Origin of the sequence: Pseudonocardia sp. P1, from assembly GCF_000178675.2 — a bacterium.
GTDB lineage: Bacteria > Actinomycetota > Actinomycetes > Mycobacteriales > Pseudonocardiaceae > Pseudonocardia.
The window spans coordinates 115,343-172,876 of the sequence record NZ_ADUJ02000002.1; the positions used below are offsets into that span (position 1 = coordinate 115,343).

Here is a 57,534-nt window from a genome sequence, read left to right on the forward strand (position 1 = left end):
GAAGTATGTCCGGATCAGGCGTTGGTCGAACCACTCGGTGAGAAATCGCCCGAGGAACGCCATCGACAGCATGCCGTGAGCGAACACGTCGTCGAGTCCGACCGAGCGAGCCACGTCCAGATCGAGATGAATCGGGTTGAGATCTCCCGACGCAGGTCCGAAGAGGGCCAGCGTGGTGCGGGTGATAGGCGCGATCTCCAGGGGAGGGAGTTCAAGGCCGACGAAGACCCGAGCCGGCTCGGCCCTCATGTCTCGATCTCCCGAACCGCGACGGTCTCCTGCAGGTCGGCCACAGCCGATCCGTCCGCCCGAGTCACGATGGTCTCCCTCACAAGAAAGCGCAGAGTCCCGCCCTTCTTCTCGTAGGAATCGACGACCTTCGGGACGAAGTGCAGTACCTGTCCCGCGTAGGCGATCGAGTGGTAGCAGAACCTCTGAGACCCGTGCAGTACCAGACGTAGGTCGATGCCGAGGTCGGCAAGCCAACCGAAACCGTTCCGCCTGTCGAGTCCGGCGCCGAACAGGAACGTCAGTGGCGCCGGCAGGTCCGGGTGGCCGGCCTTTCGTGCAGACTCGACGTCGACATAGATCGGGTCGGTCTCACCGATCGCATGCGCGAAGGAACGGAGCTGGCCACGCTCGATGTCAGTCACGATCGCCGGTTGCGTGATGCCGGCTGCCGAACGGGGCATCGAGGAGCCTTCCGTGCTTGAGCGTCTGCGAGGTCTGCTTGGCCCTAAGGGTCGTCGCGCCTGTGGATGACCCTGCACCTCAGCTGTAGGCCGTCATCGCCCGAACCTACGCGAATAATGGTCTAATAGTTGCACCGTAGCAGTGTCTCGCCACGGGGGTCCAGGGAAGACTTCGGGTGGATCACATCCTGCGGGTGAGATGACGGTGAGGACGGCTGGATGACGAAATCGACCATCGGCGGCGTTCCCTGGTGAGGATCCATCGCACGCTTGAAGGTCAGGGCAATCGAGGAGAGGCATCGAGGCAGCGACTCCAGCCTCGGTACGACGGGAGGCGTCCGGGCTGAATGACCCACCAGCGCCGGTCACCTCGCACGAGGACCGTGAGCTGCTCGGAAACTCCCGTCACCCGCAGGTCGAACCGGCGAGGGCCGGGCGGGCGCGGCCGGTGCGCACGTCACTACTGCTGTGGTCTGAGCAGCGCCGTCAGATGGTGCAGGACGTGGGTGACCTGTCTCTCTCTGTGTCGACGGCCGGCTGGGGCCCACGAGGCGGCACGGCATGGAGTCCATATCACCAGGCGACCGTAGGGCAACCGGGGCCGCGACCACGCCCGACTCTCGCTGGCAGCCGGCCTCGAACCCCCCCAAACTTGTGGGCTCTGATGGGTATAGCCGATGCCGAACGAGTAGTAGAGCGGTCAGTGAGGCGAGACTGGGCTCATCGCGGACGAAGCTGAGGATGCGTAGGTGGATCTCTGAGCGGTCCAGGGCGCAGGACGCCCGGGGCCTGCTCGCGGGGCGTCTCTGGCACGTTGCCTGTCTTCTACCTCGCCATGCGGACCGGATACCGACCCGGTTGCCGTCCCGCCAGCCCAGTGTGGTGGCTCGAACCTCCGTCGTGTTCTGGGACGCTCGCTCGGTCAGAGCGGGGGCCTCGCGGGCAGGGGCCGGTGTCGGGCAGAGGGGTGGCTGACGTGATGAGACTGTGTCCGACGTTGTCATCGCCGGGCTCGTAGTTCGCGTAGCACCGCGAGGGTTTCCGTCTGCGCGCGCGGAGATGATTGGGGCGTGAGCGCGGTAAGCACGTCGGACAGTTCTACGTATCGCCGTTCGGGGAGACCGGTCAGCCGGAACCGCAGTGCCGGCGACACTCCCCAGTGTTCGGCCTCGGCGAGGATCTGCCAACGTTGAGCCGGATATCTGAGCTCCGAGAGGACCTGCCCGAGTAGTGCGGCCACTCTGCGATGGCTCCGGCTTCCGGGCGAGGAGTCCTCGGCGTCTGCCGCGCAGGCGGTGAGGAATGCGGAGTGTGGGGCCGCGGTGCCGGGTCTGGTCAAGGGAACTCCAGAGGATCACAGTGATGAAAGCGAGTGGGGCGCACGTAAGGTCACGTGGCTACGCAGCAGCATCGGGGAACAAGTGCCTCGGCGCAGTCGTACATGCTCACTCTGCAGACGATTCCAACCCTGCTGTCGAGCCGATCCGGCCGCGGCTCGTGGTGATGTCGAGTCTTGCCCCGGTCGGACTCCCGATCGACCTCATCGCCTGGGCGGGACGAATCCGGTGCCCGAAGTGGAACAGAGATCAGGTCTGTCGCAGGGCGACGCAGAGCGCCTGCGCTTCGGCACAGAGTGTCTCGCCGTCGTGCACGCTCGCGCGCAGGAATCGCTTGCGGCCATCCTCCAGCTCGTACCAGGCCTCGACGTTCAGGTCCCGATCGATCGGGGTTCCGCTGCGGTAGTCGACGTGCAGAAACGCTGTCCGCGCGGTCGTCCGCGCCCGGACAGCGAGAGTTCCGAGGATTTCCTCGAGGAACAGGGCGAGGGCCCCGCCGTGGACCGTTCCGTCCAAGCCGTGATGGAAGCGACCGAAGCGGACGGTCCCCGATACGCGATCGTCGGTCTCGGACCGACGGTTGAAGACGGGGACGAGGAACTGCCCGCGGTCGTCGAGCGCGTCGATCCGGCCCACGACCTGGTCCGCGATCGAGGCGGCGTCCTGTTCGAATCGGACTGCAAGGGCAGTCAGCGCAGCCTCCGCTTCGTCGAGTAGCTGGTCGTCCGCCGACGCGGCGGTCACTGCGTCGAGGAGCCTGCGCAGAGCATCGCTCGTCCGACCGTGGCGGCGTGCGGTGTCGACGTTCGACGTCGCTGTCGTCTGATCCGGCATGTCGTCCTTTTCTCTCACGCGTAGTAGCGGACAAGCCACTCGGCGACCACAGCGGGCCGTTCGGAACCTTCCAACTCCACTGCGAAACTCGTCGACAGCTGGACAGCGCCGTCCTTTGTGTCCTCGTCGCCGACGAGCTCGGCGGTGGCTCGAACACGGCTGCCCACCGGGACCGGCGCGGTGAACCGGACTCGGTTGAGGCCGTAGTTCACCGCCATACCGACGTTCTCGATCCGGTACGCGGACGCGGCAAGCACGGGGAGAAGAGACAACGTCAGGAAGCCGTGGGCGATCGTCGTGCCGAACGGTCCGTCCGCGGCCCGTGCCGGGTCGACGTGGATCCACTGGCGGTCACCCGTGGCCTCGGCGAAGCCGTCGATGTGCTGCTGCTCGACGCTCAGCCAGTCCGATGTCCCCAGTGTCTCTCCGCGGGCAGCACGGATCTCGGCCAGGTCGGTGAATACGCGCACGGTTTCCTCTCCTCGGGACGGAAGCGACGGTCCGGTGATCGTGGCCGAGGCTGTCCTGGCTCGGTTGTCGCAGATCGGGTCATGTGCTCGCCGGACACCGGCAGTGCGCGCTGTAGCGAAGTCGGACAACCCGACGACGCACCGGTGTGGTCGCCTCCTGCGTGACGAGTAGTCGTACGTTCATCCGGAGGCCGCATGGAGCACCTCGACCTGGACCCTGCCGGCGCGTCCGCGGCTCTCGAGGCGACCGTCGTGGGGCGGGAGCACGAGCTGAGGCTGATCCTGGCCGCTGTGTCGGCCGGTTGTGACGTCCTTCTGGAAGGACCGCCCGGAACCTCCAAGTCCACACTGTTGCGTTCCATCACCGCGGTGTGGGACGTGCCGTTCGTGCTCGTCGAGGGCAACGCCGAGCTCACTCCGGCCAGATTGGTGGGGCACCACGATCCGGCGCGGGTGATGCAGGAGGGGTACCGGAGCGACAACTTCGTCGCGGGCCCGTTGGTCGAGGCAATGCGGTCAGGGGGGTTCCTCTACATCGAAGAGCTCAATCGTGCGCCGGAGGACACGATGAACGTGCTGCTCGGGGCGATGGCGGAGCGAGCGGTGACCGTCCCCCGGGTGGGTACCTTCCGCGGCAGAGATACGTTCCGCGTGCTGGCGTCGATGAACCCCTTCGACAACATCGGCACTGCGCGGGTCTCGGACTCGGTATACGACCGTTGGAACCGGCTTGCGATCGGCTATCAGTCCGCCGCCGACGAGCAGACGATCGTGACCCGCCGCAGCAAGTGCCCGACTCCGGGATTGGTCGCCGACGCGGTCGCGCTCACGAGGTCGACGCGGACGCACCCAGAGCTGCGAAGAGGCGCCTCGGTCCGTGGAGCGATCGATCTCGCCTCCATCGCAGTGCGGTTGCAGGCGATGACCACGGATTCTTCCTACGAACGCGACGTTCTCGATGCGGCTCTGCTCGCGTTGTCCGCGCGTATCGGGCTGGACGAGGCCAGCGACGCGTCTCCCGAGCAGGTCATCACCGAGATATGGGAGAACCATTTTTTCTCGGCCCCCGGCAGGCAGCGCCGGGACCACATCGCCTGAACGTCCCGAATCCCGTCGCGCTGCCCACCGCCGAGAGCGGGGAGCGACGGGGGCTCACGCCTCTGCGGCGCAGGCCCAAGCAGCTCGACACCGCGCCGAAACTGTTCGCGGCCGGCCCCGGCGTTCCCGTTGTCGCCGAACTCGCACACGACCGGGACGGGACCAACGAGGGTCAGCCCGTTGGTGGGCAGGGTGCCCTGGTCACCAGGCAGACCGCGAAGCGCGGGGATCTGGCCGAGCTCCTCGAGGACGCGGTGCCCGACCCCGAGGTGGCGTCGATGGCTCGTGTGATCGCCGAACGGCTGACGGTCCGGCGCCGGCGCCGCAGCGCGCGTGCCTCGCGGGGTTCTGGGCCGCTCGTGCCGGTGCCGTTCGCGTACAGCTCGGACGACATCGACCTCGAACGGACGATGGAGGCGCTCGCCGGACGCCCACATCCTGAACCGGGCGACATCGTCGTCCGTGAACGGATGTCGAGCCGGCGTGTGGTGACCCTGGTCGTCGACCTCTCCGGGTCGATGCGCGGGGAGAAGGCACGTATCGCCGCTGCGACCGTCGGAGCGCTGTCGGCAGAACTCTGCGGCCCTACCGATCAGCTGGCGGTCGTCGCCTTCTGGTCCGACGCTGCGGTGATCAAGCCGCTGGACCGGTCCGCGTCGCCGTCGGAGATCATGGACACCCTGCTGCGGGTGCCGGCTCGCGGACTGACGAATGTCGGGTTCGGGCTCTCCGTCGCCCGCACCGAGATGGCTCGATCAGCTGCGAACCGTCGGTCGGTGGTTCTGCTGAGCGACGCCGTGCACAACGCCGGACCGGACCCCCGAGAGATCGCACGCCGGATGCCGGAGCTCAACGTTCTGCTGGAGATCGACGGTGAGCACGACTTGCCGCTCGGAAGCGACCTGGCGCGGATGGGACATGGACTACTGGTCCCGGTCGGTCGACATCGCGACGTCCCCCCGGCCCTGAACCGTGTCCTGGGCCGAGGGGACTGACGTGACGGCATCGGCTCTGTCAGAGCTCGAGCTCGCCGACCTGTGAACCGCCGACCTCGGTGAACCACAGGGATCCGCCGGGCTCACACGGCGCGAACTGCGACCTGTCCGACGCCTCCTTCTCGCAGGCGATGTCGCCGGGGGCGCTGACGAGGGCCGGCAGCGGCACCTCGGTGACCTCGTGGGTCTGCGGGTCGACGCGACCCACACGGCCACCGGTGATCTCGGTGAAGTACATGGCGCCATCGGCGCCCTCGGCGATCGTGAACGGCCCCGACAGCGGGCTCGGGACTGCGATCTCGGTCATCTGGCTGGTCTCCGGGTCGAACCAGCCGACCTTGTTGCCTGCGATCTGTGCGAACCAGACGGTGCCGTCACCGCCCGGGCCGGGGTCGATGTCGAGAACCTGGGATGCCGGTGTCGGGTAGGGGAACGTCTCGATCTCGTGCGTGTCGACGTCGATCCGGCCCAGCTTGTTCGCGCCCTGTTCGGAGAAGTAGACGTAGGTGTCGTCGACGATGGCCAGGTCCATCGGCACGGCTCCGAGGTCTGGCAGCGGGTACTGCTCGAACTCGTGGGTCTGCGGGTCGAAGCGGCTGATCTTGTTGCCGACGGTCTCGGTGAACCAGATCCCCCCGTCGGGGCCGATCTTGAGGTCGGCGGCGTAGGCCCTGATCCCCGGGATACGCCACAGCTCGATCTTCTTGGTCTCTAGATCGAGTCGGCCGATGCTGTCGCATCCCACGGCGGAGAACCACATCGCGTCACCGGGGCCGCCGTTGATGGCGTACGGGACGCAGGCCGGTGTGGGCACCGGGTACCGGGTGATCTCCTTGGTGTCCGGGTCGATCCTGCCGATGTGATTGCCGGTGAGCTCGGTCCAGTACATCGCCCCGTCCGGGCCTGGCTTCATGTCGGCCGGCGAGGATCCGGGGGGCAGCGGGTACTCGTGCACGGTGCCGGGACCCGGGGCAGGTGTCGGGAGCGCGTTGGCAACGCCTGCGAACACGGCGGGCAGCGCCAACGCGATGGTCGCTGCGACGACAGCGGCACGCATCGAACGGGGTCTGATCGAGCTGAGGGACATGTCCGTCCTTGAGTCGGGAACCCCGCGCCGACGGCGCTTGGCGGAGGACGGCCCGAGCCACCGGCAACGTCCCCGGCCCGGTGACGCTCAGGGCGAGGGGTTCGCGCCCGGCGCAGACGGGGAGCGCGCTGCCGGGCGTCGTTCTGGGGTCATCGGCGGATGCCGTGACCTCATCGGTTCGAGGGTCTGACCGATGTACGGCGAAACATAGAGGTCTGCGAGCACGAACATTGTCGCAATTCGCAACAGTCGCAGGCGCCGTCCCCGGCTGGAGCCCGTGCGTCCGTCGCTGTAGCGGAATGCGACACCTCGCGAGCCCGACGCGTCCCTAGGTTCTGCTGCGCACACGCGGAGGTGTCGCGAGCCGGAGTCGATCCGGAACTCGGATGGGAACGGCCTCCGCACCATCGATCCGGAGGCCAACACCATGGAGCAGACTCCCCTCGAGTTCGGCGCCTTTCTCGCGCCGTGGCACCGGGTGGACACCGACGCCACCATCGCCATCCAGCAGGACATCGAGACCGCGGTCGCAATGGATCGACTCGGGTACTCGGAGTTCTGGATCGGCGAGCACCACTCCGGCGGAGTGGAGATCGTGGCGGACCCGCTGCTCTTCATCGCCGCAGCGGCCGAGCGGACCTCGAGGATCAAGCTCGGCAGCGGCGTGATGTCGCTCCCCTACCACCACCCGTTCATGCTGGCCGACCGGATCGTGCAGCTGGACCACCTGACCCGTGGTCGCTTCCTGTTCGGAGCGGGCCCGGGCCAGCTGGTCGACGACTCGCGCTCGATCGGTCTCGACGCCATCGACAACCGTCGCAAGATGGAGGAGTCCTTCGACGTCATCGACCGGCTGTTGGCCGGGGAGACGGTGACGGAGAAGACCGACTGGTACGAGCTCGACCAGGCATACCTTCAGCTCCCGCCGTACTCGGAGGAGATCCACAAGGCGGTTACCGCGACGGTCTCGCCGACCGGCCCCAAGTTGGCCGGACGGTACGGAGCCGGACTCCTGTCGCTGGCTGCGACCAGCCCCGAGGGTTCGGCCGCCCTGAAGCAGCACTGGGGGATTGTCGAGGAGCTCGCTGCCGAGCACGGCAAGACGGTCGACCGCCGAAACTGGCGCCTCACCTGCCCGATGCACATTGCCGAGACCGAGGCCGAGGCCCGGGAGAACGCCCGGCACGGCCTGCTGTATCTGATGAACTACCTGGCGCACATCACTCCCGGCCTGGCCCAGGTCGATGACGTCGACACGCTGATCGACGGCATGAACAGCACCGGCTTCGGGGTCGTCGGTACGCCGGACATGGCCATCGAGCAGATCAAGCGGATGCAGGAGGCCTCCGGCGGGTTCGGCAAGCTGCTGATCCTGCACGGCGAGTGGGCCAACTTCCCGGCCAGCATCCGCAGCCTGGAGCTGATCGCTGAGCAGGTCATGCCGGTCTTCTCCGGGTCCAAGGAACGACGCCAGCGGGGGTACGACCAGACCGTGGCCAGCGACGGCGCCGGCGCCAAGGCGACCAGCGCGGGGCAGGCCGAGGCGCAGGCCCGGTTCGAGGCCGAGCGGGCAGGAGCACGCTGATGGCGCGCCTCGAGGGCAAGGTCGCCCTGATCACCGGGGCTGCGCGTGGCCAGGGACGATCGCACGCACTGGCAATGGCCCGCGAGGGTGCAGAGATCGTCGCGGTCGACATCTGCGACGAGATCGGCAGCGTTCCCTACGGCCTCGCGACACCCGACGACCTCAAGGAGACCGTCGAGCAGGTCGAGGCACTGGACCGACGCATCATCGGTCGCAAGGTCGACGCCCGTGACCAGGCCCAGCTCGACGGGGTGGTCGCGGAAGCGATCAGCGAGTTCGGCGGCATCGACATCGTGGCGATCAACCACGGGATCTGGACCAGGGGACCGCTCTGGGAGCTGTCCGAGCAGACCTGGCAGGACACGGTCGACACCAACCTGACGGCGGTCTGGAAGACCCTGAAGGCCGTCGCTCCACACCTGATCGATCGCCGCCGTGGCTCCATCGTGATCACCTCGTCGGTGAACGGTGTCGAGGCGCAAGCAGGCTCGGCGCACTACACGGCGTCCAAGCACGGGGCGATCGGCCTCATGAAGTCGGCCGCGATGGAGTTCGCACCGCACGGAGTCCGTGTGAACGCGATCATGCCCGGCTTCGTCGACACGAACATGACGAACTGGCAGGGGGCCTGGGACATGACCAGCGGCCACCCGGGCGGCACCCGTGAGGAGCACGAGGTCGCCGCCCGGCACTGGCACGCCTTCGGCGGACTGATGCGGCCCGAGGACATCAGCGGTGCCGTCGTGTTCCTCGCCAGTGACGAGTCGTCTCGCATCACCGGGATCGAGATGCCGGTCGACAGCGGGCATCTCGTGCTGTCGACCTTCAACCCGGCACCGCCGGACTGAGGCTGTAGCGCCTTGCGACAACCCCCGGCCGGGACCGCTGCCTAGCGTCGGGGAGGACCGGGGGCCGGGCCGCCTGCCGCAGGGCGCGGCCCGGCCCCCTTCATGACGGGCAACACCGAACGGAGCAGTGGCTCGATGAACTCACCGAGGTCAGCAGTCGTCGTCGACGTCGTGCGCACGGCGGCCGGCAAGGGCAAGCCGGGCGGAGCCCTCTCGGGGGTTCACCCCGTGGATCTGCTCGCCGACACGCTCAAGGCGCTTCTCGAGCGGACGGGCATCGACCCGGACGGAATCGACGACGTGATCGCCGGCTGTGTGTCCCAGGCGGGAGACCAGACGCTGAACGTGGCGCGTAACGCGGTGCTGGCGGCCGGGATTCCGGAGAGCGTTCCCGGAACCACCGTGGACCGGCAGTGCGGTTCGAGTCAGCAGGCTGTGCACTTCGCCGCCCAGGGTGTGATGGCCGGCGCCTACGACGTCGCCATCGCGTGCGGCGTCGAGTCGATGAGCCGCGTGCCGATGGGGTACAGCTCGGTCGACCAGGACCCGACCGGTCCGCTGAAGGCCCGGTACCCGGAAGGCCTGGTCGGCCAGGGGGTCTCCGCAGAGCTGATCGCGGCGAAGTGGAAGCTGGACCGCGAGACCCTCGACGAGTACTCCGCTCGCTCGCACGCGAGGGCTGCGGCAGTGGCCGCCGCGGGCGGGTTCGGCAACGAGATCGTGCCGATCACGGTGGACGGGCAGGTCCACGACACCGACCAGACGCTGCGCGCCTCGACGACCGCGGACGGGCTGGGAGGGCTCAAGCCGTCGTTCGCGGACGAGGCGCTGAAGGCTCGGTTCCCGGAGATCAACTGGAGCATCACCCCGGGGAACTCCTCGCCGCTGACCGACGCCGCCTCCGCCGCGCTGATCATGAGCGAGGAGCGGGCCGCCCAGCTCGGGCTGCGCCCGCGGGCCCGGTTCCACGAGTTCGCGGTGACCGGGAGCGATCCGCTGTTCATGCTGACCGGCGTGATCCCGGCGACCCAGAAGGTTCTGGCCCGCGCCGGACTCGGGATCGCCGACATCGACGCCTACGAGGTCAACGAGGCGTTCGCGCCGGTGCCACTCGCGTGGCAGCACGAGCTGCAGGCCGATCCCGAGAAGCTCAACCCGCGTGGTGGCGCCATCGCGCTGGGCCACGCGCTCGGAGCATCCGGGGTCCGGCTGCTGGCCACGATGGTCAACCACCTGGAGGCCACCGGCGGGCGCTACGGGCTGCAGACTATGTGCGAGGGCGGCGGCATGGCCAACGCCACCATCGTCGAGCGCCTCTGATGGCCGCGGGAACACTCTCTGCGGACTTCTCGGGTGTGACCGTCCTGGTCACCGGCGGGGCCCAGGGGATCGGGCTCGAGATCGCCCGGTACTTCGCCGAGGCCGGCGCGGCGCTGGCGATCCTCGATCGCGACGAGTCGCAGCTCAAGACCGCCTGGAGCGGTCACGACGGCGTCCATACCTTCGCCCTCGACGTGGCTGATACGGCAGCCGTGGCCGAAGCGGTCGACGCGGTGGTCGAGTCCACCGGCGGGATCGACGTGGTGGTCAACAATGCCGGCATCACCCGCGACACCGTGGTGTGGAAGATGACCGACGAGCAGTGGAAGTCGGTCCTCGATGTCCACCTGGGCGGCACCTTCGCGGTGACTCGTGCGGTGGTTCCGCACATGCGCAAGGCCGGTAACGGACGCATCATCAACGTCACGTCCTACACCGGGATGCACGGCAACGTGGGCCAGGCGAACTACGCCGCCGCCAAGGGCGGGATCATCGCCTTCACCAAGTCCGTCGCCAAGGAGGTCGCCCGCTTCGGGATCACGGTCAACGCGATCTCGCCGAACGCATCCACGGCCATGGTGGCGGCCATCCCCGCTGACCGGCTGGCGGAGATGACGGCGACCGTGCCTCTGGGGCGGTTCGCCGACCCCTCGGAGATGGCTCCGGCGATCGGCTTCCTGGCCTCCGAGCAGGCCGCATACGTGACCGGCGTCGTACTGCCCGTCGACGGGGGGGTGTCGATGTGACCGGACTGAACCCGTCGTCGGCGTCGGTCGATCCGATTCCCGTCCTGGGCCTCGCCGCGACGCCGCTCGTACCCGAGTCCGACGCAGTCCTCGACGAGCTCGTCTTCGACGCCGTATCCCGGGCCCTGCGCGAGGCCGGGGTGCGCAAGCAGGAGATCGGGCTGTCGGTGACCGCCTCGCTCGACATCTATGACGGCCGCAGCATCTCCAGCGGCCTGACGAACGCCGCATCCGGCGGCTACCTCGCGCAGTCCTACCGGTTGGAGGGCGACGCGGGACAGGCACTTGTCGCCGGCGCGCAGACGATCGCGGCCGGCGACGCCGACCTGGTCGTCGCGGTCGGTGTCTACAACCCGGAGGTGTCGGCCCCTGATCGGCGTGCCTTCCTGCAGCAGATCTCGAACCATGGGTTCGAGCCCCACTTCGACCGACCGGTCGGGCTCTCGGCCGAGACCGTGCTGGGTATGCACGCCGGGCACGCCGTGGCGTCGGGGGAGCTGACGGTCGACGAGCTGTCGGAGCTGGCCGCTGAGGCGATCACTCGTGGCGCGGGCGGACCCCGCGCTGTTCGCGGGGCGGCCACCGCCGCAGAGGTCGCCGGGTCTGCGCCGGTCAACGGTCTACTCCGCGAGCTCATGCTCCCGGCCGAGGCTACCGGTGCCGTTGCAGTGGTCCTCGGTTCGCTGGCCCGAGCCCGCCGTGCGCTGCACCCCCGCGCCGTGATCACCGGATGGGGACAGGGCACGTCGGACACCACGGCGAGTGGCCTGTGGCTGAGCGATCCGGCGGTGGCGACCCGCAGCGCTGCTGCGGAGGCCTACCGGCGGGCCGGTGTCACCGACGCCGGTCAGCAGATCGCGGCAGCCGAGCTCACCGCGGCCACACCGGCGCTGCTCCGGCCGACGGTCGAGGCGCTGGGCCTGGACAAGAGCCAGGCGAGGGTCGCGCCGTCGGGCGGGGCGGCGAGCTGCTTTCCCGGTGTCGCGAATGGCGCTCTGCGCCTGTTCGAGGCCACGACGTGGCTGGAGGAGCACGGCGGTTCGGCCGTCTCCCACTCGACCGACCTGCTCACCGGCACCGTCGCGGACACCGCGACCGTTCTCGTGGTGGAGGGAGTCTGATGGCCAGGCGAGCGGTGATCGCGGGGGTCGGCATCACTCCGGCGACCTCTCCGCGGAAACAGACGTCGTCGTCGCTGGAACTCGTCCAGGAGGCGGTGTGGAACGCGCTCGAGCATTCAGGTGCGTCACCGTCGTCCTTGGACGGCATCGTGATCGGCAATATCGACGGTTTCGAGGGGACCGTCCTGGGCGCCAAGCACCTTGTCCGGCGGCTCGGCCTGGGTACACAGCTCCCGGTGTCGATCCTGAACACGGGTGGCACCACCGGGGGCAACCTGATGCAGGTGGCCGCCCGCCAGGTGCGATCCGGGGACCGTAGCCGCGTGCTGTGCATCGGTGGACCGACGTTCTTCGGCGCCGAGGATCTGCAAGCGGCGATCAACACCAACTCCCCGATGATCGTCGAGCAGCCCTTGGGCATGGGCGCTTACCACATGGGGGCGTTCTATCCGAGTGCCTACAGTGAGCGGTTCGGAGCAACCGTGCGCGACTTCGCGGTGTCGGCTGTGCAGGACCACGAACACGCCTCGCGGAACCCGTACGCCCACCTGCGCAACACCCTGACCGTGGACGACGTCGTCGAGGCCAAGCCGCTGTCGTGGCCGATGACGATGGCGATGGTCTGCCCGGTCTCGACCTCGGCGAACGCCTTGTTGATCAGCTCGGAGGACGGCGCGGCCGACCTGCACCCCACTCCGGTGCTCATCCGGGCCATGGCGACCAGCAGCGATCCCTACCTCGGCGGGGGCAAGAACGACTTCGCTGCGATGGAGAACCTCGCGATCCTCGCTCACCGGGTGTACCAGCTCGCCGACGTACGTGACCCTCGCTCGGAGATCGACGTCGCAGAGGTGTTCTCGCCGTACGCCCCGATGCAGCCCATGCAGCTCGAGGCGTTGGGATTCTCCGAGCCCGGGGGCGGGATCGAGCTCATCCGGTCCGGTGCCACACGGATCGACGGCGACCTGCCGGTCAACCTGTCCGGCGGCCCGCTGTGCACGAACGCCGGCGTCGCCGGCGAGCTCGCCCCTTACGTCTACGTCGCCCTGCAGCTCATGGGCGACGCCCCGGGGGAGATGCAGGTGGCCGGGGCGCGTCGAGGTCTCGCGCACGGCACCGGTGGCACCTTCTTCCAGTTCGAGAACCTCGCCATTCTGGAGAGGCAGGAGCGGTCATGACCGAGTCGTCCACGATCACCACACAGCGGGTCCACTGGGACCTGAACTACGACGTCCACCTGGGCGCCACCTGGGGCCGCTTCATGCAGGGGCTCACCGAGAAGAAGATCCTCGCTAACGGTTGCCCGGAGTGCTCGCGGGTCTTCGTGCCGCCCCAGGCGTACTGCGAGGCGTGCTTCGTCCGCACCGATGAGTGGTCAGAGCTCCCGCCGGAGGGGTCGGTCGAGGCGTTCACCGTCGCGTGGCAGAGCTTCCGGGGTGGACCGACTCCGCCGTACGCGATCGCCGGGATCCGCCTCGACGGTGCGAGCACCCTGCTGATGCACTACGTGCGCGGACTAGATCTGTCCGATCCGGATGCCGTGCAGTCCCAGCTCCCTCCGGGGACCCGGGTGCGTGCGGTGTGGGCCGAGGAGCGCACGGGCGAGATCCTCGACATCTCGCACTTCGAGAAGGTCTAGACAGGGGAGCGGGGCGGGGGTGGCCGGTCGAGCCGACCACCCCCGCTCGCGACCTACTTGACCAGCAGGCCGGCGTCGATCGGCAATGGCACGCCCGTGATCAGCCTGGCGTCGTCGGAGGCCAGGAACACCAGCGCACGGCTGATGTCAAGCGGATCGGCCCACGGGACGGGGAGCGCGTGCATCGAGGCCGATGCGGGCTCGAAGTCCTCCCGGGTGGGGTTCTCGAGATCGGGCCGGAAGATCTTGAACGTCGACTCGTTCATCACCATCGGCGTGTCCACCTGGGTCGGGTGGACACTGTTGACCCGGATCGAGTGCTGGCCCAGCTCGGCGGCGAAGACGCGCATCAGGCCGACCACACCGTGCTTGGCGGAGCTGTACGCGGCGATGCCCTGATAGCCGCGCAGGCCTGCCATCGAGCTGGTGAGGATCATCGACCCGCCCCGGCCGCCCGCCACGATATGCGGCACCGCCGCCTTACAGGTCTTCCAGACGCCGGTGAGGTTGATGCCCAGCATCTGCTCCCAGGCGTCCTCGGTGATCTCGTGGGCGGGCACGGCGTTGGCGGCGATCCCGGCGTTGGCGGCGACGATGTCGAGGCGCCCCAACTCGGCGACCCCATTGTCGAGCGCGACCTTCAGCGCGGCTCCGTCGCGGACGTCGACCTCGGCGGTCACGATCCGTCGGTCGAGCTTTTCGACCTCGGCGGCGGTCTCGGCGAGCTCCTCGGCGCTGCCCATCGGATAGCCGAGCCCCAGCTCGGGGAGATCGTGTGCGACATCCACGGCGATGACGTCGGCGCCTTCGCGGGCGAGCTCGATGGCGTGACTGCGGCCCTGGCCGCGGGCGGCTCCGGTCACGAAGGCGACCTTGCCGTCGAGGCGTCCCATGTGATGACTCCGTTCGTGAGGAACGGCCGGGACGGACCCGGCCCTGGGTACGGGCCGGGACGCTAGGTGGGCGAGCGGGGCATCGGATGTCGCGATCCGCTACACCTGCGCAGGTCCTGTCCCGGATTGCGACAACCCTGCTGGCGGGCGCGGACCTACCGTCGTCACCGTCCGGACCCGTGACCAGAGAGGCGACGCGTGACCAGCACGAATACCGGCGGGATCGACGCCGAGAGCCTGTCCGTCCGCGTGTCGGACTTTCTTGGCGAGCACGATCCCGGTACGAGCGACCGGCTCGAGTTCCTGCGGGCGAGATTCGACGCGGGACTCGCGTGGCTGCACTACCCGGAGGGACTCGGTGGTCTGGGCGTGGATCCCGGGCTTCAGCCGGGCGTCGACCGTGCGTTCGCCGCTGCCGGCGCCCCGGACAACAAGCCGCACACCAACATCATCGGCCTGGGAATGGCAGCGCCGAGTCTTCTCCGCTTCGGAACGCTCGAGCAGCAGCGTCGCTGGCTCCGCCCGCTCTGGACGGGCGAGGACATCTGGTGTCAGTTGTTCAGTGAGCCGGGGGCCGGCTCCGACCTGGCCAATGTCGCCACGAGCGCCCGGCGGGACGGTGACGACTGGGTCGTCAACGGTCAGAAGGTATGGACCTCGCTTGCCCACGACGCGAGCTGGGCGATTCTGGTGGCCCGCACCGACCCCACGCAGCCGAAGCATCGTGGCCTGACGTTCTTCGTGTGCGACATGAGCGCTCGGGGTGTGGACGTGCGACCCCTGCGCCAGATCACCGGGGAGAGCGAGTTCAACGAGGTCTATCTCGACGACGTCCGTATTCCTGACACACAGCGACTCGGGGAGATCGGGCAGGGCTGGGCGGTCACCCAGAACACACTCATGAACGAGCGTGTTGCGATCGGAGCCGGGACCATCCCCCGGGAGAGCGGGGCGATCGGCGAGCTCGCCAAGGTGTGGCGGGAGCGTCCGGAACTTCGCACCTCGGGGCTGCACGACCAGGTTCTGCGCTTCTGGGTCGAGGCCGAGGCCGGTCGGCTGACGGCCGAGCGGCTCGGTCAGCAACAGGCTGCTGGGCTGCCGGGACCGGAAGGCTCGGGAGCCAAGCTCACCTATGCGCGGCTCAACCAGCAGGTCTCCGCCCTGGAACTCGACCTGCTCGGCGACGAGGCGCTGCGCTACACGGACTACTCGGCCCGTCGTCCGGTGATCGTCACCCACGCAGAGAGCCCCGCCGGCTGGCGCTACCTGCGTGCCAAGGGCAACTCGATCGAAGGTGGCACCTCGGAGATCATGCGCAACATCATCGCCGAGCGTGTGCTCGGTCTCCCGGCGGAGGCTCGTGCCGACAAGGACGTGGCCTGGAAGGACCTTCCCCGATGAGCACACCTGTGACCGGTGATCTGCTGTACTCCGAGATCGAGGACGACCTGCGTGCGACCGTCCGCTCGGTGCTGGACAAGCGCAGCGCATGGAGCGACGTGCTGGAGCGCACCGAGTCCGACACCCCTGTCGATCGGGAGCTCTGGTTGGCGCTGGGGACCGACGTGGGCTGTTCCTCGCTCGCGATCCCGGAGAGATTCGGCGGCGCGGGCGCGAGCTGGCGCGAGTCCGCCGTCGTGTCCGAGGAGCTCGGTCGTGCAGTCGCGCCGGTGCCGTTCCTCGGGACCGCGGTCGCGGGAGCCCTCCTGCTGGAGCTCGGTGAGGAGGAGCTCCTTCCGCAGATCGCCTCGGGAGAGCTGGGGGCTGCTGTGGCGGTCCCGTTCGGCGCCACTGCGGGGGTTTCCGGGGTTCCGGTCACGGTCGACGGGCGGACGCTGTACGGCTCGGTCCGAGGGGTTGCCGACGCCCTCGTCGCCGATGTCCTGCTCGTGCCCGTCGGGGATGCGCTCTATGCCGTCGGGTCCGAGAGCGAGGGACTCGTCCGTACTCCGGTGGTCTCGCTCGACATGACGCGCCCACTGGTGGACCTGTCCTTCGACGGCGTCTCCGCCCGGCCTGTCGCCCGGGGGCCGAACGTGCCTGCTGCGGTCGACGCGGCCCTGCGCATCGGCGCCGTGCTGCTCGCGTCGGAGCAGCTCGGAGTCGCGGAGCGGTGCCTGGACATGACGGTGGAGTACCTCGGAGTCCGCAGCCAGTTCGCCCGCGTCCTGGGCTCGTACCAGGCTCTGAAGCACCGGCTCGCCGACCTCTGGGTGCTGATCACCCAGGCACGGGCCGTCGCGCGATACGCCGCGGAGTGCGCCGCGGTGGGCTCACCGGACCTCCCGGTCGCGGCCGCGCTCGCACAGGCACATTGCTCGGTGGTGGTCCAGCAGGCGGCCGAGGAGTGCGTGCAGCTACACGGCGGGATTGGCTTCACCTGGGAGCATCCCGCACATCTGTACCTCAAGCGCGCCAAGAGCAGCGCGATCGCCTTCGGCACTCCGGAGCGTCATAGGGCCGTGCTGGCCGATCTGATCGATCTTCCGGGAGGTGGACCGGCATGAGCGATCTGACCGGAGTCAACGCGGTCGTCACTGGTGGCAATAACGGCATCGGTCGGGCCATGGCGGTCGGTATGGCGAAAGCTGGAGCCAACATCGCCGTGTGGGCGCGTAACGCCGAGCGCAGCGCGGATGCCGTCGACGAGATCTCCTCCCTGGGGGTCAAGGCGATGGCGGTGAGCTGTGACGTGACCGACGAGTCGGCCGTCGCCGCAGCGATGGACCGGACCGTCGGTGAGCTCGGCCCCCTCGGCTGCTTCGTGGCCAACGCGGGTATCGCTGAGGCCGCACCCATCACGGACATGAGCTTGGAGACATGGCACCGGGTGCTGCGCACGAATCTCGACGGCGGCTTCTTGTGTACCCGTGAGGCCGCTCGACGATTCGTCGAGCAGGGGGCCGGCGGCTCGATCGTCGTCCTGTCCTCGACCATCAGCCGGTACGGGGGAGCAGGTCAGGCCGCCTATGCCGCGAGCAAGACGGGTCTGCTCGGCCTCGGCCGCACCCTGGCGGTGGAGCTCGCGCGGCACAGGGTGCGGTGCAACATCCTCATCCCGGGCTGGACCCGTACAGGCATGAACACCGATCTTCAGGAGAACGAGAAGTTCATGGCCGTCACCACAGGCCGTACCCCGGCGCGGCGGTGGGCGGATCCGGAGGAGTTCCACGAGGTCGCGGCCTTCCTCGCGGATCCGGCCCTCACCTTCCACACCGGCAACGAGGTCGTGGTCGACGGGGGCTACACCGTTTTCTGAGCCTGTCATGACGACGAAGGAGTCATCCCATGACCGAGATGTCGACCCGGCCGACCTGGGCGGACACGACGACGGCGGCTGCGCGGCCCGAGGGAGCGGACGAGGAACTCGTCCTCGCGTTCTTCGCCGAGCTGCCCCACGGTGACCCGGCTCGTCTCGAGCGCTACCTGGCGCCCGAGGCGATGTACCAGAACATGCCACTGCCTCCGGCTCACGGCCGCGATGCGGTGCTCCAGACGCTCACCGCACTGTTCCAGGTGATGTCCATGGACCACATCGACACCCTCCACCTCGCGTCCCGGGACGGGTACGTGTTCACCGAGCGGGTGGACGTGCTGACGGCGCTTCCGACAGGTAAGTCGTTCGCATTGCCCGTGACCGGCGTGACCCGGGTGGTGGGCGGACTGATCACGGAGTGGCGTGACTACTTCGACCTGCGTGAGTTCGAGGAAGCCGTCGGCCTGCCGCTTCGCGGATGAACGACGCAGTACCGAGAGAGGAACGATGACGACGACAACCTCTGGGCCCATCACGTTGGAGGACCTGCGTGCGGCGCTCGACGGCCGCGATCTGCCGGGTGCCGAGCTGACCGTCGAACCCTACGAGAGCGCGCTGGCCGACTACGCCCTGCTTGCACCGGCCGAAGACAGCGATCACGCACACCCCCTCTGGCTGCTTGTGATCGCGTTGCGGGGTATGGGTATCACCGTCGACGAGCTCTGCGACCGCGCAGGCAAGCGGGAGCACGACACACTGCTGTTCGGTAACTGCGGCCTCGCCCAGCATCGCCCGCTGCGGGCCGGTCATCGGGTGCGGACCACCGCATCGGTCGGCCCGGTGTCGCGCAAGGAGTCGCGCGGCGGAGGCTACCTGGACTTCGTCACGGTCACCGTGGTGGTGCACGACCTGACCGAACCCGGTGACGGGCCTGTCGGCACCGTGACCGAAGGTTTCATCTTCAAGCGAGGTGCCTGATGCCCGTGACCGCACTGCCTGCTGTGGGGGACGCAGTCCCTGCTCTCCGGGTGGAGAGCGTGGAGGCGGACAAGATCAAGATCATGGCGCTTGTCCTGAGGGACCCGAACCCGATCCACTTCGACCTCGACGCTGTTCGCTCCGCCGGGCTGGGCGATCGTGAGGTGAACCAGGGCGGGGTCACGATGGCCTATGTCATCAACATGCTGGCTGCCTGGACCGGTTCGCGCGCGGCGGTGCGAAACGTCGACTGTCGGTTCTCCGCGAACGTGTTCGCCGGTGATGCCGTCGACGTCGGAGGCACTGTCACCGCGGTCCGAGAGGCCGACGGCCGGCATCTGGTGGACTGCGAAGTATGGGCTGATCGGGGTGACGGAACCCGGGCCGTCGGCGGCACGGCAACGGTCGAGTTCGGGCGCTGAGGAGGGGGAAGAGATGTTCGTTCGCGTGGTGACCGGCGCAGTGACGGTCGAGGAGACGGACGACCTCACGCGGCTGTCGGTGGTGAGCGATCTCGCCACTGCGGCCGTGGACGGGGAGTTAAGACGGTCCGGCCTCGGAACGATGGACGGTGACACGGACGCCGCTCTCGACCTCGAGGTACTGCGGGAGCGGGCACGAGGTACCGCCACCGCCACCGACTGGGACGCCGGCTGGAAGAAGATGATCGACTACGCCACCGGAGCGGGGTGGGTCTCGCAGACCGGAAAGACGGTCCGGGCGCATCTCGAACAGGAGCGCTGAACCTACTCATCCGGTGTCGACAGACAGGGCCCCCGCCGGTGCATCCGGCGGGGGCCCTGTCTGTCGCTCAATCCCGGAAGCGGACCTTGAGGGCCGGCTTGTCGATCTTGTTGGTGCCGGTCCGTGGGATCGTGTCGACGATCTCTATCCGTCGTGGACGCTGCAGACCGCGCAGGTCGGGCTGTGTCTGGCAGTACTCTGCGATGTCCTCCGCAGTCACGTCGGGACGTGTCGGGACGATGATCGCGGTCACCTGCTCGACGAAGCGCTCGTGCGGCGTGCCGATCACGGCAACCTCGGCGACCATGGGGCACGCGAGGAGATGCCCTTCGACCATCTGCGGATAGATGTTCTCCCCACCGCTGATGATCATGTCATCGGCTCGCTCGACGTAGTAGAGGAAGCCGTCGGGCGCCTCACGGACAAGGTCGGTGGTCCGGAACCACCCGTCTCGGAACTTGGTGTCGTTCGTCTCGGGTAGCTGCCAGTAACCCGGCGTCACCGCGTCGCCACGCACCCACAGCTCGCCGGGTAGGTCGGCACCGGCGGGAAGTGGTTCGTCGGCGCCGACGGGTACGACCTGCCACTGGAGGATCTGTTCGAGCGGCCTGCCCAGCGACCCGGTACGGCGATCCTGCTCTGTCCGCTCGGTGATGGCCAGCCCGCTCTGTTCGGTCTGCCCGTAGATGTTGACCGGGACGACGCCGGTCAACGCGGAGAACTGCTTGAGCCGCGACTCCGGCATCGCCGAGCCACCAACCATGCAGACTCGAACGGACTCGAAGTCGCGTGCCTGCTCCTTCAGCAGACTGACGATGTCGATCATCATCGCCGGCACGATCGCCAGGACTGTCGGCCGCGAGGTGAGGACCTCGTTCACGTACTCCGCGGCGTTCCAGCGTCGCAACGTGACCTGGCCGCCGGCGAGCAGCAGCGGAAGCGTGATCAGCTGCAGGCCCCCGACATGGAACAGAGGCGTGCAGACCAGCGCGCTGTCGCTCGATCCCAGATCGAAGACGTCGATGACGGCCTCGCACTCGGCCGTGGTGTTGCGGTGTGTCTGCCGGACCCCCTTGGGTCGACCGGTCGAGCCACTGGTGTACATCAGCAGCGCATCGTCGCCGTCGAGCCGGGGCACCGTGTGTCGCAGCGGCTCCCCGGCAGTGGCCTCGCCGAAGGAGACGGTGGCGCCATCTGCTGGGGTCAGCGTGATGATGCCGCGCACCAACGGAGTGTCGGCGAGCACCTCCTGGAGCCGGGGGACGTCGGCGCCCAGTGCGATGATCCACCGAGCGCCCGAGTCCACCGCGGCGTGGCGCAGAGGGCTCGGGGCGAACATGTAGTTGAACGGAACCGCGACGCCGCCGGCCCGCCAGATCCCGAGCAGAGCCGGAATCCACTCGGGCTCGTTGTGCAGGTAGATCCCGACACGATCACCGGGCTGCAGCCCTGCTCGATGCAGGTATCCCGCGAACCGGGCAGCGGTGTCGATGAGATCCCGGTACTGCAGTTCCTGTCCGCCACTGCGAACCGCCACGTGATCGCCACGTTGCCGGGCGATACGCTCGATCGAGGTGAGGACGTTCATCGTCGAACCCTCCCGTGTCGGGTCAGTAGGAACGGGGGAGACCGAACGACTCGGCCAGATTGTTGCGCGCCATTTCATTGCTGATCGGGGCGATCCGGAACTGTCGCAGATCGCGCCAGAACCGCTGTGCATGGGTCTCGCTGGAGATCCCCATGCCGCCCAGGATCTGGATTCCACGGTCGGCTGCCGATACGGCGAGCTCGGAGGTGACCACCTTGACCATGTTCGCCTCCTGGTGGCAGCGCATGCCTGATGCCTCGCGCCACGCAGCGTCGAAGACCATCAACTCGGCCTGCTTCTGTCCGAGCGCGGTGTCGGCGATGTAGTGCTGGATGATCTGATGGCCGCCGATCACCCGGCCGAACGTCATCCGGTTCTTCGCGTACTCGACGGACTCCTCGAGGATTCCGTCCAGCATGCCCAGCGCCAGTGCGCCGCTCATGATCCGTTCGTTGTTCAGCGAGGCGAGAAGGACGCGAAAGCCCTGGTGCTCGGTGCCCAACAGCTGCGAGTCGGGGACGAACACATCGTCGAGGAACACCTCGCAGGAGCCCATCGCCCGCATCCCGAGTTTGGGGATGTAGCGCATCTCGATGCCGGGGGAGTCCGTCGGCACGAGCAGGAGGGTCGTCGGAGCTCGCTTACCGGGCGCCTCGGGGTCGCCGCTGCGGGCGAGAATCAGAAGGTAGGTGGCCTCCTTGGCGCCGGTCGACCACATCTTCTGGCCCTTGACCACCCAGCCGCCGTCGACCTTCTTCGCCCGAGTGGTCATCGCTCCGAGCAGGTCGGTGCCGCCACCGGGCTCGGTGACCGCGATCGAGAACCGAATATCACCGGCGGCGAGCCGCGGGAGGTACTCGCGCTTCTGCTCCTCGGTCCCGCCGTGGGTCACGGCCTTGGCGCCGGCGAAGGAGGGGATGCCCCACACCCAGGACAGACCACCCAGGCTGCGTGCGAGTTCGCGGGCCAGAACGGCCGTGTCGACGGCGTTGCCGCCCTGGCCACCGTATTCCTCGTCGATCCCCATCGCGTGAAAGCCGGCTTCGGCCATCGCGTCCCACAGCTCGTAGGGGTAGTCGTACTCACGCTTCTCGAGCTCCAGCGCGCGCTCGGGCGGGAAGTTCTTGTCCACCCACGACCGCACGCTGTCACGGAACGCGCGACGATCCTCGTCCAGGTCCAGCAGCATGCGAGGGACGCTAGGTCGCCGCCCCAGATCCCGGTTGTCGCGTAACGCGACAACTTCTGGTCACGGCGGGTTCTGCCGTTACCGTGACCGTCGTGGCAAGCCCGAGCACCGACGCGGCCGGCGTCGAGAACCGCCGGATCAGGCTGGATCCGGACGACCGGCGAGAGCAGATCCTCGAAGCCGCGCAACGGCTGTTCGCGGAGCGGCCCTACTCGGGGGTGTCCACGACCGACCTTGCACGGGCGGCGGGGACGACTCGCACCAACTTGAACTACTACTTCGGCACCAAGCGTGGGCTCTACCTGGACGTGCTACGGCGCTTCGGGCACCTTCCCGAGCTGCCGCCCCAACGCCGTGCAACGGGCCCGGACGAACTCCGGCGGGTGCTCGGGCGCTGGCTCGACGTCCTCGAACAGAATCCGCAGACGATCATGACCATGATCGGGACCGTCGCGCCGGGCTCCGACCCCGAGGTCGAGGCTGTCTTCCGGTCCGGCATGCGTGCCTGGGAGGACCGGATCGTCGCAGTCCTCGATTTGGCCGACGACCCGGTGACCAGGGCGAAGATCCGGAGCTATCAGGGTCTGGTGTCTGCTGCTGTCGCCGAATGGCTCACTGTCGGTTCTCTGACGAAACCGCAGGTCCACGACCTCCTGGTGCGAACGGTACTGACCATCGCCGACCAGCCCCCCGCTTCTTGACAGCTTGTCAGTAGCTGGCATCATCCTCGGTGTCGCCTTCACGTCGGTCCACCGCCGGGCCGGGGCGGATCGGAGGACCTCATGGACGAGTGGGCCCGCGCCATGCATGCCGCGCGCGACGTGCTCGGGGCGAATCCTGCACGGATGCCGGAGACCGCGGGCCCGGTGCGCGCGGTCGTCTACGAGTCCTGGAAGCGATCGCGCGTCCAGGGCCTTCGACCCGATGACGTGGCGCCTGGGTATTACCCTGAGGTGGACCTCGACTCGTATCTCACGCGCGCAGTTGCTCCGATCGTGGAGAAGCGGCGTGCAGCGCTGGAACAGGCAGAGTGCGCGTTGTCGCTCACGGACAACGAGGGTCGCCTGTTGCATCGCTGGGTTCCGGACCCGGCTTTCGCTGCGCGGCTCGACACTCTCAACGTCGCTCCGCGCTTCTCGGTCGCGGAGTCCCACGTCGGTACGACGAGTGCGATCACGCTGCTGAGCGGGCGCCCGATCCTGGTGCGTGGCCCGGAGCACTTCGCCGAGGCGTTCCACGACCTGAGCTGCGCGGGCGCACCAATCGTCCACCCGATCACACGACGTGTGGTCGGGAGCATCGATCTCACCTGCCGGCTCGGCGACACGACCCCGTTCGTCCTGTCCTGGGTCATGGAGATCGCTGCTGACATCCAGGACAGCCTGCGGCACGCGGCCTCGGGGCGCGAACGCCTACTGCTCGACTCCTACCTGACGCACAACCGCGACACCAGGCATCCGCTGGTCACGCTCGACCAGCACACGATCATCACCAACGCGGCTGCTGCCCGGCTCATCGGTGGCGTCGATCAGGCGATGCTCTGGGAACATGCGGCCAAGGTCCTGGGCGACCAGATCGCCCGGCCCTGCCCGGTCACGCTCACTGACGGCACCCGTGTCTCGGTCGAGACCCATCCGGTCAACGACGGTCCTGACGTCATCGGGGCGGTCCTCAAGCTGAAGGCCGAAACGACACGTCCCGCGGGCCGGTCCGCCACGGAGGCGTTCCCCCGCCTGCCCGGTCTCGTCGGTTCCAGTCCTCGATGGGCCGCGCTGTGCCGGCGAGCCGCCGCGATCGGCTCTGCCGAGCGGGTCCTGCTGGTGGGGGAGCAGGGCAGCGGTCGGTTGGCGGTCGCCGCGTCGCTGGCCGAGGCCGGGCCTTTGCGCGTCGCTGATGCGACAGAGCTGGGGACTCGCGGGGTCGACGCCTGGCTGGCCGACGTGGAGACCGAGCTCGACGGGCCGGAGGAGACGCTGGTGCTCCGGCACATCGACCGTCTCGATCCCGACGTCGCACACGCCACATTGCGTGCGCTCGAACGTCGGCCCGGTTCACGGCGGGTCTTCGCGACTTCCGAAGCGGGCCCTCTCGCGTTCGGCGCGCGGAATCCGTTGATCGACGCCTTCAGCGAGGTCCTTGACGTTCCGCCCTTGCGGGACCGGCTGGAGGACCTGGCCGTCTTGCTCGCCGCGCTGACGAAGCGGGTGGTGGGCGACGGCGAGACGGTGCGCTGGATGCCGGAGGCGGTACAAGCCCTCAGCCGCCTGGAGTGGGCGGGCAACGTGGCGTCGCTCGAGACCTTGGTCCGGACGTTGGTGGTGCGCAACCGCGGCGGTTATGTGGGTGCCGCCGATCTCCCCGCGGACGTCGTCGCGCGCGCCGCTCGCCGGCCGCTCGCGATGTTGGAGCAGGCGGAGGCTCGGACGATCATGAAGGCGCTGCGGGACTCCGGGGGGAACAAGCACCGGGCCGCCGAGTCGCTCGGTATCGCTCGCTCCACCCTCTACCGGAAGGTGCGGGCGCTCGGGCTGGATCTCTCGACCGCTGCGTTCTGACTGGCGTGACCGGTCGGCCCCCGGCGCGGTGGGCCGACCGGCCACGGTTCACCTTCGATCGACGCGGTAGTGCTCGCGGGTCGACACGATGGCGAGGAGCGTGAGCAGCGCGGCGACGGCTACGAAGCCGGCGACCGCATTGATGGTCCCGGTCCAGGCCAGGAGAGATGCGGCGATCAGCGGCGAGAACCCGCCACCGACCACGGCGCCGAGCTGGTAGCCCACCGACGCTCCCGAGTAGCGCACCCCGGTCGCGAACATCTCGGTGAAGAAGGCGGCCATGGGCCCGTAGAGCGCCCCGAGAACGACACCCGCGATGAGGGCACCCGAGAGCATGGTGGGGACCGTGGCCGATTCCATCAGCCAGAAGAACGGGAAGGCCGACACGAGGGTCGCGACCGCGGCCGGGACCAGAACCCGTTTGCGTCCGATCCGATCGGACAGGCCGGCGAACATCGGGATCGTCAGCACGGTGGCTCCGCTGGAGATCAGTACGATCGTCAGGATCGTGGACCGGTCCACGCCGAGCGTTCCGACGTAGGACACCATGAAGACGATAAGGATGTAGTAGTAGACCTGGATCACCAGGATCATGCCGCCAGCCTGCAGGATCTGCATCGGATGCGTGCGTAGCGCCTCGACCAGCGGTGAGCGGGACCTGGCGGGTCCGGATGCAGTCGCCGTCTGCTTCTCGGTCGGTCGACCTGCGCCCGAGCCTTCGTTCAGCCTCCGGAAGTCCGGAGTGTCCTCGATCCGTAGCTGGATCCAGAGTCCCAGTGCGATGACGATGACGCTGAGAAGGAACGGAACGCGCCATCCCCACGAGGCGAAGTCGTCGGCGGGCAGTGCGGCGATCAGCACGAGAAAGGTGATGTTTGACAGGATGACGGCGAGCGAGGGGCCCATCTGAGCGAAGCTGCCGTAGAACCCCCGACGGTGGGCGGGCGCGTTCTCGGTGACGAGCAACATCGCTCCGCCATACTGCCCGCCGATCGCCAGTCCCTGGACGCACCTCAGGACGACGAGAAGGATCGGAGCCGCGATTCCGATCGTTGCATACGTGGGGAGCAGCCCGATCAAAGTTGTCGCGGCACCCATCATCAGCATGGCGATGACCAGCAGCTTCTTTCGCCCGACCCGGTCGCCGTAATGGCCGAACACGATTCCTCCGACGGGGCGGAACAGGAATCCGACGCCGAACGTCGCGAACGAGGCGAGCAGCCCGACCACCGGCGACGCGGTCGGGAAGAACACCGTGTTGAACACGAGTGCCGCGGCCGTGCCGTAGATGTAGAAGTCGTACCACTCGAGGGTGCTCGCGGTCAGCGCCGCTCCCGCGACTCTCCGCAGGGTGCGTTCAGGGGGAGCGTCTGTCTCCGCTCCATGTCTGCTCTCGATGCCGTCCACCACGGTCACCACGCTTTCCGGTCGCATGACCTGCGCAGATCCGGCTCCATCGCCGAATCGGGTGACGGCGACGCTAGAGAGTCCGCTAAGAGCACGGTTGTCGCGAAACGGGACGTTCCGGGCTGACGTCAGGGAGGTGGTGCGGATTGCGACATCCACGAGCGCGACGGCGTGCATAGCGTCCTCGACGGGCGTCGACCTCCCGGTCGCGTCGCGGACGATCGAGGGAGCCGACCGCGTGGGCGCAGACGGAGAGGTGACGTATGTCGTCGACGATGCCCTGGCGGTGCTGACGCTCGATCGACCCGAGGCAGACAATGCCCTCACTCTCGGGATGCTCCGCGACCTCGCGGAGGGGATCGCGGCGGCGGTTCGAGAAGAGGTCGTCCAGGCGATCGTGATCGTAGGAGCAGGCGAGCGTGCATTCTGTGCCGGAGGCGACCTGGGCGAGCTCCTTCCTCGGCTGACGGACGGTGAACTCGGGAACCTCGTACCCGGTCCCGACATGCGGTTCATGTCCGATGTGGACAAACCCGTGATCGCGGCAGCCAACGGTGCCTGCGTCGCGGCAGGCCTGGAGCTGCTGCTCGGAACAGACATCAGGGTCGCTGCCGATCACGCCGTGTTCGGGCTCCACGAAGTCCGGTGGGGCCTGGTGCCCGGCGGTGGCAGCCACGCCCGGATGCCACGGCAGGTTCCCAGGACCTTCGCCATGAAGCTGCTGCTCACCGGTGATCATGTACCGGCACAGCGGGCGTTCGAGGCCGGTCTCATCGACGAGGCGATCCCGGGAGCCGACGTGTTCGAGCGGGCGCTCACGATCGGCCGGCGGATCGCCGAGAACGCACCGTTCGCGGCGCGCACCACCAGAGAGGTCGCCGTTCGCGCACTCAACGACGAGCCACGATTCGTCCCGGAGCATGTGCTGAACCCTCGGGGCATGTCGTCCGACGCCCGAGAAGGACCGCGCACTTCCCTGAGGAAGCGTCCTCTCGAGTTCCACGGCCGCTGAACGGACGGAAGGAGAATCGTGCCGACCGAGATTCCGCCCACGGTCCATCCCGATCATGCCGAGCTCGTCGGGTCGGTCCACGAAGCGGTGCAGGGGGTGATCGCCGCATGCCCGCGCTCTCTCTATCTGGAGCGCGCTCGCAACAAGCAGCACATCCCGGAACTCTGGGATGCCATGGTCGCCGCCGATCTGCTCGCGATCGGGGTCCCGGAGGAGCTCGGGGGCGCGGGGGGCGGCCTGACCGGATGTACTGCTGTCATGGAGGCGCTCGCACGCGCGGGAGTGCCGCCGCTGCAGTACTCACTCACGACGTTCTCCCGCGAAGCCATCCTGCGCAGCGGATCAACTGCGCAGATCGACCAGCACGTCGTCCCTACCGTGGAAGGTCGGCGCCGGTTCTGTCTCGGCGTCACCGAACCGGACTCGGGCACCAATTCGTTCGCGTCGAGTACCGTAGCCAGAAAATGCGAGGACGGGTATCGCATCGACGGCCAGAAAGTGTTCATCTCGGCCGCCGACGAATCCGACCACATCCTCCTGCTGGCCCGGACAGCCACACCCGGAGCGCCGGTCGGCAGACGAACCGGATTCGGTCTCTTCGCGGTCGAGATGACGCTACCGGGTGTGTCGTTGCGCCGGCTGGACATCGAGTGGCACGCCCCGGAATACCAGTTCGAGGTGTTCCTCGACGATGTGGTCGTGCCCGAGAGCGCACTGATCGGCACCGACGGCCTCGGTTTCGACCATCTGCTCGCCTGCCTCAACCAGGAACGAGTCACCATCGCCGCGTGGGCGCTCGGACTCGGCGACTACGCCTTGACAAAGGCCGTGGACTATGCGCGGGTCAGAGCACCTTTCGGGAGGCCTATCGGCTCGCATCAAGCCGTGGCCCATCCGCTGGCTCTGGCGAAGGCAGAAATGGAGGCCGCTCGGCAGGTCATGTACTCCGCGGCGGCCGAGTACGACTCGGGACGCGATGCGGGGACCAAGGCGAACATGGCCAAGTTGCTCGCGAGCCGGGCCGCGCTCGGTGCCGTCGAGGCCGCCATCCAGACCCACGGCGGCTCGGCGTTCGTCTACGAGACCGACGTGATCACGCTGTGGCCGATGATCCGTGTCCTTCAGATCGCCCCGCTGAACAACGAGAGCGTGCTCAACCACATCGCCGAGAGAGTCCTCGGACTACCCCGGTCCTGACATGGACATGAACGACAACAACGGAGAACTGCGAGAAATGATCGAGATCGAGCCTGTCACCTCCGATGCGGATCACCTCCGCCGGACATTCGGATGTTTCCCCTCGGGGGTGGCCGCCGTGTGCGCAATGATCGACGACGAGCCCGTGGGCATGGCGGCGAGCTCGTTCACCTCGGTATCCGTGGCGCCGCCTCTGGTCTCTGTCTGTGTTCAGAACACCTCCACGACCTGGCCTCGGCTGCGCGACCGTGCACGGCTCGGCGTCAGTGTGCTCGCGGAGGGGCACGACCAGGTGTGCTTGAGTCTGGCCAGGAAGACTGGTGACCGCTTCGCGGATGTCGCCTGGGAACAGACCCGCGCCGGTGGTGTCGTCGTACACGGCGCGACCGCCTGGCTCGACTGCTCGCTGCACAGTGAGCTGCCTGCAGGAGATCACGCGATCGCGCTGCTGGAGATCCACGGAGCCTACGCCGACCCGGCCGCTGCACCGCTGGTGTTCCACGGCAGTCGATTCCGGCGACTGGCGGAGGTGTGAGCGTCGACGTGCAGGCTGTGCACTCGTTCCCGCCAGACCGTGTGACCCGCGCTGTGCAGGAGATCGCGGCGGGGCGTCCGGTGATCGTGACCGACGACGCCGACCGGGAGGACGAGGGAGACCTGATCTTCGCGGCCGAGGCGGCGACCGCACAGACCTTGGCCTTCACGGTGCGGTACACATCCGGGTTCGTCTGTGTGGCGCTGCCCGAGGACGACTGCGACCGCCTCGACCTGTCGCCGATGCACGGCCGAAACGGCGATCGCTATCAGACGGCATATCAGGTCACGGTCGACCTGGCCGCTAACGGTACGGGTATCTCGGCGTCCGCACGTGCTCGCACCATCGCGGCTCTCGCCTCCGAGCGGGCCCGCGCATCCGACTTCGTACGTCCCGGGCACGTGGTGCCGCTTCGTGCCCGCTCCGGTGGGGTCCTGGTCCGCCCGGGCCACACCGAGGCGGCGGTCGATCTCGCGCGGCTCGCCGGGATGCGGCCGGCCGGGGCACTGTGCGAGATCGTCTCCGAGGAGCATCCGGGGCAGATGGCACGCGGACCGGAGCTGGTGCGGTTCGCGGGTCAGCACGGACTCGTGATCGTGTCGATCTCCGAGCTCATGGAACACCGCAAGCGCACGGAGCCCCAGGTCGTACGGCGCGCGGATGCGGCCCTGGCCACCGACGCGGGACGGTTGCACGCGATCGGATACCGCGGCGTCCACGACAACGGCGAGCATCTGGCCTTGGTCGCCGGGGATGTCGCAGGCGCACGCGACGTTCCGGTCTACGTACACGTCGAATGCCTCACCGGCGATGTGCTCGGAGCCCGGTCCTGTGGGTGCGGTGCGCACCTGGAGCGAGGTCGGGCCATGATCGCGGCGAACGGGGGAGTGCTGGTCTACGTGCGCCCGCCCGGCGGTGTCCAGGCCTGTGGACTCTTCGACACCGAGGTCGGCGGGAGCGTCGTCGCGCCGAGCGTCAGTCGTTCGGTACTGGCGGATCTCGGTGTGGTCACAGCGGTGCTGATCGACATGTCGGACAGCAGTGGTGACCGGTCCGTGCAGGTGTGCCGAGAGGCCGGGCCGCCGAGCTATGCGGCCAGTTGAGGCCCGACCTCTCGACGATCAGGCCTGCCAGAGGTGGGTGCCCGGACGGACCATGGGGATCGAGGGGATCACGACCGATCGGCTCAGCCGGGTTACGCCGACGACGACCTCGGCGACGTCGGTCGGGTCGATCATGGCTTCGTGGGCGACCTGGCCGGTCAGAGGTGCTGTCATATCGGTGGCGACGTAGCCAGGGCACACCGCTGTCCCGGTGACCCCGCCCAGGGACTCTTCGGTGTTGAGCGTCTCGCACAGTGATGTCAGTGCGGCCTTGGTTGCTCCGTAGGCCGAGTTCAGGGGCTCGCCCGCGACACCTGTCAGCGATGACACCGCGATGACCCGAGCAGCGTCGGATTCGCCGGAGGTGGCGCGCAGCAGGGGTAGCAGTGTCTGAATGAGCAGGTAGCCGGAGCGGACGTTGACCGTGTACAGCTTGTCCAGCCGACGTGCCGGGAAGTCGGCAAGAGGGCCGATCGAACCCATTCCGGCATTCAGGACCAGGGCGTCGAGGCGACCGGGCCCGTCGATCTGGGCAGTTGCGAGCCGGAGGACATCGTGCTCCTGGGCCATGTCAGCGGTGACTGTCCCGACCGAGACTCCGTGCTCGGTACGCAACGCTTCGGCGAGGTCCTCGAGAGGTCCTTCGGAGCGTGCACTGAGCGTAAGGTCCCACCCCTCGGCGGCCAGACGTCCGGCGATCAGCGCCCCGATCCCCCGGGACGCCCCGGTGACCAACGCGGCACGCCGGCTCATCGGGGGGCCATCCGGATCGCACCGTCGAGACGGATCGTCTCGCCGTTCAGCATCGGGTTCGCGACGATGTGAGCGACCAGATCGGCGTACTCCGAGGGCTCTCCGAGCCGGGACGGGTGCGGTACCTGCGCTTCGAGGGAGGTACGTGCCTCCTCGGAGAGCCCCCGCAGGATCGGGGTCGCGAACATGCCGGGAGCGATCGTCACCACCCTGATCGCCGAGGATGCGAGATCCCTCGCGATCGGCAGTGTCATGCCGACGATGCCCCCCTTGGACGCGGAGTAGGACGCCTGTCCGATCTGCCCGTCGAAGGCTGCGACGGAGGCCGTGTTGACAACGACGCCACGCTCGCCGCCGTCGTCCGGCTCGGTGTCCGCGATCGCCTCGGCGGCCAGCCGGATGACGTTGAAAGTCCCGATGAGGTTGATCTGTACGACGCGTGCGAAACGGTCCAGATCGAGCGGGCCGCCCTTGCCCAGAGTCCGGGCCGGATCACCGATGCCCGCGCAGTTGACGACTGTGCGCAGCGGTCCCTGCTCACGAGCGACGGACACGCCATCCGCCACCTGCTCGGCTTCCCGCACGTCGGTCGGCACGAATGTCGCCGCGCTTCCGATCTCCGCAGCGGCCTCCCGCCCGGGCGACGACTCCAGATCAAGGAGCACCACCCGTGCACCGTCGGCCGCCAGCCGTTGCGCGGTCGCGAACCCGAGGCCGGATGCCCCACCGGTCACGAGAGCGACCGTTCCTTCCACCTGCACCTGTACTCACCTCGTCGTCGGTTGCTTGACGGTTCGATCGAGGGTCGCGTGATCGTCTGCCTGCCGGTTGTCCCAGATCGCTACGACCCACGGGCGCGCTTCGCGCGGTGACACACACGAGGAGCGCGGTCACTGGGAGCGCGGTCACCGGGAGCTCGAGTCGATAGGGGAGCGGTGACTCCAGGTCGCGCCCGTGGAGTGGGATGGGAGGAGCAGAGGATGTCCCAATTCGCTCCACTCGTGACTACCCGAAGCGCCCAATTGGTGATCTGACCTGCTGTGAATCGGCTCGAGCAGAGTTCGGACGGCGTGCTGTGACAGAGTCGTCATCCTCTTCGCCGGTGCCCGGCACTACCTTCGCCAGTCACGTCCAGTTCCGGCGTATCACGTTGTGTGCCCGACCCTCGTCTCGCCGGAGCACACATGCCCGTCCCAGCGGCGTCGCCGCTCGGGCGATGGTGGCGCCGTATCTCAAGGAGAATGCATGAGCGAAGGTGCAGAGGTGCACCCGATGCGCGTCGGGGTCGTCGCCGAGTCGATGAAGGGCGAAACGCGCGTCGCGCTGACGCCGACCGGTGTCAGCAGGATCATCGCTCTCGGTTATGCGGTGAGCGTCCAGTCCGGGGCGGGCTCTCGTGCCGGCTTCGACGACGACGCGTACAGCGAGGCAGGAGCCGAGGTGTCGGCCGGTCCCGTCTGGGATGCCGACGTCGTCGTGATGATCAACGCTCCGCAATCTTTCGAGATCGCCCGATTGCGGGCCGGCTCGACACTCATCGCCATGCTGGCGCCAGCGCTGGAGCCGCAGCGCCTGGCTGCGCTGGCAGAGCGAGGTGTGACCGCCCTGGCCATGGACGCCGTGCCGCGGATCTCGCGTGCGCAGTCGATGGACGTTCTGAGCTCCATGGCGAACATCGCCGGGTACCGGGCCGTCATCGAGGCGGCGCACGTGTTCGGCCGGTTCTTCACTGGGCAGGTCACTGCAGCCGGCAAGGTTGCGCCGGCGAAGGTGCTGATCGCCGGGGCCGGCGTCGCTGGGCTCGCGGCGATCGCCACTGCCAAGAGCCTCGGCGCGGTGGTCCGCGCCACCGACCCTCGAGCCGAGGTCGCAGAGCAGGTGAGATCGCTCGGCGGGGAGTACCTGGCGGTGGAGGTCGACCAGGAGGAGGGCACCGACGGCTACGCGAGAGCGACGTCCGAGTCCTACGACGAGCGGGCCGCCGAGATCTACTCCGAGCAGGTTGCCGATGTCGACATCGTCATCACTACCGCGTTGATTCCCGGACGCGCGGCGCCGAAGCTGATCTCCGAGCAGCAGGTCGCATCGATGCGGCCGGGTTCGGTGATCGTCGACATGGCGGCCGCGCAGGGCGGTAACGTCGCCGGCACGAAAGCGGACGAGATCGTGACGACCGACCGCGGCGTGACGATCATCGGATACACGGATCTACCCGCGCGCCTGCCCGCCCAGGCATCGCAGCTCTACGGCACGAATGTCGTCAACCTGGTCACGTTGGTGACGCCGGAGAAGGACGGAGTTCTGACTCTCGATCTCGACGACGTGGTGCAGCGGGGGCTCACCGTGACCCGCCGCGGCGAGACGCTGTGGCCGCCACCCGCGGTGCCGGTCAGCGCTGCTCCCGCCCCCTCGACTCATACAGCCGAGCAGCCTCGCCAGCCGGAGCGGCGACCGTCCCGGTGGCCGCGGACCATCGCTGGTGGTCTCGGAGCGCTGGCACTTTTCCTGATCATGTCGTTGGCGCCCGGCGAGCTCGCTGGGCACCTCACGGTGTTCGTCCTGGCGATCGTGATCGGCTTCTACGTGATCGGCAACGTCCATCACGCGCTGCACACACCACTGATGTCGGTCACCAACGCGATCTCCGGGATCATCGTCGTGGGTGCGATCCTGCAGATCGGCACCGGAAGCACCCTGACCATCGTGCTGGCCGCTCTTGCCGTCCTGCTGGCCGCAGTCAACATCGTCGGCGGCTTCGCGGTGACTCGCCGCATGCTGTCGATGTTCTCGAGGAGCTGAGCGATGATCGCATCCACGTGGACCACGGCGGCGTATCTCATCGCCGCCCTCTTGTTCGTGATCAGCCTTGCGGGCCTGTCGAAGCACGAGACCGCGCGCTCGGGTGTGGCCTTCGGCATCGCCGGCATGATCATCGCCCTGGGCGCGACGGCCGCGACGGCGGTGCGCTCGGCCAACGGGCTGGGCATCGCGCTGTTGGTGACGGCGCTGGTGATCGGCGCCGCGTTCGGTCTACGCCGAGCGCGGGTGGTCGAGATGACGGGTATGCCAGAGCTCATCGCTCTGATGCACAGCTTCGTCGGCCTTGCTGCGGTACTGGTGGGATGGAACGGGTTCCTGGAGGCCGAAGCGGGGCACCTCGAGCTCGATGGGGCGCTGCTGGACATCCATCACGCAGAGGTGACGATCGGTGTGTTCATCGGGGCAGTGACGTTCACCGGCTCGGTCGTGGCGTACCTGAAGCTGTCGGCGAAGATCCCGTCGAGCCCGCTGCAGCTCCCCGGCAAGAACATTCTGAACATCGCCGCCCTCGTGGCGTTCGCCGTACTCGCGGCGGTGTTCGTCGGAGGCCCCGCACCGTGGCTCCTGGCTCTGGTGACCGTGCTGGCGCTGCTGCTGGGGGTGCATCTGGTCGCCTCGATCGGCGGCGGTGACATGCCGGTGGTCGTGTCGATGCTCAACTCGTACTCGGGGTGGGCTGCTGCAGCTTCTGGATTTCTGCTCGCCAACGACCTGCTGATCATCACCGGTGCACTCGTCGGCTCGTCCGGTGCCTACCTGTCGTATGTGATGTGCAAGGCCATGAACCGGTCGTTCCTCTCCGTGATCGCGGGTGGGTTCGGTGCACCGACGCCCTCGGGCGGGTCACAGGTCGACGGCGATCATCAGGAGGTCGACGCACAGGGTGTGGCCGACATGCTGGTCTCGGCTCGCCGTGTTGTCATCACCCCGGGCTACGGCATGGCGGTGGCGCAGGCGCAGTATCCGGTCGCCGAGCTCACGCGACAGTTGCGCGACCGGGGTGTCAGGGTCGAGTTCGGTGTGCATCCGGTGGCGGGTCGGCTTCCGGGTCATATGAACGTGCTGCTGGCCGAGGCCCAGGTTCCTTATGACATCGTCCTGGAGATGGACGAGATCAACGATGACCTCGTCGACGTCGACGTCGTGCTGGTCATCGGAGCCAACGACACGGTCAACCCCGCCGCCTCGGACGACCCGGGCAGTCCTATCGCCGGGATGCCGGTGTTGAGGGTGTGGGAAGCGGGGAGCGTCGTCGTCTTCAAGCGATCGATGGCGAGCGGCTATGCCGGGGTGCAGAATCCACTCTTCTTCCGCGAGAACAGCCACATGCTCTTCGGCGATGCGAAGGACCGGGTGCAGGACATCCTCGCGACCCTGAAGGCGCCGGCCCCGGCCGGCTAGCTCGGCTAGGCATCTCGCTCCGTCCCGTCCCGTGACGACCGCGGGGCGGACGAGGCGTTCTACAGGGAGGTTCCCCCGCATGACCTGGGTGCAGTACACGTTGGGCATCGTCACGGTGCTGTCGGCGATCGCCGCGGTGGCGCTGGTGTGGCGCACGGTGGCCTACATGGTGAGCGTCATCCGGCTCGGTGAGCAGGACGCGACGCGGGTCGGGCCGTTCGGGCCGCGGTTCGCGACGATGCTCACCGAGACCCTGGGTCACACCAGGATGCTCAAGTGGAGTCACGTCGGTGTCTTCCACTGGCTGGTGATGGTCGGGTTCGGCGGCCTGTTCCTGGCGCTGATCGAGGCGTTCGTCGAGGTCTGGAACCCGACGTTCCACCTGCCGCTGCTGGGTGAGTGGAGCGTCTACTCCCTGTTCGTCGAGATCCTCGGTGTCGGCACGGTGGTCGGCATCGGCGTGCTGATCGTGATCCGGCAGCTGAACAACCCGCGGACCAAGGGCCGCATGTCGCGGTTCTACGGCTCGAACCAGGGCCGGGCGTACTTCGTCGAGGCGATCGTGTTCCTCGAGGGCCTGGGCATCCTGGTGGTGCGTGGCGCGAAGGACGCGCTGGGCGTGTTCGACGTCCCGACCTGGTCGGCGCCGGTGTCCAAGGCGCTGGGCACGATCCTGCCCGCGTCGCCGACGCTGGTCACGGTGTTCGCCGCGGTCAAGGTCCTCTCGGCGACGATCTGGCTGATCGTGATCGCGGCCAAGCCGACGATGGGTGTGGCCTGGCACCGGTTCACCGCGTTCCCCAACATCTACTTCAAGCGCGACGACGACGGCCGCAAGGCACTCGGCGCGACCCGGCCGATGATGTCCAAGGGTCAGGTCCTGGAGCTGGAGGAGGCCGACCCGGACGAGGACACCTTCGGTGTCGGGCGGGTCGAGGACTTCACCTGGAAGGGCCTGCTCGACTTCACGACCTGCACCGAGTGCGGTCGTTGCCAGTCGCAGTGCCCGGCGTGGAACACCGAGAAGCCGCTCTCGCCGAAGCTGCTGGTCAACGCGCTGCGCGACCACGCCTACGACAAGGCGCCCTACCTGCTGGCCGGCGGTTCGACCGACATGGCCGGCGACGAGGTCGGCATCACCGGCGACGACGCCGAGGCCCGTCTGGCCGCGATCCCCGAGGCCGCCCGCAAGGAGGCCGAGCGCCCCCTGATCGGCGGCGAGGACGTCCTCGGTGTGATCGACCCGGACATCCTGTGGTCCTGCACCATGTGCGGCGCCTGCGTCGAGCAGTGCCCGGTCGACATCGAGCACGTCGACCACATCGTCGACATGCGCCGCTACCAGGTCCTGATCGAGTCCGAGTTCCCGACCGAGCTCAACTCGCTGTTCAAGAACCTGGAGAACAAGGGCAACCCCTGGGGCCAGAACGCCAAGGACCGCCTGGAGTGGACCAAGAGCCTCGACTTCGAGGTCCCGGTCGTGGAGAGCGAGCTGCCCGCCGAGACCGAGTACCTGTTCTGGGTCGGCTGCGCGGGCGCGTTCGACGACGGCCAGAAGAAGACCGTGCAGGCCACCGCGGAGCTGCTGCACCGCGCCGGGGTCGACTTCGCGGTGCTCGGTTCGGGCGAGACCTGCACCGGTGACCCGGCCCGTCGCTCGGGCAACGAGTTCGTGTTCCAGATGCTGGCCCAGCAGAACGTCGAGACCCTCAACGGCGTGTTCGAGAAGCGCGAGGCCGGGACCCGCAAGATCGTCACGACCTGCCCGCACTGCCTCAACACCCTGGGCCGGGAGTACCCCCAGCTCGACGGGCACTACGAGGTCGTGCACCACACCCAGCTGCTGAACAAGCTGGTCCGGGAGAAGAAGCTGGTCCCGGTCAACGCCCCCGCGGGCGAGGAGACGGGCCCGGTCACCTACCACGACCCCTGCTACCTGGGCCGGCACAACGAGGTCTACGAGGACCCCCGCGACCTCGTCGGCGCCGCCGGGGCGACGCTGTCGGAGATGCCGCGGCACGCCGACCGGTCGATGTGCTGCGGTGCCGGTGGCGCCCGGATGTGGATGGAGGAGCGCATCGGCAAGCGCATCAACTTCACCCGCGCCGAGGAGGCCGCCGAGACCCTCACCAAGGCCGGCGGCGGGGACGAGCCCTCCGGCACCCTCGCGGTGGGCTGCCCGTTCTGCCGCACGATGATGACCGACGGCGTCAACCAGACCGCCGGCGACTCGGTGCAGGTCAAGGACGTCTCCCAGATGCTGCTCGCCGCCGTGCGGCGCGGCGACCCCGCGCCGGAGCCGACGCCGGAGCCCGAGCCGACGCCGGAGCCCGAGCCGACGCCGGAGCCGGTCGTGGCCGCCGAGGCCGGGGACACCGCCGACACCGACGCGCAGGCCGGGAGCGAGTCCGCCACCGAGCCGGGCGCGACCCCGGAGCAGGAGTCCGAGCCGGTCGCCGCCGACACCACCGGTGAGGCCGCGCCGACCACCGAGACCCCGGCCGTCGCCACGCCCGAGCCGGAGGTCGCCGAGGAGGCCGCCCGGCAGGACCCCGCACCGGCCGGGTCCGACGGGGCGTCCAGCACCGGGACGGCGGCGCCGTCGTCGTCCGGGAACGGGTCGTCCAACGGCTCCACCCCGGAGCAGGCGACGCAGGAACGGTCCAGCGAGAACTGATCCACCGCACCGACGGCGACGGCCGGGCACCCCACGGGGTGCCCGGCCGTTCCGCGTCGGGAGGGGCTCCGCTCAGCAGAGAGCAGAAACAGACTGGTCCGGCTCGGGGCGCGGCCGGCTCTGGGGTCGGCCGCGCCCCCACTCTCAGCGGGTCCGGATCACGGCCCACGCCTCGACGGCTAGGTGCTCGCTGGACATCGCTCGGAGCTCCAGTCGCACCTGTCCGTCCTCTGCGGCAACGACCTCACCGCTGAAAGTCAGGATCTCTCCGAGCTCGACGGGCCTGCGGAAGCGGGTCTCGAGTTCGACCAGATGCTCCACCCCGCACCAGTCGGTCAGCCAGCCGGCCAGCATCCCGGCCTGCATCTGGCCCATCGCGATGACGTCCTCGAACCCGGCCGACGTGGCGAACTCCGGGTCGTGGTGTAACGGGTTGAAGTCCCCGCCGGCCCCGGCGAAACGGACGATGTCGGTCCTCGTGATGGGGCCGATCACACGGCTGGGTAGGTGGTCACCGCTGTCGGCGGCGACCGGATCGCGTCGCGCAGGTGCGTTCATCGCCCCGTACCCCGTTCGATGATCGTCTCGTGCCATTCGACTGCCGGGCGGCCTGCTCTGTCGACGAACACCGTGGTCAGGACGAGTCGGCGGTTGGTCCGCGGAGTCCCGGAGTGGAGCTGTTCGTCGGAGGTGAGCCGCCGCGTGCCTGTCAGGACGTCTCCGGCGGTCAGGGGCCGGTGATAGCGCCACCGAACCCCTCCTACGACGACTCGTTTCAAGTCGAGGCCGAGACGTTCCACCATCGCGCTCTGACTCCGATAGTGACCGCTGACAACGACATGGGTGGCGGTAGCCGGCACCCCACCGAAGCCGGCGGCGAGGGCGCACCGACTGTCGGTGTGCACCGGATCGTCCGTGTGGGTCGCCAGAGCGAACTCACGGATCTTGCCCGACTCCACAGTGAAGGCAACCTCGTCGACGACGTCACCGATGGCTGTCGGTTCGGTACGCACGGCACTTCTGCTGGTCAACTCAACCCACCTCTTCTGCCGTCGGCGAAGTACATGAGGACGCCGACTCGATCGGTCCGATAATATGACTGTCGGTCCGAGTGTCGACGGAGCGTCGGAGTCGCGCCACCCACGACGTGAGATCGAACGATCGGACAAGCGGGCCGTCTACCTGCGGAGATGGGTCGGATCATGACAGCGGGTCGTCCGGAAGCCCGTAAGTGCCCTCCTCGAACGTAGAGCCATCATTCCCCCCTGGGATGACGTGTCACAGCTCTCACGTCGACATACTTGCTTGATCCCGGCCCCCTGTGGCCGGGGTTGCGACCGGCCAGCCGGTCCGAGGTTCCAACGATGCAGCCGACGACGAGGGGGCTACGCCGTGTACGTCGAGTCGAGACGCGACGGGTCGGGGCGACGCCGAGCGGCCCACCGGGTCTCCGCGTCCTCGAGCAGCTACCCGTGGCAGGTCGGCCTGTCGGCGGCGCTCTGGGCTGTCCTGGGGATCGTCCTGATCGCGGGCGGGACCGGTGTCGGGAGTTCGTCGGCAGACCCTGAGCAGGTCGAGCACATCACCGGATCGCTGGGTGCAGACACGGTCGCGTCCACAGTTCAGCAGGGTCCAGGGGTGATGTGGGTGATCGTCGGTGCGGCGATCTGCATCTTCGCGGCGTTGCTGAGCTTCGGGCTCGGCTGGACCAGGTATGTCCTGATGGGGATCGGAGCGTCGGCAGTAGTCGTCCTCGCTCTGTCAGCCGCCTGGGAGAGCCTCGTCGCGATGGCCGTCCTGGGCGTCGCCTCCGTGCTCCTGCTCGCACCCCGCGCACACCGCTATCTGAGCTGACGCCGACCGAGTCGGCGGGTCCCACACCTGCTGGCGACCGCCCACGAGGAGTTCCATGACAACGCCCGATACCGTCGGCGTGCCCCGCCCGGATACGATTGAGGTCCCACGCAAGCGGGCCGGCGAGCGCATCCGCTCGATCGGTCGAGGGGTCCGCACTCCGCTACAGCAGGCCGGCGAGATGGCCGAGCTGCTCGGACGCGTCGTCTACAGCGCGGTCCGGCATCCTGTCGGCTACTGGGGCGACGTCCGTGACCAGCTGTTCGAGGTGCTCAAGCTCTGTTGGTTCCCGATGGCGGTCGCCTGCGTGGCGTTCGGTTTCGGCGCGCCGGGCCTGCAGGCCGGCAACCTGTTCATCCTGTTCGGAATCCCCGAACGCCTCGGATCCTTCTTCGTCATGGCGAGCGTCCGTGAGTTCGCACCGTGGATCAATGCGATGGTCGTCGCGGGCGTCGTCGGGACGGCGATGACTGCGGACCTGGGCGCGCGGCGCATCCGTGAAGAGATCGACGCGATGGAAGTGCTGGGCATCGACCCGGTTCGTGCGCTCATTCTTCCACGGATCATCGCCGTTACCATCATGACCGGTCTGATGGACCTGATCGCGCTGTCGTTCGGTGTTCTGGGCGGCTACCTTGCCGCGATCCAGCTTGACGCCGGATCTGCGGCGTTCCAGCAGAACTTCTTCTCCAACGCCACGACGATCGACCTCTGGGGGTCGGTCCTCAAGACGACATTGTTCGGGCTGATCATCGGTGTCGTGTGCTGCTACAAGGGCTTCCGGGCCCAGGGCGGCCCGGCCGGGGTGGGGCGTGCGGTGAACCAGGCCGTGGTCATCGCCTTCGCCGCGATCTGGAGCTTCAACTTCGTCTTCACCACGATCCTGCTCGGGCTCTACCCCGAGATCCAGGTCTATCGCTGACCGGGGAGAGACACATGACCACCACGGAACCCAAGCCCGATCCCGGCGCGACCACCGCCCCGGGTGTCCCGACCACCCCGCCGAAGCCATCGTTGGGAACCCAGCTCCGTAACGGGGTCTCCACCGCGGGAGAGATCTTCCGCTTCTCGACCGCAACGATCCGTGGCTTCCGCGACGTGCGGCACTACAGCAGCGAGGTCCTGCACCAGGCCGGGATCCTGATCCTGACCTCTGGCCTGATCATCTGGGTCATGCAGGGTGTCATGGGGACGGTCTGTGGACTCGAGGCGAGCTATACGCTCAAGCAGATCGGCGCCCCGCTGTACTCGGGCATCTTCAACGCCTACTGCTCGATCCGGGAGATGGCTCCCTACATGTGGGGCTACATCTTCGCCGCGAAGGTCGGCTGCGGTCTCGTTGCCGAACTCGGCTCCATGCGCATCTCCGACGAGATCGACGCCATGGAAGTCATGGGTATCAAGGCCCGCAGCTACCTCGTCGGCACCCGGGTGATCGCAGCGTGGCTCGCCATCCCGTTCCTCTACACCGTCGGGCTCGGCATCATGTACGTGACGATGTACCTGGTCACCGTCGTGCAGCTGGGCGGTGTGTCACCAGGCGGCTATCTCTACATCTTCTGGCTATACCAGAACCCGCTCGACTTCCTCTACTCACTGATAAAAGTGATGTCCTTCGGGACCACGATCGTCTTCGTGGGCTGCTACTTCGGGTTCAACGCGACAGGCGGTCCGGTCGGGGTGGGGCGCAACACCGCCAAGGCAATGATGATCAACATGGTGTTGATCCACATCCTCGGTGTGCTCGGCACCCAGTTGTTCTGGGGTCTGAACCCCAACGCCCCGATCGCGAACTGACCGTCGAGGAGACGACCTGTGACCATGCATCAGAACCAGACGTCGGCGCACGACGCGCCGACAGCCGTCATCCCTCGGGTCGCGCCGGCGACCACGACGCCCACTTCCGACAAGCCACACACGATGGAGGTCCGCGGCGTCCACAAGACGTTCGGCTCCTTCAAGGTCCTCCAGGGCCTGGACCTCCAGTTCGCCGACGACGCGATCACCACCGTCCTCGGGCCTTCGGGTACCGGCAAGAGCGTCCTGATCAAGCACCTGGTCGGACTGCTGGAGCCCGACGCCGGTGAGGTGATGGTGTTCGGTCAGAACATCTGGGGCCTGTCGGAGGACGAGCGCTACGCCATTCGCCGGCGGATGGGCGTCCTTTTCCAGGACGGCGCGCTGTTCGGCTCGATGAACATCTTCGACAACACCGCCTTCCCTCTCCGGAAGCACACGGACAAGCCGGATAAGGAGATCCGCGAGATCGTGATGGACCGTTGCACGGAAGTTGGTCTCGAGCGCTCGCTCCACAAGTTCCCGAACGAAGTGTCCGGCGGAATGCGTAAGCGAGCCGGTTTCGCGAGGGCGATGGTACTCAATCCGGACATCGTCTTCTTCGACGAGCCCGACTCCGGTCTCGATCCGGTCCGGACGAGCCTGCTCAATGACCTGATCCTTCAGATGCACGCTGAGCACGGTGGGACATACCTGCTGGTCACGCACGACATTCGGACCGCCCGGAAGGTCAGCGACTACGTCGGTCTGATCTGGAAGGGGAAGGTGGTGCACTATGGCGACGCGGAAGGCGCCTTCAATTCTCCTGACCCCTTCGTGCGGCAGTTCCTTGCGGGGGAGTCGGCTGGACCGCTCGGGATGGATTAAGCAAGTCGGGTAGTACGAGACTAATCGCCCCGGGGGCTCTCCGGGGCGATTAGCCATGTCATTTTCTGAAATGCCGACGAATGCTTCGTCCGAACGGGTGAACCCAGTGTCTCGTGCGTTTCTTGCGGGTACTCCCGAGCGTTTTCCAGGTGTGAAGATAAACCGCCGGATCGCCGTAGTCGTCGTATCCGCGGTGCTGGTCGTCGGAGCAGTCGTGGCCCTCGGCGGCACCGGTCCGTACCGCGTCCACGCCGTGCTCCCGTCCGCCGTGAACATCGTCGAGGGTGGCAGTCTCCTGGTGAACGGCTTCGAGGCCGGCCGGGTCAGCTCCATCGACGTCGAGGACGGCCAGGCCCGCGTCACCATGGATCTCGACCGTGCCTACGCCCCGCTGCACGACGGCGCCACGGTGACGATCGGTTGGAAGGCCGTCCTGAGCGAGCGCTCCGTCCAGATCACCGACGGCAACGCTTCCGCTCCCGAGCTGCCCGACGGCGCCATGCTGACCGGAAGCATGCCCAAGGCGACCGAGGTCGACGACGTTCTGGCAGCGCTCGATGCCCCCACGCGCGACCGGCTGCGGTCCCTGGTCGGCAACCTCGACGGTGCGCTGACCGGCAACGAGCAGAACCTGAACGCGACCCTGCGGACGTCCGGCCCCGCGGTCTCCGCGCTCGGCCAGGTCCTGCAGGCCGTCGGCACCGACGGCCCGGCGATCCGGAACCTGGTGACCCGGCTCAACTCGATGATGGGCACCGTGGCGGAGCGCGACCAGCAGGTCCGCACCGTCATCGATGAGGTCGGGCGCTTCAGCTCTGAGGCCGCGGCGCGCCGAGACCAGGTGCGCGACACCCTCGGACAGCTTCCGCCGACCCTGGACCGCGCCAAGTCCACGCTCGACCTCGTTCCCGGTGTCGTCGACGAGGCGGTACCGCTGCTCGACGGCCTTCGGCCGGCGACGGAGAAGCTCGGCCCGGTCGCGCGCAACCTGCGGCCGCTGCTGCAGGACCTCCGGCCCCTGACCGCGGACCTTCGGCCCACCCTGGGAGCGGCGCAGGACCTGCTGGGTCGGACACCCGGCCTGCTCGATGTCGCACACGACACCGTGCCCGGTGTGACCACGACGGTCGGCAACCTCCAGGACCCGCTGTCGGTGCTTCGGCCGATGATGCCTGAGGTCATGGCCTGGACGTCGCACTGGGGATCGTCGATGGCCAACTACGACGGCAACGGCAACTACGCGCGCGTCTACTTCCAGGAAGGGCCGACCAGCGTGCTCGACTCACCCGGAGTCGTGCCCCCGGGAATCACCTACGACCCCTACCCGCTGCCCGGCGCGAGCTCGGGCCAGGAGTGGGGCGACGCGTTCGGAGACGGTGTGCGATGAACGGACCCACCTCGGGGCGCCCACGGCGGCGCTCCACGGTCACGACGTTGGTGCTCGCGGCGGTCGCCGCGCTCTCCGCCGCCACGCTCGGGGCCTCCAGCCCGGACGACGACATCCACCAGGTGCGGGTTCCCGCCCGCTTCGCCGATGCGAGCCCGCTGCTCGTCGGCAACGACATCCGTTACGCGGGTGTGAAGGTCGGGGAGGTCGAGTCGATGACGGTGGTCGACGGCGCGGCCGAGGTCGTCATGGAGCTGGAGCCCTCGGTGCTCCCGCTGCACACCGATTCACGGGCGACGATCCGGCCGGTCACGCTCCTGGGCGAGCGTTTCCTCGACCTGGACCGCGGCTCGCCCGAGGCGCCCGTGATGGACCCCTCGGACGGGATCCCGCTCGAGCGCACCGGTCAGGCGACCGATCTCGACCAGGTGCTCGACGTCGTCGACGACCCGACCGGAGAGGCGCTCGGCGCGATGGTCGGTGTCCTCGGCGGAGGGCTCGAGGGAAACGGTCGCAACGTCGACGACGCGATCCGCGCACTGAGACCTGCGATGACCCAGACCGACCAGCTGGCCGGCATCCTGCGGGACCAGAACCAGACTCTGAACAGCCTCGTCGACTCGCTCGAGCCGGTCGCCTCGTCCCTGGCGACCGAGGACGGCAAGGCCCTGGACCGGCTCGTGAACTCGGCTCAGGGGCTTCTTGCCACCACCAACGCGAACGATCGCGACCTGCGCGGCACGGTGCAGGAGCTGCCGGGCACCATGGCGAGCGCACGCCGCACGCTCGGCGAGCTCGCAGGCACCGCCCGTGAGGCACGGCCGACTCTCGAACAGCTGCGGCCGACCACCGACAACCTCCCCGAGATCAGCCGAGAGCTGATCCGGTTCGCCGACTCCGCCGACCCGGCGCTCGCGTCGCTCCAGCCGGTCCTCGACGAGGCCGACGAGCTTCTCGCGGCGGCACGGCCGGTCGCCACCGGTCTACGCGAGCAGGGCGGTGACACCGTCCGGGCCGTGAACGGGCTGGAGCCGGCTGTCCGTGATCTCACGGCCAACCGCAACAACGTCATGGAGTTCCTCAAGCGGTGGGCGCTGACGACCAACTCGAAAGACGGTCTGTCGCACTACTTCCGTGCCTTCCTCGCCGTCACACCGATGTCGGCAACCAGCAACATCCCCGGCGAGGGCGGTAACGCAGGCATCGGAGGAACTCCGCCGCCGCTGCAGGCCGACCCTGAGGGCCAGCCGGCACCGCCGCCGATGGTCGGCCACCCGGACGGCCTACTGACCCCACCGACGCCCGAGAACCGACCGGAGGACGGCGTGACCGGCCTTTCCGAAGAGCAGGAGGGCGGAGCCCTCGACTTCCTCACCGGAGGTGGCCAGTGAGTTCGCAGCGCAGACAGGCGTGGCGGCGTCGCCGCTCGACGCTGGTCGGCCTCGGTGTCGTGCTGTTCCTGGTCGGCATCGTGGTGTTCGCCATCACCGCCCAGAACGGGCTCCCCGGCTACCTTCCCGGCGTCGAGCGAACCTCGGTGAAGGCCTCGTTCGACGATTCGGGGGCGTTGCGCAACGGTGACGACGTCCGTATCGCCGATGTCCGGGTCGGGTACGTCTCGGACATCGCGCTCGAGGACGGTCGGGCCGTGGCGACGATGCAGCTCGACAACGGTCGCGAGGTCTACAACGACGCCACCGCGGGTATCGGGGCACGTTCGGCTCTGGGGCAGAAGTACGTCGACCTCAAGCCGGGGACCGAGCAAGCCGGTGAGATGGCGTCGGGAGCCACCATCGCCACGACCACGTCGTCCCAGGAACTCGACACCGTCCTGGACGTGTTCGATCCGCCGACGCGGGAGGCGTTGGCGACGACCGTGCGCAACGTCGGTGGTGGTCTCGCCGGACACTCCGGCGACCTCCAGGACGGGCTGCGGGCCCTGCCCCAGGTACTCCCCGACCTCGGCACCGTTTCCGGAGCGTTGTCCGCCGACGGCGGCCGGGGGGTGAACGACCTGCTGACCTCTGCCGATCGGCTCGCCCGATCGTTCGCCGAGCGGCAGGAGAGCATCGGCGCGACGGTGAAACAGCTCGATCCGACTCTGGCCGCGCTGAACACCGACGGTGGCAAGCCCGTCGCGGACAGCCTGCAGAAGGCGCCGGCCACGCTGGCCGAGGTCAAGTCCGCTCTCGACTCCTTGAACGGTCCGCTGACGGCGACCCGGGAGGCCGTCACGACCGTGCGGCCAGGCGCGGAGGCTCTCGGCCGCGCTACCCCCGATGTTCGGGGTGTGCTGCGCGAGGCCATCACCCCTCTGGACAAGGTCCCGGGAGTCGCCGGGTCCGCGCAGCCGGCGGTGGAGGACCTCACTCCGACTGTCACCGACCTGCAGCCGCTGGTCCGCCAGCTCGGGACCACCTTCGCGCAGGGGGCGCCGTCCCTGGAGTACATCGGGCCGCACTCGGGCGACATCTCCATGTTCTTCACCTACTTCACAGATGCGCTCAAGTACAGCGATCCGGCGGGGCACGGCCTGAACATCTACCCGATCGTCAAGCCGGAGAGCGTGCTGAACAACCTGCCCATCGAGGATCCGACCGTGCACCGCGAGGCCTACCCCCCGCCCGGGGGCACCACCGACAACAACGCCGACTCGCTGATCGGGGGCCGCTAGTGACCGCCGTCCTGACGTCCTGGCGGAACCGGCCGCGAAAGAAGCTGTCCCCTTTCACCATCGGGATCGTCTTCATCGTGGTGGTCCTGCTGCTGTTCCTCGGCCTGTTCAACAAGGACCGCATCGGCACATGGTTGCGCAGCGGGGAGAGCATCACGGTGCACTTCGCCGAGGACTACAAGCTGCGCGCCTTCATCAGCGAGGTGAAGACCGCCTATGTGCCCGCCGGCAAGGTGAGCGCCGTCGAGCGCGCCGACGACGGCGGAGCCCTGGTGACGCTGAAGGTGGACGAAGCCGCCGTCGACACACTCGGGTCGGCGCCCACTGCGACGATCCGGTCGACGACGCTGCTCGGCGGCATCTACTTCGTCGATCTGCAGCCCGGCGGCGACCCCGGCCGTTTCACCGGCGACGAGATCCCGCAGGAGCGGACCGAGGTCCCGGTCGAGCTGGACAAGGTCGCCCAGGCGCTGCAGCCCGACGCGCTCGAGGGACTGAGCAGCACGGTGGGGAACCTCGACGGTGCTCTGGAAGGCCCAGGCACCGACGCCCTGCGTCGGCTGACCGCGTCGGCTCCTGCAGCGTTGGGACCGGCCGCCGGCGTCCTGGACGCGGCGCGGGGTGAGTCCCCGGAGGACCTGACGCGCGTCGTGGACGGGCTCGAGAACACCTCCCGCGTGCTGACCCGCAACGAGAGCCAACTGGGGACGATCGTCGACGACCTGGCGACGACGACCTCGGTCCTCGGTCGCCGGGCCCAGGATGTCGGTGTCACGCTCGACGGGCTGCCGCAGACGCTCACGACAGCCCGGGCCGGCCTCGAACGGTTGGACGGCACGTTGAACACCCTGCGCGACACCGCATCGGACATCCGGCCGGTCGCCACCCAGCTCGACTCGACCCTCGGCCGGCTTGATCCGGTGATCGAGAAGGCCGTCCCGTTCGTGGCCGACACCCGTGCGCTGCTCGGGGATGCGCGCCCGCTGGTCGAGCAGCTCGTCCCGGCCTCCTCCGGTGCGACGGACACCCTCGACAACCTCCGCGGGCCGGTCCTCGACCGGCTCAACGGACCGGTCAACGATCTGCTCAGCAACCCCTACACCGGATCCGGCCCGTACGGGCAGACGAAGTCCGACCGTCCGCTCTACTGGGATGCCGTCTACACCTTCGTCAACCTGGGCCGCGCGTCGAGCTATGAGGACCAGAATGGCGGAACGATCGCGTTCCAGCCCGGTGTCGGCACCGGCTCGGTCGGCGGGCTCCCGGTGAGCCCGGATCAGATCACCAAGCAGCTCGTCGGCGGCACCTACCCGGACACGCCGGTGGACACCGTCCCGCCGCTCGACGCCGGGCGGGCGCCCGGATCCGGGCCGCTCGGCCTGCTGGGAGAGAACTGACATGACCTCCGATATCCCTACGAGCTCCCGGCGTAGCTTCCGGACGACCCTCACGCGTCTCCGCAACGAACCCGGACTCGGTCGCAATGTGGTGATCGTCGTCGTGCTGCTGGTACTCGCATTCGTCGTCGGCGGCATCATCCTGGGCAACCAGCGGTTCACCCCTCCCTGGGCGAGCCGGTACGTCGTCAACGCGGCCTTCGAAGCCACGCCGGGGGTATCCCCGGGCAACGGCCAGGAGGTCCGGGTGGCCGGGATCGTCGTCGGCCAGATCGCCGCCGCGCAGGTCAATCCGGACGGTAAGGCCGAGCTGAGCCTGTCGATGGAGCCGGGCACCCAGATCTATGACAACGCTTCGCTCGTCCTGCGTCCCAAGAGCCCGCTGAACGAGATGTACGTCGAGATCGCGCCGGGCGGGCCTCCCGGTGCACCGGTCGCATCCGGCGGCTCGCTGCCGGTCGCGAACACCAAGCGGCCCATCCAGGTCGACGAGGTGCTCGCACATCTCGATGGTGAGTCCCGTCGTGGTCTGACCCAGCTGCTCGCCGAGTCCGACGTCGCGCTGGCGTCGGCACCGGCGGAGCTGCCCGGTGGGCTCGACGCGACGGCATCGGTCACGGAGAGCCTGGCCCCGGTCGTCACCGAGCTGGACGCGCGCCGCGACACGCTGCGCCGCCTGGTCGGGGCGCTGGGTGACATCTCCGAGGCGGTCGGTTCCAACGACACCCGGTTGACCGGGCTCGTCGACTCGTTGCGCACCACGCTCTCGGCGCTCTCGGAGAACAACGCGCCGCTGGACCGTTCCCTTGCGCAGCTGCCCGACCTGAGCGACCAGCTGCGCAACGCGACCTCGGAGGTGCAGGGGCTCGCCGACCAGCTCGACCCGACGTTGCGCAATGTGCAGGCGGCCGCCGGGGACCTCCCCGAGGCGTTGTCGCGCCTGGAGGACACCGCCGGACAGCTGGACTCGACCATCGATGTCGCCTCACCCGTGGTTCGGGAAGCCCGGCCGGTCGTGGCCGACCTGCGTCCCTACGCCGGTGATCTGAACGCGGCTCTCCCACCGCTGCAGCGGATCACGACCGACCTCGACCCGTTGACCGGATCGCTCACCGACTACCTCCCCGACATCGGTGCGTTCTTCGTCAACACCCGCGAGATCGTCAGCCTGCGTGATGCGAACAGCGGCATCCTGCGAGGGATCCTGACTGCGAACCCGGAGACCCTGCTCCCGCCTCCGGCGAACCTGCCCGGCACCGCCGGGCCGATCACCGACGACGGTCAGAACCCGGTCGAGCTGCCCCTTCCGGGCACCGAACCCGGTGGCGGCACGAACCCGGCCCCCGAAGCCCCTGCCGACGCACCCGCGGAAGACGGCCCGGCCGGTCTCCCGCTCGTGGCCCCGAGATAGGTGATCCAGGTGCCCAGAATCCTCAGTCCCAACAACACCCGTCTGGTCGTCGTGATCGCCTTCACGGCGCTCTGCGGGTTGATCTTCAGCTTCCTGTGGGTCAACTCGGGCGGCAAGATCCCGGGATACGCCCCGGCGGCCTACCGGGTCGCGGTCGACGTACCTCGCGTGGCGAACCTGGTCTACTTCGGCGACGTCATGATCGCCGGTGTGCGCGTCGGCAAGGTCGTCGACGTGGCAGAGACCGGGGACCGTGCCCGGGTCTCGATGGAGCTCGAGCCGGCCAACGCTCCGCTGCACGATGGCGCCACGGTCCGGGTCCGGGCCAAGAGCCTCATCGAGGAGACGTTCCTCGAGATCACCGACGGTACCGGTGCGGAGATCCCGGACGGGGCATCGCTCCCGGAGGGCTCCGCCGAGCCCCCGGTCCAGGTGAACGACGTCCTGCACACCCTCGACGAGCCGACCCGCCAGTCACTGGGTAGCGCCGTACGCGCCGCGGGGCTGAGCACGGACGGCAGCCAGCAGGCCGTGTCCGACGCGGTTGCCGGGCTCGGCGCTCTGGGGCGCAACGGTCAGGACGCTCTCGATGCGCTGGCGGCGCAGTCCGAGGATCTCAAGCAGCTGACGGGCACAACGGCGACGGTGCTCGCCGCCCTCAACACCCAGCAGGGCCAGATCGGCCAGCTCGTGCAGGACACCGACACGCTCACGCAGGCCACCTCCGGCGGGGCCGAGGACATCCGCGAGGTCATGCGGAAGCTGCCGCCGGTCCTCGACAGCGCTCGCACCGCGAGCGGCGGGTTGAGCACGCTGGCCGGGTCGCTCGGCCCGGTCGCGGACAACCTCAACGCGGCGGCGCCGGACCTCTCTGCAGCGCTGGTCGAGCTCCCGGCGACCTCGGCGGACCTGCGCGCGACGCTGCCGCCGCTCGACGGCACACTGGACAAGGCTCCGGCCACCCTGGACCGGGTCCCGCGGCTCACCGACGACGTCGACGGCCTGATCGCGCCGACCAGCGATCTGCTGCGCGACGTGAACCCGGCCCTGACCTACTTGCAGCCCTACGCTCCGGACGTCGTGGCGTTGTTCCAGAACTTCGGGGCATCCCTGGCCGGCGGGGATGGACGTGGGCATGTGTACAAGATCATGCCGCTGTTCAGCGAGCAGACCTTCAAGGGCTACCCGGTCAACACCGACGGGCTCCCGTTCCGCGGCCGGCAGAACCCGATCCCGGCACCGGGTGCGGCCTCCGACCCGGGTGCGATCAACGAGGGCCCCTACCCGCGCGTCGAGCGCGACGAGCCGCCGCGATGACGGGGCGGTCCACCGGAGCCTCCGGTGCGGCGCGGCGTCGGTCCGCGCCGCTCCGGTGGCCGCTCGTTGTCATCTCCGCCTCCCGTGGAGGGGTCATCCGCGCCCTGCGCGGTGCTCGGGCGCTGCCCGGTGCGGTGCGCAGAAGCCCCCGCCGCGCAGGCGCCTGCGTCCTAGCCGGTCTCCTCGTGTTGCTCACCGGTGCCGGTCTGTTGCAACTGCGCACTCAGACGGGATTGGACTCGTTTCTTCCCTCCGGGGACCCGGTAGCGAACCAGTTCGAGGAGTTGAGCCGCGACTTCGGAGGCGACCCGGTCGTGGTTTTGCTGCAGTCACCGCAGCCGCGGGACCTGCTGCACGGCGAGAACCTCGAGAAGCTGGTCCGCATGGAAGGCGCGCTGTCGCGGCTTCCCGATGTGGCCACCGTCTACGGCCCGGGGACGGTGCTCAACCAGATCGCCGGCCGGACGCAGGATCTCCTGGCCGAGCTCACCGGCCGCCGAGACGCTGAGCGGGTCCGGGCCGAGCGTACGGCGCTGGACTCCGGTGCCGGCCGGGCCGAGGCCACGGCGGCCGCGGACCGCGCTGTCGCCGTGTTCGACGAGCGGTACGCGACCCTGCTCGCCGAGGGGATGCCGGCGGGGCTCCCGACGTTGAAGAACCCGTCGTTCGTGGACACGGTCGTCTTCGGCGAGTCGGGGGCCCCACGGCCCCAGTGGCGGTTCGTGGTGCCCGAGCAGGACGCGGCCGCCGTGCTGATCCGTCCGCGGGACGGCCTCGACGCCGCCGCGGCCGCCCGCCTCGTAGACGGTGTCGACGACGCTGTCTCCGCGTCGGGACTCGGACCGGAGACCCGGGTGACGGTCTCAGGGGTGCCCGCCGTCGTGGCGGCGTTGTCGGACCGCGCGGTGGCGACCGCACCGCTGATCGGAGGGGCGGCGCTGTTCGCAGTCGGCGCCTGCTTCCTGGCGGTGCGCTGGATGCCGCGCCGACGGGACCGGCTGGTCCCGCTGGCGACGACGGTGGCGGCGATCGCAGTCACCCTGGCCTGCTACGGGTGGCTGGGGCGCCCGGTGTCACTCGGGGTCGTCGCGTTCCTGTCGGTGGTTCTGGGAATCGGCTGCTACTACCCGACCTACTTGTTGCTGGGTGCCGCCCGCCGCACCGTGCTGACGGTCGCCGTTGCCAGCGCACTGAGCTTCGGCACGCTGGCGCTGTCACCGCTCCCGCTCGCCCGCGATCTCGGGATCACGCTGGCCTGCGGAGTGCTGCTCGCAGCCGGCGCCGGGCTGCTCGCGCCACGGATGGTCGGCGCCCACCCGACCGCCTCCGGCACGGTCGAATCCGTGAAGCCGGAGGGTCGCGACCGAGCGCGGGTGGCCTCCCCGCAACGACGTCGCACCAGCCTGGTCCTCCTCGGAGCGCTGGTGCTGACCGGCGTGGCGGGCTGGGCGGCGCTGCCCTCGGTCGAGGTCCGCACAGATGTCGACCGGTTCGCGGCCGGCCTGCCGGCCCTCGACGATGCCCGTCATGTCGAGGGCGTCGTCGGGTCCTCCGGTGAGGTCGCGGTCGTGCTGCGCGGACCGGACACGACGTCTCCGGAGGCGTTCGGCTGGCAGCAGGAAGCCCGCGACGTCGTGGTCACCCGGCACGGGGACCTCATGCGTCCAGTGGTCTCACCACCGATGCTGCTGCCCTTCGTCGGCAAGGACGCGACCGCCGAACAGATCTCGTCGGCGCTGCGGCTGCTGCCCGCCTACCTCACCGGCTCCGTGCTCTCGGCCGACCGCTCGACGGCGGTCCTGAGCTTCGGCGTCGAGCTGCGGAACTTGGAGGGAGTGTCTGCCGCCGTCCGCGACCTCGCGGTGACGCTCCCACCGCCACCGCCTGGTTTCGAGGTCGAGACGACCGGTCTGCCGGTGGTGGCCATGCGGGGTGCCGAGCTCGTCTCCGACGACCGGGTCGTCGCGAACCTCGCCGGGATCGTCGCCGCCGGCCTGGTGCTCACCGTCGGGCTGCGACGGCGACTCGACGCCGCGTGCGCGGTGCTGTCCGCTCTCGTGGCGACCGGCAGCGGATTGTTCCTGGTCTGGCTGATCGGGATCGAGCTGAACCCGTTGACCATCGCGCTCGGGTCGTTGACCGCGGCGGTCGGGTGCGAGTTCGCCGTGGTCCTCGCCGAGGCGGCCCGCCGCGGCGGAGGGGTGCTGCGCTCCGCGGTTCCCCTCGTCGCGACGGTGTCGGTCATCGGCTATCTCGCGCTTTCCCTGTCCGGCTTGCAGGCTGTCCGCGAGTTCGGACTGATGCTCGCCGCCGCTGTCCTGTTGTCCGTGCTGTCCGCGTCGGCCGTCGTGGGGGTCGTCGTGCGCGGCGACACCCTGCGGCCGACCACCCCCGGGACGACCCCCACCGGGGACGCCGATGACGAGTCGTCCGGCCCGGCCCCCCGACCGGCCGGCGACCGTCCGTGCACCGTAGGAGCCGAATGATGTCGAGAAGTACCTGCGACAACGATGAGCGCGCCGATGCCGCCGTCCCCGCTGATGCCGACGGGCGCCGGGACCCGGTCGCCGATCCGGCTACCGGCGGCGACGCCGTCGTGGGCGATGCCGTCGCGCCCGACCCGGCCGCGGGCGACGCGCCGGATGCCGCCGACGGAGCGGAGTGTGCGAACGCCGGCACCCCGAGCGCCGATGCCACCACCGATTGCGACGAGTCCGACGAGCCCGATGAGCCAGAGGCCACCGGGGAGGCCTCGACCGTGGTCGGCGACCCGGACGGCGGGCAGGCCGCGGATGGCGCCGGTTCGACCGGCTCGGTCGGAGGGAGCTCTCCTGGGCGGATCGCCTCACGACTGGCCGGACGGGTGCGCCCACCACGGACCCGGTGGGGTCGGATCACTGTCTCCGCCGTACTGGCGCTCGTCGTGTTGGCGGCAGCGGGAGGCATCGCCTGGGCAGCCTTGTGGCGGATCCCCGACGACGTCGCGTTCCGCGCCGATGGCCAGGACGTCACGGTCGAGGACCTGAACCGTCAGATGGACACCCTGTCCGCGCTCTACGGCATGACCAAGCCACAGGAGCCCGCCGAGCTGGACACCTATCAACGTGACTTCGCCAAGGCCTCGGCGATCGGAATGGTGATCGACCGGGCGGCGGCCGAGCGCGGCATCGTCGTCGCCGAGCGCGCGGCGCAGGACTACCTCGGCCGCTACATCGAGCAGTACTTCGGTAACGGAGCCGACGCGCGCGCGGCCTTCGTGGAGGCACTCGGTCAGGCCGGGACCTCCGAGCCGGCGGTGCTCGGTGAGATCAAGCGTCAGATGGCTGCCGCTCAGCTGTTCCAGCAGGTGACTGCCGACATCCCGCAGGTGACCGACGCCGATGTCGAGACCGCGTTCGGCGATCGCCGTGACGCGCTCGCGATGCCGGAGAGGCGGGCGGTGAGCAACATCGTCGTGCGGGACGAGGCGGCTGCACAGCAGATCCTGGGAGATCTTCAGGGGGGCCGCCCGTTCGCCGACGTCGCCCGCGCCCGCAGCGCGGACGCGGCGACCAGGGAGGCCGGGGGCGCGATCGGCACGCTCGCCGCGGCGCAGCTGGAGAAGCCGTTCGCCGACGCCGCTTTCGGCGCCGAGCCGAATGTCCCGTTCGGCCCGGTCAAGACCCAGCACGGCTGGAACGTGGGTGTCGTGTCCGAGGTGCAGGCCGCCGTCCCGGCGGATCTGCAGACCGTGCGTGAGCCGCTCCGCCAGCGACTGCAGGGTGAACGCTCTGCCGACGCCTGGCAGGCATTTCTCGGCAACCGGCTCGATGACGCCGGTGTCCGCTACAACGACGCCTACGTCCCGGCCGATCCGGACGGCCTGCCGGCCGATCCGTCGGCTCTGACGCCGTCTCCCGGCGGCACGAGCTGATGGTGCTTGCCATCGCTGTCGCCGGTCAGGCCATGCTGGCGCTCGCTCTGCTGGGGGTGGGGCTGTGGGGTCGTTCGCGGGCCGGCGCGCTACCGACCTCATCGCTGGGTGAGGAGGAGCGCCGGCGCAGAGCCACGGTCATGATCCGGGGTGCCTGGGTGAGCATCGGGCTCGGAACGATGTTCGCCGTGTCCGCCCTCCTCGCCCTCCTGTGAACGCTGCGCTGGCAGCAGTGGGGCCCGGCGACGTGTCGCCGGGCCCCAACGTGCCTGCTGGTCGGATCAGTCCCGCAGGTACCTGCAGACAGCCTCGGCACGGTTGGCAGCCGGCAGTTTGCGCAGGATGTGCTTGACGTGCGCCTTGACCGTCGCTTCGGTCACGAACAGCAGGGACGCGATCTTCCCGTTCGTGTGGCCTGCGGCCATCAGCTCCATCACCTCGAGTTCGCGCGGCGTCAGCCTGCGCGCGATCTCGGCTGACCCGAACCCGATGCCCGCCCCCGTTCGTGCCGGTGGCTCCGAGGCGACGGCGCCTCGCCCCGTCGGGCGGGCCGGCCGCTCCTCGTCGAGGTCGCTCTCGACCATCTCGTCCACGAGGTCGACGACCGCGCCACTGGCTTCGACGATGCTGCGCCGGATGGTCTGGAGCCGCTCGTGGTAGACCGCGCGCTCGAAGGCGAAGCCGAGAGCCTCCGACAGCATGCCCACCACCCCGCGGTCGAAGTCGTCGACGGCATCGTCGGGGCCCGCGTCGACATGGACGAAGCCGATGACCTTGTTCCCGACGATGAACGGCGCAGCCACGTAGGCCTTCGTGTCGGTCACCGCGAGAAGCTCCCGGTGCACCCGCGGGTTCGTCTGCGGATCGGTCACCAGGATCGAGCTCTTGCGCCGGACGAGCTCGGACTCGATCAGGGTCCGGTCGAGCTGGCGTGGCGATCGGCTGCCCGCCTCCCTGATCGCCGACGCTGCCCCGGGATCGTCCCGGACGTAGGCCGATCGAGCGATCCACCGTCCGCGGTGCAGCTTCGAGATCAGGCACCGCTCGTAGCCCAGTCTCCCGAGCTCGATGGGAGCGCGCTCGATCAGCTCGGCCACGGTGGAAGCCGGGCGTAGCCGGTCAAGGACGTCCTGGACCGCGGAGAACGCCTCGGAACGACGGCGAAAACCGGTCTCCCGGGCTGCGGTCCTGACCTGATAGGTCTGGACCAGGAGCGCGGACAGGCTGCCGCGCTGTTCGACCGACAGGCTCAGGTCGGCCAGCGTGTCGGCGATCGTGGCCTGTGCCGCGTCGAGCGCGACCTCGGCGTTGTCGGGAGTCACCGGGACAGCCCAGTCGACGGAGCTGCTCTGCCCGGTGAGCGCCGCGACCTTCGTCAGCACCTCGGCCGTCTGCCGCACGAGATCGCCGCTGTCGAGCTGCATCGTTCCTACCCGTGCGCGGTGTCCCGCACCGAGCCGCACGGAGTGTCGGGTCGACGGCATCGTGTCTCCTCGTTGAGCACTGTCCCGGGGCTGCCGGCTCTACGCCGGCTGATCGCCCGTTCGGTCTGACGATTAAGCCAACGATCGTCGGGCCGTGACGTTACTGGGGTCACAGCTCGACTGCGCCGAATGGTCCGTCCCGTGTTTCGGTCTAATGATTTTACCGTAGGCTGGCCGCTCGGTCTGCGGGCGTCACCGGACCGAGTCGTCGATCCAGCAAGGGGAGTCTGATGCGTGCAGCCGTTCTGAGTGCCTATGGAGACGCGTCCTGCCTGGTCGCGGGGGAATATCCAGATCCTGAGCCGGGTCGTGGAGAGGTCGTCGTCGCGCTCAAGGCCGCGGCGCTCAACTGGCACGACGTTCTGGTGAGGCAAGGCCGGTACGGCTCCCCGTTGCCCCATGTCATCGGCAGCGACGGCGCGGGCGTGCGGGTCGACGACGGCAGTGAGGTCGTGATCCTCCCGTCGTTGTGGTGGGGAGGGAACGAACGTGCGCCCGGTCCGGACTGGCAGATCCTCGGCGACCACGTACCCGGGACCTACGCGGAGTACGTCCGGGTTCCCGTCGAGTGCGTCTTTCCCAAGCCTGCGGCGCTGAGCTGGGCCGAGGCCGCCAGCCTCCCCCTCGTCGGGTTGACCACCTACCGTGCGCTGTTTAGCCGGGCGGGGCTGCGAAAGGGGGAGTCCCTCCTGGTACTCGGAGCCGGTGGTGGCGTCGCGACGATGGCGGTCCGGCTGGCCTCCGGTGTCGGTTGCCCGGTCTGGGTCACTTCCTCAGCCGCGCACAAGATCGAGGCCGCGCGGTCGCTGGGAGCCGCTGGAGGCGTCTCCTATCGCGATCCGGCGTGGCCGGAGGCCGCCCGGGCGCTCTCGCCGGACGGAACAGGCTTCGACGTCGTTCTCGATCCGGTCGGTACCTGGGAAGGCGCGTTGCACGCCGTCCGCCCCGGTGGACGGGTGGTCGTGCTCGGCTCCGCGGCGGCGGAACGTGCGGAGCTCGATGTCCGCCGCTTCTATTTCGGGCAGTTCGACCTGCTCGGCACGACGATGGGCAGCCCGGCCGACTTCGCCGCGTTGTTCGAGCTCATCGGGAGGTTCGGCATCGCCGCCCCACCGGTCGGCAAGGAGTTTCCGCTGGAGGATGCAGCGGCGGCGCACCGGCACCTCGAGTCGGGGGACGGGTTCGGGAAGGTGATTCTGCGGATGTGACCGCTAGTCAAGGGGGTAACGAAGGTTCTCCCGCGGGGTGATGTGGCGCACGGCCCTCCGATACGACGATCGGGTCACTCGTTCCGACGCCTGGCCGGTCCTGGCCGGGCAAGGGCGGCATCGATGCCGCCGTCAACCTTCGGAGGACATGTGACCACCACCGAGGTCGGCCCGAACACCGTCAAGACGGTGCCGGACGACATCGCTCGCCAGATCGTCCTGCCGGAAGGCCACCGGGACGAGACCGCCTTGTTCGGGGCCTACCAGTGGCTCAGGGACAACGCTCCGCTCGCCCAGGTCGACGTCGAGGGTTACGACCGCCTGTGGCTCGTGACCAAACACGCC

Annotated in this window: 55 protein-coding genes (2 of these 55 only partly in view); 40 read left to right on the plus strand and 15 right to left on the minus strand. The window is 68.7% G+C overall.

Going from position 1 to position 57,534, the window contains the following annotated elements; translation table 11 throughout:
• The 5 genes from PP1_RS29975 to PP1_RS29990 form a co-directional block, all read right to left on the minus strand.
• On the minus strand, positions 1 to 249 hold the 5' portion of the coding sequence (locus PP1_RS29975) for a MaoC/PaaZ C-terminal domain-containing protein (protein WP_010230744.1). Its footprint begins 174 nt before the window's first position; the window shows 249 of its 423 coding nt (coding positions 1-249); its start codon is at positions 247 to 249; the stop codon falls past the left edge of the window.
• Positions 246 to 692 carry a MaoC family dehydratase N-terminal domain-containing protein gene (locus PP1_RS29980; RefSeq protein ID WP_010230745.1) on the minus strand — a complete coding sequence of 149 codons (447 nt, stop codon included), beginning with the start codon at positions 690 to 692 and terminating at the stop codon, positions 246 to 248. The genes PP1_RS29975 and PP1_RS29980 overlap by 4 nt, the downstream gene beginning before the upstream one ends.
• Positions 693 to 1,692: 1,000 nt before the next feature.
• Positions 1,693 to 1,932: a DUF2795 domain-containing protein gene (locus PP1_RS31650; protein WP_157178963.1), complete on the minus strand. Its 240-nt coding sequence runs from the start codon at positions 1,930 to 1,932 to the stop codon at positions 1,693 to 1,695.
• 346 nt (positions 1,933 to 2,278) lie between these two features.
• Positions 2,279 to 2,881, minus strand: a complete 603-nt coding sequence (locus PP1_RS29985; protein WP_139324210.1) for a PaaI family thioesterase — start codon at positions 2,879 to 2,881, stop codon at positions 2,279 to 2,281.
• On the minus strand, positions 2,878 to 3,333 hold the full coding sequence (locus PP1_RS29990; protein WP_010230747.1) for a MaoC family dehydratase: 456 nt from the start codon (positions 3,331 to 3,333) through the stop codon (positions 2,878 to 2,880). The genes PP1_RS29985 and PP1_RS29990 overlap by 4 nt, the downstream gene beginning before the upstream one ends.
• 195 nt (positions 3,334 to 3,528) lie before the next feature.
• Between PP1_RS29990 and PP1_RS29995 the strand changes: the two genes are divergently transcribed.
• Together PP1_RS29995 and PP1_RS30000 are read left to right on the plus strand one after the other, a co-directional pair.
• Positions 3,529 to 4,431, plus strand: a complete 903-nt coding sequence (locus PP1_RS29995; protein WP_010230748.1) for an AAA family ATPase — start codon at positions 3,529 to 3,531, stop codon at positions 4,429 to 4,431.
• Positions 4,432 to 4,709: 278 nt separating this feature from the next.
• Positions 4,710 to 5,426, plus strand: coding sequence for a vWA domain-containing protein (locus tag PP1_RS30000; protein WP_249266131.1), 717 nt, complete (start codon positions 4,710 to 4,712; stop codon positions 5,424 to 5,426).
• A 19-nt stretch (positions 5,427 to 5,445) separates the two neighbouring features.
• Here PP1_RS30000 and PP1_RS30005 read toward each other — a convergent pair whose 3' ends face one another.
• The gene (locus PP1_RS30005; protein ID WP_029239568.1) at positions 5,446 to 6,483 is read right to left on the minus strand and encodes a Vgb family protein; all 1,038 of its coding nucleotides are present in this window, start codon (positions 6,481 to 6,483) and stop codon (positions 5,446 to 5,448) included.
• A 457-nt stretch (positions 6,484 to 6,940) separates the two neighbouring features.
• On the opposite strand from PP1_RS30005, the gene PP1_RS30010 reads away from it, so the two are divergent.
• From PP1_RS30010 to PP1_RS30040, 7 genes are all read left to right on the plus strand, one after another.
• Complete coding sequence (locus PP1_RS30010; protein WP_010230751.1) at positions 6,941 to 8,098, plus strand: LLM class flavin-dependent oxidoreductase; 1,158 nt, start codon at positions 6,941 to 6,943, stop codon at positions 8,096 to 8,098.
• Positions 8,098 to 8,946 (plus strand): mycofactocin-coupled SDR family oxidoreductase, encoded by an 849-nt coding sequence (locus PP1_RS30015; protein ID WP_010230752.1) that lies wholly within the window; start codon positions 8,098 to 8,100, stop codon positions 8,944 to 8,946. Before PP1_RS30010 ends, PP1_RS30015 begins: the two co-directional genes overlap by 1 nt.
• Before the next feature lie 135 nt (positions 8,947 to 9,081).
• On the plus strand, positions 9,082 to 10,266 hold the full coding sequence (locus PP1_RS30020) for a thiolase family protein (protein WP_029239569.1): 1,185 nt from the start codon (positions 9,082 to 9,084) through the stop codon (positions 10,264 to 10,266).
• 35 nt (positions 10,267 to 10,301) lie between these two features.
• Positions 10,302 to 11,012, plus strand: a complete 711-nt coding sequence (locus PP1_RS30025; protein ID WP_010230754.1) for an SDR family oxidoreductase — start codon at positions 10,302 to 10,304, stop codon at positions 11,010 to 11,012.
• Positions 11,009 to 12,133: a hypothetical protein gene (locus PP1_RS30030; RefSeq protein ID WP_010230755.1), complete on the plus strand. Its 1,125-nt coding sequence runs from the start codon at positions 11,009 to 11,011 to the stop codon at positions 12,131 to 12,133. The genes PP1_RS30025 and PP1_RS30030 overlap by 4 nt, the downstream gene beginning before the upstream one ends.
• The gene (locus PP1_RS30035; RefSeq protein WP_029239571.1) at positions 12,133 to 13,311 is read left to right on the plus strand and encodes a thiolase family protein; all 1,179 of its coding nucleotides are present in this window, start codon (positions 12,133 to 12,135) and stop codon (positions 13,309 to 13,311) included. Before PP1_RS30030 ends, PP1_RS30035 begins: the two co-directional genes overlap by 1 nt.
• Positions 13,308 to 13,772, plus strand: a complete 465-nt coding sequence (locus tag PP1_RS30040; protein ID WP_010230759.1) for a Zn-ribbon domain-containing OB-fold protein — start codon at positions 13,308 to 13,310, stop codon at positions 13,770 to 13,772. Before PP1_RS30035 ends, PP1_RS30040 begins: the two co-directional genes overlap by 4 nt.
• A 53-nt stretch (positions 13,773 to 13,825) precedes the next feature.
• Here the strand turns inward: PP1_RS30040 and PP1_RS30045 are convergent, their stop codons facing one another.
• Positions 13,826 to 14,665 (minus strand): mycofactocin-coupled SDR family oxidoreductase, encoded by an 840-nt coding sequence (locus PP1_RS30045; protein ID WP_010230760.1) that lies wholly within the window; start codon positions 14,663 to 14,665, stop codon positions 13,826 to 13,828.
• 198 nt (positions 14,666 to 14,863) lie between these two features.
• On the opposite strand from PP1_RS30045, the gene PP1_RS30050 reads away from it, so the two are divergent.
• The 7 genes from PP1_RS30050 to PP1_RS30080 are packed head-to-tail and all read left to right on the plus strand — an operon-like array spanning position 14,864 to position 19,643.
• Entirely contained in the window at positions 14,864 to 16,066 is a 1,203-nt protein-coding gene (locus PP1_RS30050) for an acyl-CoA dehydrogenase family protein (protein ID WP_010230762.1), read from the plus strand.
• Positions 16,063 to 17,172: an acyl-CoA dehydrogenase family protein gene (locus tag PP1_RS30055; protein WP_029239572.1), complete on the plus strand. Its 1,110-nt coding sequence runs from the start codon at positions 16,063 to 16,065 to the stop codon at positions 17,170 to 17,172. Before PP1_RS30050 ends, PP1_RS30055 begins: the two co-directional genes overlap by 4 nt.
• On the plus strand, positions 17,169 to 17,924 hold the full coding sequence (locus PP1_RS30060; protein WP_010230766.1) for an SDR family NAD(P)-dependent oxidoreductase: 756 nt from the start codon (positions 17,169 to 17,171) through the stop codon (positions 17,922 to 17,924). The genes PP1_RS30055 and PP1_RS30060 overlap by 4 nt, the downstream gene beginning before the upstream one ends.
• Before the next feature lie 29 nt (positions 17,925 to 17,953).
• Complete coding sequence (locus tag PP1_RS30065) at positions 17,954 to 18,403, plus strand: limonene-1,2-epoxide hydrolase family protein (protein WP_010230768.1); 450 nt, start codon at positions 17,954 to 17,956, stop codon at positions 18,401 to 18,403.
• A gap of 25 nt (positions 18,404 to 18,428) precedes the next feature.
• Positions 18,429 to 18,899, plus strand: coding sequence for a hypothetical protein (locus PP1_RS30070; protein ID WP_033199605.1), 471 nt, complete (start codon positions 18,429 to 18,431; stop codon positions 18,897 to 18,899).
• Between the two features lie 59 nt (positions 18,900 to 18,958).
• Positions 18,959 to 19,321 carry a MaoC family dehydratase gene (locus tag PP1_RS30075; RefSeq protein ID WP_202796381.1) on the plus strand — a complete coding sequence of 121 codons (363 nt, stop codon included), beginning with the start codon at positions 18,959 to 18,961 and terminating at the stop codon, positions 19,319 to 19,321.
• Positions 19,269 to 19,643 (plus strand): hypothetical protein, encoded by a 375-nt coding sequence (locus PP1_RS30080; protein WP_139324209.1) that lies wholly within the window; start codon positions 19,269 to 19,271, stop codon positions 19,641 to 19,643. The genes PP1_RS30075 and PP1_RS30080 overlap by 53 nt, the downstream gene beginning before the upstream one ends.
• A 67-nt stretch (positions 19,644 to 19,710) precedes the next feature.
• Here PP1_RS30080 and PP1_RS30085 read toward each other — a convergent pair whose 3' ends face one another.
• A complete protein-coding gene (locus tag PP1_RS30085) occupies positions 19,711 to 21,231 on the minus strand; it encodes a class I adenylate-forming enzyme family protein (RefSeq protein WP_010230775.1) in 1,521 nt (506 codons plus the stop codon).
• Positions 21,232 to 21,253: 22 nt separating this feature from the next.
• The gene (locus PP1_RS30090; RefSeq protein WP_010230776.1) at positions 21,254 to 22,420 is read right to left on the minus strand and encodes an acyl-CoA dehydrogenase family protein; all 1,167 of its coding nucleotides are present in this window, start codon (positions 22,418 to 22,420) and stop codon (positions 21,254 to 21,256) included.
• Positions 22,421 to 22,512: 92 nt separating this feature from the next.
• Here PP1_RS30090 and PP1_RS30095 point away from each other — a divergent pair, with 92 nt between their 5' ends.
• Positions 22,513 to 23,121 carry a TetR/AcrR family transcriptional regulator gene (locus PP1_RS30095; RefSeq protein WP_139324208.1) on the plus strand — a complete coding sequence of 203 codons (609 nt, stop codon included), beginning with the start codon at positions 22,513 to 22,515 and terminating at the stop codon, positions 23,119 to 23,121.
• Positions 23,122 to 23,202: 81 nt separating this feature from the next.
• Positions 23,203 to 24,975 (plus strand): sigma-54-dependent Fis family transcriptional regulator, encoded by a 1,773-nt coding sequence (locus PP1_RS30100; RefSeq protein ID WP_010230779.1) that lies wholly within the window; start codon positions 23,203 to 23,205, stop codon positions 24,973 to 24,975.
• A gap of 48 nt (positions 24,976 to 25,023) precedes the next feature.
• Here the strand turns inward: PP1_RS30100 and PP1_RS30105 are convergent, their stop codons facing one another.
• Positions 25,024 to 26,391 (minus strand): MFS transporter, encoded by a 1,368-nt coding sequence (locus PP1_RS30105; protein ID WP_202796382.1) that lies wholly within the window; start codon positions 26,389 to 26,391, stop codon positions 25,024 to 25,026.
• A gap of 52 nt (positions 26,392 to 26,443) precedes the next feature.
• Between PP1_RS30105 and PP1_RS30110 the strand changes: the two genes are divergently transcribed.
• Genes PP1_RS30110 through ribB form a run of 4 tightly spaced genes read left to right on the plus strand, consistent with a single transcriptional unit; the run spans position 26,444 to position 30,229 of the window.
• Positions 26,444 to 27,394 (plus strand): enoyl-CoA hydratase/isomerase family protein, encoded by a 951-nt coding sequence (locus PP1_RS30110; protein WP_202796383.1) that lies wholly within the window; start codon positions 26,444 to 26,446, stop codon positions 27,392 to 27,394.
• 18 nt (positions 27,395 to 27,412) lie between these two features.
• A complete protein-coding gene (locus PP1_RS30115) occupies positions 27,413 to 28,591 on the plus strand; it encodes an acyl-CoA dehydrogenase family protein (RefSeq protein WP_010230786.1) in 1,179 nt (392 codons plus the stop codon).
• Between the two features lie 37 nt (positions 28,592 to 28,628).
• Complete coding sequence (locus tag PP1_RS30120; protein ID WP_010230788.1) at positions 28,629 to 29,126, plus strand: flavin reductase family protein; 498 nt, start codon at positions 28,629 to 28,631, stop codon at positions 29,124 to 29,126.
• Positions 29,123 to 30,229, plus strand: coding sequence for a 3,4-dihydroxy-2-butanone-4-phosphate synthase (ribB, locus tag PP1_RS30125; RefSeq protein ID WP_010230791.1), 1,107 nt, complete (start codon positions 29,123 to 29,125; stop codon positions 30,227 to 30,229). The genes PP1_RS30120 and ribB overlap by 4 nt, the downstream gene beginning before the upstream one ends.
• 18 nt (positions 30,230 to 30,247) lie before the next feature.
• Here ribB and PP1_RS30130 read toward each other — a convergent pair whose 3' ends face one another.
• Complete coding sequence (locus tag PP1_RS30130) at positions 30,248 to 30,982, minus strand: SDR family NAD(P)-dependent oxidoreductase (protein WP_010230794.1); 735 nt, start codon at positions 30,980 to 30,982, stop codon at positions 30,248 to 30,250.
• Positions 30,979 to 31,743 (minus strand): 3-hydroxyacyl-CoA dehydrogenase, encoded by a 765-nt coding sequence (locus PP1_RS30135; protein ID WP_010230797.1) that lies wholly within the window; start codon positions 31,741 to 31,743, stop codon positions 30,979 to 30,981. The genes PP1_RS30130 and PP1_RS30135 overlap by 4 nt, the downstream gene beginning before the upstream one ends.
• A gap of 484 nt (positions 31,744 to 32,227) precedes the next feature.
• Between PP1_RS30135 and PP1_RS30140 the strand changes: the two genes are divergently transcribed.
• From PP1_RS30140 to PP1_RS30150, 3 genes are all read left to right on the plus strand, one after another.
• A complete protein-coding gene (locus PP1_RS30140) occupies positions 32,228 to 33,781 on the plus strand; it encodes a Re/Si-specific NAD(P)(+) transhydrogenase subunit alpha (protein WP_029239574.1) in 1,554 nt (517 codons plus the stop codon).
• A 3-nt stretch (positions 33,782 to 33,784) separates the two neighbouring features.
• Positions 33,785 to 35,203: a Re/Si-specific NAD(P)(+) transhydrogenase subunit beta gene (pntB, locus tag PP1_RS30145; protein ID WP_010230804.1), complete on the plus strand. Its 1,419-nt coding sequence runs from the start codon at positions 33,785 to 33,787 to the stop codon at positions 35,201 to 35,203.
• Positions 35,204 to 35,282: 79 nt separating this feature from the next.
• A complete protein-coding gene (locus PP1_RS30150; protein ID WP_075315320.1) occupies positions 35,283 to 37,880 on the plus strand; it encodes a heterodisulfide reductase-related iron-sulfur binding cluster in 2,598 nt (865 codons plus the stop codon).
• Between the two features lie 144 nt (positions 37,881 to 38,024).
• Here the strand turns inward: PP1_RS30150 and PP1_RS30155 are convergent, their stop codons facing one another.
• Positions 38,025 to 38,375: a MaoC/PaaZ C-terminal domain-containing protein gene (locus tag PP1_RS30155; RefSeq protein ID WP_010224501.1), complete on the minus strand. Its 351-nt coding sequence runs from the start codon at positions 38,373 to 38,375 to the stop codon at positions 38,025 to 38,027.
• Positions 38,376 to 38,434: 59 nt separating this feature from the next.
• A complete protein-coding gene (locus tag PP1_RS30160) occupies positions 38,435 to 38,893 on the minus strand; it encodes an FAS1-like dehydratase domain-containing protein (RefSeq protein WP_010224502.1) in 459 nt (152 codons plus the stop codon).
• Between the two features lie 634 nt (positions 38,894 to 39,527).
• On the opposite strand from PP1_RS30160, the gene PP1_RS30165 reads away from it, so the two are divergent.
• The 13 genes from PP1_RS30165 (at position 39,528) to PP1_RS30225 (ending at position 54,712) form a co-directional block, all read left to right on the plus strand.
• Positions 39,528 to 39,734, plus strand: a complete 207-nt coding sequence (locus PP1_RS30165) for a hypothetical protein (protein WP_170918953.1) — start codon at positions 39,528 to 39,530, stop codon at positions 39,732 to 39,734.
• A gap of 55 nt (positions 39,735 to 39,789) precedes the next feature.
• Entirely contained in the window at positions 39,790 to 40,656 is an 867-nt protein-coding gene (locus PP1_RS30170; RefSeq protein WP_202796292.1) for an MlaE family ABC transporter permease, read from the plus strand.
• Between the two features lie 14 nt (positions 40,657 to 40,670).
• Positions 40,671 to 41,531: an ABC transporter permease gene (locus PP1_RS30175; protein ID WP_010224505.1), complete on the plus strand. Its 861-nt coding sequence runs from the start codon at positions 40,671 to 40,673 to the stop codon at positions 41,529 to 41,531.
• An 18-nt stretch (positions 41,532 to 41,549) separates the two neighbouring features.
• Positions 41,550 to 42,398, plus strand: coding sequence for an ABC transporter ATP-binding protein (locus PP1_RS30180; protein WP_010224506.1), 849 nt, complete (start codon positions 41,550 to 41,552; stop codon positions 42,396 to 42,398).
• A 151-nt stretch (positions 42,399 to 42,549) separates the two neighbouring features.
• A complete protein-coding gene (locus PP1_RS30185; protein WP_337819694.1) occupies positions 42,550 to 43,785 on the plus strand; it encodes an MlaD family protein in 1,236 nt (411 codons plus the stop codon).
• Entirely contained in the window at positions 43,782 to 45,176 is a 1,395-nt protein-coding gene (locus tag PP1_RS30190; protein ID WP_029239173.1) for an MlaD family protein, read from the plus strand. The genes PP1_RS30185 and PP1_RS30190 overlap by 4 nt, the downstream gene beginning before the upstream one ends.
• Positions 45,173 to 46,459: an MlaD family protein gene (locus tag PP1_RS30195; protein WP_010224509.1), complete on the plus strand. Its 1,287-nt coding sequence runs from the start codon at positions 45,173 to 45,175 to the stop codon at positions 46,457 to 46,459. Before PP1_RS30190 ends, PP1_RS30195 begins: the two co-directional genes overlap by 4 nt.
• Positions 46,459 to 47,856, plus strand: a complete 1,398-nt coding sequence (locus tag PP1_RS30200) for an MlaD family protein (protein ID WP_010224510.1) — start codon at positions 46,459 to 46,461, stop codon at positions 47,854 to 47,856. Before PP1_RS30195 ends, PP1_RS30200 begins: the two co-directional genes overlap by 1 nt.
• Before the next feature lie 88 nt (positions 47,857 to 47,944).
• Positions 47,945 to 49,267 carry an MlaD family protein gene (locus PP1_RS30205; protein ID WP_010224511.1) on the plus strand — a complete coding sequence of 441 codons (1,323 nt, stop codon included), beginning with the start codon at positions 47,945 to 47,947 and terminating at the stop codon, positions 49,265 to 49,267.
• 9 nt (positions 49,268 to 49,276) lie between these two features.
• Positions 49,277 to 50,584: an MlaD family protein gene (locus PP1_RS30210; RefSeq protein WP_033198682.1), complete on the plus strand. Its 1,308-nt coding sequence runs from the start codon at positions 49,277 to 49,279 to the stop codon at positions 50,582 to 50,584.
• Between the two features lie 314 nt (positions 50,585 to 50,898).
• Complete coding sequence (locus tag PP1_RS30215) at positions 50,899 to 53,070, plus strand: RND transporter (protein WP_139324206.1); 2,172 nt, start codon at positions 50,899 to 50,901, stop codon at positions 53,068 to 53,070.
• Entirely contained in the window at positions 53,070 to 54,497 is a 1,428-nt protein-coding gene (locus PP1_RS30220) for a peptidylprolyl isomerase (protein ID WP_010224514.1), read from the plus strand. The genes PP1_RS30215 and PP1_RS30220 overlap by 1 nt, the downstream gene beginning before the upstream one ends.
• Positions 54,498 to 54,499: 2 nt before the next feature.
• Complete coding sequence (locus PP1_RS30225) at positions 54,500 to 54,712, plus strand: hypothetical protein (protein ID WP_075315316.1); 213 nt, start codon at positions 54,500 to 54,502, stop codon at positions 54,710 to 54,712.
• A 66-nt stretch (positions 54,713 to 54,778) separates the two neighbouring features.
• Here PP1_RS30225 and PP1_RS30230 read toward each other — a convergent pair whose 3' ends face one another.
• The gene (locus PP1_RS30230) at positions 54,779 to 55,921 is read right to left on the minus strand and encodes a helix-turn-helix transcriptional regulator (RefSeq protein WP_010224516.1); all 1,143 of its coding nucleotides are present in this window, start codon (positions 55,919 to 55,921) and stop codon (positions 54,779 to 54,781) included.
• A gap of 290 nt (positions 55,922 to 56,211) precedes the next feature.
• Here PP1_RS30230 and PP1_RS30235 point away from each other — a divergent pair, with 290 nt between their 5' ends.
• Both PP1_RS30235 and PP1_RS30240 read left to right on the plus strand, forming a co-directional pair.
• Positions 56,212 to 57,189 (plus strand): zinc-binding dehydrogenase, encoded by a 978-nt coding sequence (locus PP1_RS30235; protein ID WP_029239174.1) that lies wholly within the window; start codon positions 56,212 to 56,214, stop codon positions 57,187 to 57,189.
• Positions 57,190 to 57,339: 150 nt separating this feature from the next.
• Positions 57,340 to 57,534, plus strand: partial view of a cytochrome P450 gene (locus PP1_RS30240; protein WP_010224518.1) — the 5' portion only. The gene runs 1,137 nt beyond the window's last position; 195 of the gene's 1,332 nt are visible here — the first part of the coding sequence; it begins with the start codon at positions 57,340 to 57,342; its stop codon lies off the right edge, out of view.

What these genes read in the sequence shown, in the direction of transcription:
- PP1_RS30190 (WP_029239173.1), top strand. Translation starts at nt 43,782, where the DNA reads ATGAACGGACCCACCTCGGGGCGCCCACGGCGGCGCTCCACGGTCACG.
- PP1_RS30220 (WP_010224514.1), top strand. Translation starts at nt 53,070, where the DNA reads ATGTCGAGAAGTACCTGCGACAACGATGAGCGCGCCGATGCCGCCGTC.
- PP1_RS30060 (WP_010230766.1), top strand. Translation starts at nt 17,169, where the DNA reads ATGAGCGATCTGACCGGAGTCAACGCGGTCGTCACTGGTGGCAATAAC.
- PP1_RS30010 (WP_010230751.1), top strand. Translation starts at nt 6,941, where the DNA reads ATGGAGCAGACTCCCCTCGAGTTCGGCGCCTTTCTCGCGCCGTGGCAC.
- PP1_RS30070 (WP_033199605.1), top strand. Translation starts at nt 18,429, where the DNA reads ATGACGACGACAACCTCTGGGCCCATCACGTTGGAGGACCTGCGTGCG.
- PP1_RS30230 (WP_010224516.1), bottom strand. Translation starts at nt 55,921, where the DNA reads ATGCAGCTCGACAGCGGCGATCTCGTGCGGCAGACGGCCGAGGTGCTG.
- PP1_RS30005 (WP_029239568.1), bottom strand. Translation starts at nt 6,483, where the DNA reads ATGCGTGCCGCTGTCGTCGCAGCGACCATCGCGTTGGCGCTGCCCGCC.
- PP1_RS30120 (WP_010230788.1), top strand. Translation starts at nt 28,629, where the DNA reads ATGATCGAGATCGAGCCTGTCACCTCCGATGCGGATCACCTCCGCCGG.
- PP1_RS30130 (WP_010230794.1), bottom strand. Translation starts at nt 30,982, where the DNA reads ATGAGCCGGCGTGCCGCGTTGGTCACCGGGGCGTCCCGGGGGATCGGG.
- PP1_RS30150 (WP_075315320.1), top strand. Translation starts at nt 35,283, where the DNA reads ATGACCTGGGTGCAGTACACGTTGGGCATCGTCACGGTGCTGTCGGCG.
- PP1_RS30085 (WP_010230775.1), bottom strand. Translation starts at nt 21,231, where the DNA reads ATGAACGTCCTCACCTCGATCGAGCGTATCGCCCGGCAACGTGGCGAT.
- PP1_RS30040 (WP_010230759.1), top strand. Translation starts at nt 13,308, where the DNA reads ATGACCGAGTCGTCCACGATCACCACACAGCGGGTCCACTGGGACCTG.
- PP1_RS30235 (WP_029239174.1), top strand. Translation starts at nt 56,212, where the DNA reads ATGCGTGCAGCCGTTCTGAGTGCCTATGGAGACGCGTCCTGCCTGGTC.
- PP1_RS30035 (WP_029239571.1), top strand. Translation starts at nt 12,133, where the DNA reads ATGGCCAGGCGAGCGGTGATCGCGGGGGTCGGCATCACTCCGGCGACC.
- PP1_RS30065 (WP_010230768.1), top strand. Translation starts at nt 17,954, where the DNA reads ATGACCGAGATGTCGACCCGGCCGACCTGGGCGGACACGACGACGGCG.
- PP1_RS30140 (WP_029239574.1), top strand. Translation starts at nt 32,228, where the DNA reads ATGAGCGAAGGTGCAGAGGTGCACCCGATGCGCGTCGGGGTCGTCGCC.
- PP1_RS30015 (WP_010230752.1), top strand. Translation starts at nt 8,098, where the DNA reads ATGGCGCGCCTCGAGGGCAAGGTCGCCCTGATCACCGGGGCTGCGCGT.
- PP1_RS29995 (WP_010230748.1), top strand. Translation starts at nt 3,529, where the DNA reads ATGGAGCACCTCGACCTGGACCCTGCCGGCGCGTCCGCGGCTCTCGAG.
- PP1_RS30090 (WP_010230776.1), bottom strand. Translation starts at nt 22,420, where the DNA reads ATGCTGCTGGACCTGGACGAGGATCGTCGCGCGTTCCGTGACAGCGTG.
- PP1_RS30055 (WP_029239572.1), top strand. Translation starts at nt 16,063, where the DNA reads ATGAGCACACCTGTGACCGGTGATCTGCTGTACTCCGAGATCGAGGAC.
- PP1_RS30020 (WP_029239569.1), top strand. Translation starts at nt 9,082, where the DNA reads ATGAACTCACCGAGGTCAGCAGTCGTCGTCGACGTCGTGCGCACGGCG.
- PP1_RS30045 (WP_010230760.1), bottom strand. Translation starts at nt 14,665, where the DNA reads ATGGGACGCCTCGACGGCAAGGTCGCCTTCGTGACCGGAGCCGCCCGC.
- PP1_RS30175 (WP_010224505.1), top strand. Translation starts at nt 40,671, where the DNA reads ATGACCACCACGGAACCCAAGCCCGATCCCGGCGCGACCACCGCCCCG.
- PP1_RS30170 (WP_202796292.1), top strand. Translation starts at nt 39,790, where the DNA reads ATGACAACGCCCGATACCGTCGGCGTGCCCCGCCCGGATACGATTGAG.
- PP1_RS29980 (WP_010230745.1), bottom strand. Translation starts at nt 692, where the DNA reads ATGCCCCGTTCGGCAGCCGGCATCACGCAACCGGCGATCGTGACTGAC.
- PP1_RS30100 (WP_010230779.1), top strand. Translation starts at nt 23,203, where the DNA reads ATGGACGAGTGGGCCCGCGCCATGCATGCCGCGCGCGACGTGCTCGGG.
- PP1_RS30000 (WP_249266131.1), top strand. Translation starts at nt 4,710, where the DNA reads ATGGCTCGTGTGATCGCCGAACGGCTGACGGTCCGGCGCCGGCGCCGC.
- pntB (WP_010230804.1), top strand. Translation starts at nt 33,785, where the DNA reads ATGATCGCATCCACGTGGACCACGGCGGCGTATCTCATCGCCGCCCTC.